Origin of the sequence: Myxococcus virescens, assembly GCF_900101905.1 — a bacterium.
GTDB classification, from domain to species: domain Bacteria; phylum Myxococcota; class Myxococcia; order Myxococcales; family Myxococcaceae; genus Myxococcus; species Myxococcus virescens.
The window spans coordinates 1-46,884 of sequence record NZ_FNAJ01000030.1; the positions used below are offsets into that span (position 1 = coordinate 1).

The following is a 46,884-nucleotide window of genomic DNA, read 5'->3' on the forward strand; positions in this document are numbered from 1 at the left end:
CAATACCTCCGGTGAAGACTCCCTCGGGACAGCGACGCTTTCGACCGATGAAGGCTCATGGTGACAAGGCCTACGCCTCCAAGAAGAACCGGCGAGGGCTGCGCAGGCGCGGAATCGCCCCACGTATTGCTCGTCCTGGAGTGGAGTCCAAGGAGCGGCTGGGCCGGCACCGCTGGGTGGCGGAGCGCACGCAGGCCTGGAAGAACCAGTTCCGCCGACTCCGCGTCCGCGACGAGCGCAGGGCCGACGTTCACTTCGGCTTCCTCGTCCTCAGTTGCTGCGTCATCCTCCTGCGCAGCCTCTACCCTCACATTTGTTAGAAGCTCTTAGTCCTGATGCACATGCTGGCTATCTGGTTTTACGGCCCACGTGACGTGCGGGAGCGCCGTGGAAGCGGGGCAACTGCGGGTTCGGCTCCGTGCTCGGCCGTTAGCGTGCCGTCGTTGAAGGCGCCATTAACACCAGCCACGACAAACTCTCAGCGGAGCACCACTCCCTCGCGTAGGCGGCGCTCATCACCTCCTACTTGCGGCACACGCATTCACCAGACGTGGCTTCAGCCAATCACCCGCACCCCAATCTCCCCGGTACCGCGTCGCTCGGGTCCTCGTTCGCGCTGGCACGCCAGGGCGACGGCCCAGAACTTATCCGCGTGCCCGCGGTTGGTTCGCTCGGCGTCGAAGGACACCTTCCCCGAGGGCAGCACGCGCCGCTTGATGGAGTGAATCTGCCCGACAAGTTCACGCTGGCGCGGCAGCGTGATGTCACGGCGCTGGAGGAGAATCTTGAAGTCAGTCGCCCAGCGCTCCTTGGCCTCGTTGGTGAAGTTCTCCTCCACCACCTGGGGGAAATCGCGGGCGAGGTTCTCCGCGAGATTCATTCCGATGCCGCTGCGGTCGACGCTGAGGCGCGCCACGGGCAGGACGGAGAGGAGGCGGCGGAGGTATCCCTCCTGCTCCGCGAAGGGGACACCTTCGAAGCTGCGCAGCATGCGGCAGGTGAAGCGGCCCTCCACCTCCTCGAAGACGGCCAGCTCCGAGCGGTCTCTCGTGCGGCCCACGTCGAAGCCCGCGACCAGGCGCCCCTGGGGCACGGGCACGTCGGAAGCGTCCTGAGCCAGTGGCAGTTCGTCGGTGGTGCACGGGAGGATGAGCTCGTAGGGGAGGAAGCTGTAGGACTCGTCGACGTAAAAGGCATTCGAACTCCTGCTGGAAGTCCTCCTGCGGCAGGGAGTCGAACTGCTCAGTGAGGACGGGGCGCCCGAAGCGCGCGACGCGCTCCTCGGTGGCCATGAGCGGGGCCTCCACCGAAGCGCGCCGCACGTCGAGCGAGAAGAAGCGGCACAGCCACCAAGGCACGTGCTGCCGGGTGTGGTGCGGGTACTTGCGCAGCTCCTGCGAGGCGATTTCCCAGAAGATGCCGCGCCGGCCCAGTGGAGTGCTGCAGCCCGTCAGTTGCCCGTGGGAGCGGAGGATGAGCGCGGTGCTGCCCGTGTAGACCTCGCGGTCGTTCACGTAATGGGCAAGCTCGTCGAGGTACGCGTCGCCGCGCTTGCCGCGAGGTGGCTTCGAGGGCACTGAGATGATGCGCGAGAGGCGCCGGCCCTTGGCGTTGGACTCGAAGGCCAGCTCCGTCTTCGCATCCGTCACGAGCTTCTTCTGGAAGGCTGTCGGCAGCTCCTCGTACACCTGCCGGGCGATGAGGACCTTCTCCACCGCGTCCGAAAGGTTGTACGAGACGAACACCGCCGTGTGGCCGTCGCGCAGGTGGCAGCGGGCGAGGGCTTCCAACGCGAAGAGGAAGGAGAATCCCACCTGCCGGCTCTTCGCCACCCAGCGGAAGCGGGAGCGGTTGTCCAGCAGTGCCTGCTGGTAGGGCTCCAGCACCACTGGCTCGCTGTCGTAGTGGCACAGGCCGCTGATGAAGCCGGACTCGGTGGCGAGCCAGTGGGTGAGGTCATCCTCGGTGCGCTTGACGATGCCGAGTGTCACGGTGTCCTCCTTCAACCGAGGCCGACGGAAATCGCCGAGGAGCGAGCTGCATCCTCCAGGACGCCGAGCACCTCGGGTCGCCAGAGGAGCTGGTAGGCGGAATGGCCGTTGCGGCTGAAGGGGACGGCCTCGGCGTACTCCCGGCCCGCGTCCGTCAGCTCCCACTCCTCCCGCTCGTTGCGCCGCTGGAGGCTGCATGCTGCCAGGCGGAGGTTCATCTTCCGGGCGGACAGCCCCAGCTTCTGGCCGAGCTGTGTGGCGTTGAGCCGCGCGGGTGGCTCGGCGGCGGACGGCAGCCCCCTGCGATGGGGCTCCATCGTCAGCCCCGTGTCTTGGTGGATGGCATCGAGCGCGCAGGCCGCTGCCAGCTCCGGCTTGAGGCCTGGAACGAAGGAGGCGAGCGTCCTGGCCACTTCCAGGTGGGCCAGCACCTGGACTTGGAGCGGTGGGGGCATCGCTGGGAGTGGCTGTGGTGACGGTGCGCCTGGCGCCGTGTAGCTGCCCGTCTTGCGGATGGAGGGCAACACCGTGTGGGTTACCCAACGGCGGAATCGCTCCACCTTTTCGGCCTTCTCGTCACTCTGGGGTCTGGACGCGAAGGTGGCTCGATACAGCCCCGGCTCGCTGATGATGGACACCTCCTGTTCTCCTCCGGGGGTACGCACGTTTGCGTACCCCTTCTCATCGTCTGCGAGCATGCGCGTCATGTCGCTGGCCATGCGGTATTCAAGGGCCGCCGCGACGTCCTTGGCGACGAACCAGGGCTCCCCGTGTACGTCGGGGACGATGCGGACGTGGTGCGACTCGAAGTCAAATGCAACAAGCTGATTCACAGTCCTTCCTTTCTTGAGGCTGGGGGATGGCCAGGGCCGCTCGCGGCCCCGGCGAAGACTCAATGGGCTGCGTGGCTAAAGACTTGTCTTGTTGGGGCGGCAGAGCGCGTATGGCCGCGTCCTCTTCACGAAGGAGCCGCCATGTCTGCCTATGCTGCTGTCGCCCGCGCACCCCGCACCCTCACGGAGAAGGAGGTGGCGCTCCTGCTGCGCGCCACGGGGTTGCACAAGGATGGATTCAGGGACCACTGCCTCTACAGCCTCGCGCTGGCTTCGGGCCTGCGCGAGCACGAGCTTGTGGCCCTCAACATCGGCGACGTCTTCGACGAGCGCGGGCGCGCACGCCGGCACGTGACGCTGACCGTCTTCAAGGGCAGCCGCCGGCACCCGGGCCCCCAGGAAGTCGTCCTCTCGGACACGGTGCTCGCGAAGCTGGAGAAGCTGCTGCGCCTGAAGCGCTCGCAGGGACACGACGTGGGGCCCCAGGCGCCGCTCTTCCTGAGCCGCAAGGGCCTGCGCCTGTCGACGCGGCAGGTGCGCCACGGCTTCGCGGTGTGGCAGGAGCGCGCGGGGCTGGAGCGGCACCTGAACTTCCACGCCGTGCGCCACACCGCGTGCACGGGGGTGTACCGGAGGACGAAGGACATCCGCCTCACCCAGAAGTTCGCGAGGCAGCGAAGCGTCGACTCCACCGTCATCTACACGCACCCCTCGGACGACGAGCTGGTGCGCGTGACGAACGATTTGCCCTGCTGACGGGGCATGCCGCTTCCGCGCTGAGCGCCCGCGAGAGCCCCTGGTTGGGCCGGGGTGCCGCGCGGAGGCGGTGAGGGGCGGCCGTGCTCGGGGCCCGTGCGGACCGCCCCATGCGCAGGCGCAGCCGGCGAAAGTGAACAGCGCGAGGCGTTCACTTACCGAGCGCAAATGAACAGGGGAGGGGTGTTCACTTTTTCGGGGGTGACCCTCTCGAAAAGGGCCCCAGATACATGCTCCGGCAGCGCCGGCCCCACGAAAAATCGCACCACCCCCCACCCTGGCGTCAGGGGTAGGCGGGGTAGGCGTGCTGGCGTCATTCGTAGGCATGGTTGCGCCCGGCCGGAGCAGGCGGTGAAGGTGACTGGGGACGAGCTGGGCCGTGAGGGTGGGCGGCAGGCGGCGCCAACCAGCGGAAAGCGGCAATCGGCCTCGGCGCTTCGGCGCCTCACGAGACCCCGTAAGCGCGCGAAACAGCGTGGGGGCGATGACGCCGAATGGCCGCCTTTACCTATTTTCGGCCATTCGGCTCGGCCCTGGTAACGGCACGCGCGCCCAGGTGCGCGCGGGGCGGTGTGCGGGGGCGCGGAGGGCTTGGCTCGGAGTCGTGGGGCTCACGAGAAGGACAAAGGCCTGCGGCCCGAAGCGCTGGGGGACACGCGCGCACGAAAGGGGCGCCACGCGGCGACAGGCGCGGCGCGCGAGGCTAACCGGGGGCGCGGCGAAGGTGGCCCACGCGGCGGCCAGCGGGGCTTCAGCGGGGAGGGGGCAAACGGGCCGTGGAAGTGAACGGCGCGCTCGCGTCCGGCCCGCTGGACGGAGTGTGCTTCCGGGCCCGAATTGTGGCCCGGAGCGATACCGCGGCGCTCGAGCACCTGGAGGCTGTCCGCCCTAACCTCGCGAAACTACGAAGCCTGTGGGGCCAGGCGTGTGCATCCGCGCGCCAGGCAGGAGCTCCACGGGGAAAGTGACCAGGCCAGGCCTGGCGCGGCGAAAGTGAACGGCGAAACTGAACGCGAAAGTGTCCGCGTTCACTTACCGGCGGGCGCTCTCAGACGGGGTCGGCGGGGGCTGCGACGTCCGTGGGAGGCGCCACGAGGGCGTCGTCCTTGGGGCTTTCCGGGGCGGCTGTGTCGAGGTTCTCGTTGCTGCTCTCCACCACTTCCGCATCCACCTCGCCGCGCTCGGCGGGCGTCGTCTCCCGCGCGGCGCGCAGTGCCTGGGCGTGCCGCGCCTGGAGGCCCTCCAGCGAGAAGCTGGCGTGCAGCTCCTGGCGGGAGTCGGCGCCGCCCATGACAAACTCCTTGAGCCTCACCATGGTGTTGAAGTCGGTGGGGTTGTCGACGCGCACGCGCCCCTCGGAGAGTGCTTCCTCGAAGCCGAGGAGGTAGCCGTCAATCATCTTTAGCGCGTCATCCTTGCTGACGGCGATGGCGTTGGCGCGCAGCTCGATGAGCTTCTGGTCCGCCTTGGTGGCGATGCGCGTCTTGGCCTCCTCGCGGCGTCGCAGGCAGTTGTGCTCCTTCGCGTAGTTGGCGACGAGGGAGGTGGCGACACCGAAGCGCTCGGCCAGCTCGCGGTACGAGGCGTAGGACGTCATGGTGGAGCCGTCGGGAAGCGTCTTCACGTCGCCGAAGACGAGGGCGCGGTCCAGCTCCTGGCGCGGAAGCGCGGGCTCCTCGGACTTGCGGGGGCGGCCCGTCTTGCGCTTCGCGGGCGGTGGCGTCGGTGGCGTCTCGGGAGGCTCCACCACCTCGGGTGGAGGCTGCCCCGCGAGGAGGCGCTTGCGGCGGCCGAGGCAGTCGTGCTGCTGGGCGTACCTGGCGACGGCGCTGTGCGCGACACCGAAGCGCTCGGCCAGCTCGCGCAGCGAGGGGAATCGCCGCTTCACACGGCCCCGCGTGGTGGGCACCTCCTCGCCTTCCACGAGGAGCCTGTCCACCTCGTCATGAGGCAGCCGAGGGCCTTCGGCCTTGGTGGGGCGCCCCAGCTTCTTGAGGGGCTTCTTCTGGGCCATGCCTTCCCTCAGCTGCCTCCGGGGGGCTGTGCTGCGGCGTCCACGTCCTGGGTGCGCAGGCGCTGCATCAGCCGCGTGCGCTGGCGCTTCAGCCGCTGGTACGTCCGCTCGGCCTCGGTGGCGTCGCCCTCGACGAGGCGGCTGACGTAGGCGCGCAGCTTCTCGCGCCGGACGACGGTGGCCATGAGGACTTCGACGTCGCTGCGAGGCAGTGTGGCCCGGGCGAGGTGTACCAGCACGGCGTCGCGCTTCACGAAGCTGCGGCGGACACTGGGCCGCCTGACGCGCTCCACTGGCGCGGTGGGGCGTGAGTCGGGCAGCCACTCGGCGAGCTGCGCCTGCGTGTACGTCTCGTGCTGTTCCGCGCGCTCCTTGCGAAGCTGGCGGAACACCTCTCGCGCCGTCTGCTGGCGCAGGCGGGCGGCAGTCCAGTCTCGCCAGCGAGAGAGTGGGAAGGCGCGCGCGACGGAGAGGAAGGTGGCGAGGACGAGCTGGTCGAGGTCTTCGCGAGGTACCGCGTTGCCGATGATGCGGCGGCGCAGACGCGTCAGCATGGGGGCGTAGGCGGAGGCGAGGGACGCCCTCCACGCCGGGCTGGAGGAGGCCTGGATTTCGGCCACCAGCGCCCGGGTGAGGGCTTCGCGCTCCGGGTACGTCTCCTCGCGCGCGTCACCCAGCGCGGCCAGCACCGATTCGAGCGTGGCATGGCGCGCGAAGGTCGGCTGCCGTGTGCGCGCAGCCGCGAAGACGGCCTGGTGCCGAGGGGCGAGCGCCTCCACACGCAGCAGGCCCAGGAGCTGGCCGAAGAAGTCACTCACCGGGGACGGGCCTCCCACCACTCGCGCACCAACTCTAGGAAGTCGTCCAGCGGCATGGTGACGAGGGGCGGCTGCCCGTCGTCCTTGCACACGGCCAGCGGCCAGCGGCCCGGCGGGCACGTCTCCACCGCCTGTCGCATGGCTTCTCGGACGTTGGCGCGCTGGTGGGCCTTAGCCTCGACCCAGAAGCACGGCACCTCGACGTCGGACACCTCCTGGCCGGTGCGGTACTGAAGGCCGCGGCGGATGAGGGCCTCGGGCATGGCCTCGCGGAAGCGGTGGACGAGGGCTCTCTCAAAATCTGCACCCTTGCGACGGGAGGACGCGCCACTCACGAGACACCTCCCGACTCCTCCATCAGCCGCTCCATGTGGCCACCCCGGGCCATGCGCACCGCGAGGCAGCGGGCCACCTCCAGCGCGCAGCGAGCGTCCGCCATGGCGCGGTGAGGCGTGGGGCGGTGGAGGCCGAAGCGCTTCGCCAGGGCGTTGAGGGAGAGGGACTCCACCTCGCCCGTGGCGAGCAGCGGCCACGCGAGACTGGCGGTGTCGAGGCGGTGGTAGTCGACTCCGGGCAGGGCCAGCTCGGTACGGCGGTAGCCCTCGGTGAGGAAGCCCCAGTCGAAGCTGGTGTTGTGGCCGGCCACGAGGGTGCCCGCCAGGAGCGGCGTCACCGTGGCGAGGGCTTCCTCCAGGGGCAGCGCGTTCCGCCACTCCGCGTCGGAGTAGCCGCACACGGCCAGGGCCTTGGGGTCGGCATCGGCCAGCCGGGTGGGCTTCACGCGGGCCTCGTACTCCGCCAGCACCTTGAGGCTGCGAGCGTCGACGCGGAGGATGGCCACCTCCAGCACCTCGTGCCGGGAGGCGTCCAGGCCTGTCGTCTCCAAGTCAATGAAGGCGAGCGTCCGCAGGTGCTGCGGGATGCTCGGGAAGAGAGGCGGAGGGAGCGCAGAGACAGGGGTGGTGTCGGAATCAGGGTGAGCGGGCAGCATCTATGCAACCTCTTTGGCCCAGAAGCGGGGCGAGTGGTGTTTGGCGGCGAGGGAGTCCAGCTCGGCCTTCAGCAGCGCGACGCGCGCGGTGCCCAGGCGCTTGCCCGTGTCCTTCAGCAGCGCGTCGAGGGCCTTCTTCTCGACGCTGGCGAGGCGCTGCAGCAGCTCCTCACGGGGGAGGCCGGTGGCCCGGGCCAGCACCGCGACGGTGGGCTCCAGCGGGTAGTCGAGGCTGGTGGTGTTGAACATGCGGTAGCGCGTGCCGGCGAGGACGAGTTCGTCCTGCTCGGCGAGGTGGGCGCGGAGGACGCCCTCCAGCTCCGCCTTGCGCGCGCCGAGAATCTTCGCGAGGTGGGCGACTTCCTGGCGCTCGCGGGCGACGGACTCCAAGTCCGACGTGTCCTCACAGACGACTCCGCGCTGGCCCGTCAGCGCCCGGGCGTAGGCGGGGCAGGTGCGGCGGTGGTCGCAGTACACGCAGTTGGGGTTGAGGCGGGCGGGGAAGGACTCCGCCTTCTCCATCTGCTGGCCCAGCGTCTCGACGTAGGCGAGGGCGGCTTCCAACTGCTCCTCGGTGCGCGTCGTCTCCTGCCGGATGCCGTGGCGGAGCATCCACATGGAGAGGCGCACCGTCTTGGCCCAAGGCCACATGCGACGCGCGGCGAGGGCGTAGAGGCTGAGCTGGAGGCTGGAGTCCAGCTCCTCGCGGGTGAAGAGCTGGTGGTTGGACTTGTAGTCCATGACGTGGACTGTCTCGTCGTCCACCCAGTCGACCCGGTCAATGAAGCCCAGGACGGTGAATGGGCCTACCGGCAACCGGAACTCCTTCTCCACGGCGAGGATGTCGCGGGCGTCCACGCGGCCCTGCTGGCGGACGAAGTCCAGGAGGATGCCGAGGCCCTGCTGGAAGAGGTCCAGGCCAGACAGGCCCGAGGCGGCCCACTCTTCACGGTAGAGCTGGAGGGTGCGCTCCTCGGAGAGACGGCCCACGTACTCGGTGTCGATGACTTCCTGGAGGAGCCGCTCAAGGACGGTGTGCAGTGCCTTGCCGAAGCTCAGGGGGACACCGGGCTCGGCGGTGTGCTTGTCGAGGTAGTGGAGCTTGTAGGACAGCGGGCAGGCCTCGAAGCGGCTCAGCCGGCTGTATGACAAATGCTGGTTTCGCAGGGCGCTCATGACGTGGGCCTCCGGGCCGGTGCGGCGGGCGTGTCGCGAGACAGTCATCACGCTCTTTTCGAGAGACACATCAAGTCGAAGGGGGCGGGCAGCATGGCCCGCTGCGTGTGTTTCACAGGCGCAGGGCACGCTCATGGCGACACCTCGTCTGCGGAGGCTTGCCGCTTCTCGAACGACATGACGCGCGAGCCAGGGAAGGCAGACAGGACGCGTACCAGCGTGGCGGCATGCTCGGGGGTGAGCTCCTTTCGGGCCTGGCCGGTGTAGTCGGGGACGAGCCACACTTCGCCGTAGGTCTCGGAGCGGAAGCACACCTCGGCGTTGAGGGCCTTGAAGCTGGCGATGTCCTCGTCGGTGAGGCCGCGCAGGGCCTCCGCGTCCAGCTCCTTCACATCGGGAGACGGAGCTGGCGGCGCGGGCTTGGAGGCGGGCGTCGGGGCGAGCTTCTTCGAGCCTGCCTCGGGCAGTGGCTGCCCGAACAAGTCCACCGCAACCGGAGCGGACTTCGCTGGAGGCATGGGGGCGGGCGGCGCGGCTACGTCACGATGAGGCCGTGCCTGCCGATTCACCTTCAGCCACTCGGTGCAGGTGCCCACGCCAGGCAAGGTGCAGCCACCGCCAGGCCGGTAGTGCAGGCAGTGCTTGCCCTCGCCGCGGACGTAGGCCTCGCACGTCACGCCGGACGGACGTTGCTGCGCGGGGGTTGGCTGGAGGAGGTGTGTAAGGGCCATGCGCGGAAGTCGGCGGCGCGTGTTTGCCGATACATCCTAAAAGCACCCCATCTCTTCGATTTGGGACAAGAAATCTTTTTGCCCGATTTCTTTTTTGATTTTCCGAGGGCGAGTGACACGCGGCCATAAGGCAGAACAAAGGCCTCCGGCGCGATTTCGGGGACATGCCGTCACCGGGTGGCAGAGAGGTGGCAGCCGGTGGCAGGCACTTTTTGAAAGACTGCCACGAAATTCCCCAGTGAAATCAACGGAGTGGCAGTGGTGGCAATGGTGGCAGTGTTTTTTTGGGTAATACACCCTAGGGGAAGTGAAACTTCGGCCCCCTATTGAATAGTGCCATTCAAATATGCGCGCGCGTCACGTAGGGGTACCTGAAAAAAGACTGCCACCACTGCCACCAAGAGATAAGTTCTTGAAAAGAAAGAAGAAAAAGGTGGCAGGTGGTACTGCCACCCCTCTGCCACCCCTGCCACCTCTGAAACTTTGAGTAAAAGTACTGCTGCGGAATGTGAAGTGCCTTGGCCGGACTGACGAATCGCGGGAGTGAGTGAGGGGGATTGAGACGATTCGCGGGAGTGGCGTGGCCTGGGGATGGCCTTAGAACGGCCGGAAACGGCCTCCAGGCACGAGAAAGGGGCAGGGGGCGCCCTTCCCCTGGGAAGAGGGCTCTCGGCGTTTCCTGGGGCTTGCTAGGCCGTCATCCACCTGTGAGGGCCGACGGAAGCGCCGCACCCCTTCGCGGTGGGTGTGATTGAGCTGTGAGAGGATTGTGTTTCACGGAGTGCGCGTCCTGAGTCATGGACGGCGCGTCTCTGCCTGCGTGGATGGCGGATGGAGCCGTTGGAACTTCTCCCTCCCGTGTAGAGGGCGCCCTGGGCGGTGTCGCCTCGGCATGAAAGTCGCAAACGGCGCTCGCATGTCCCCGACGCTGAAGCAGCCGACTTTTTCGCGTGACAGCGCCTTCGCCCGAGAATCGGGGTGTGTCGGCATGGCGTCTAATTCGCGTTTGACTGTGTATGCCAATGCTCGAAGGCTGCGTGGTGCAGGTGAGCTGCATCCCGTGGAAGGGACGTGTGAATGCCCCCGGTATGGCGACGCCGGTACTGCGTTTGTGCGCGTTGTCGGGCTTGTCGCGCTCAGGTTTCGACGTCTCGTCCGTAGTGGGCGGGCATGTATCAACGCGGTGGTATTGAGGGTTGTGGAGAAGGCGCCGTGAATTCTGGATTCAGCGAGATGTGCGGAGCAATCGCGGCCGGCCTGGTGCTGTCGGTGGGGTTGGGTGTCCAAGTCGTCGCCCGGCTTCATGCCGACGCGTGGGGGCTGCCTTGTCCTGCTCCTATTGCCCCTGCGGTCGCCCCGATAGTCTCAATATGGCTCGCTCGTTGCTGTCGCGGAGCCACTGGCCGCTGATTTGGGCCTGTGCCGCGTCTGGCCGAATCCCGACTGAGTCCCCACAGCGTCCTGGCGCTCCCACGAATACGGGAGCTGCTGGACGCTGACGTCGCTTCTCCTGTGGGACTCACCATGCTTCCCCATTCCGCTGGCCCTTGCTGAGCGCTGGGCTGGGACGATGTGCGCCTGTGCGTAGATGCTGGAACAGACTTCACGAGGACCTCGGCGTGTCCATTCGGACGGCCGAGGCGCGGCGCGCCTATCGTGTGCTGTGGCGCAACTGGGAGGCGCTCTCTGGCTTCGAGGAGCCGGAGTCCCTTGTTACATTTCTCACTGCGCGCGAGGGTGAGTCTCACGTCAAGGATGGCTTACTCGCGGGCCTCGTCATGCTGGTGCAGATGGGCGCCGCGGCTAACGCCTTCGTGGCGTTGCTGTGGCTGGGCCTCTGGCCGGGGCTGGACAGCGTGTATCGCCGATGTCTCAGGCGAATGGAGAGTGCGCCTGAAGAGGTGGTCTCCTCGATTGCGGCGTCCTTCATGGGGCTCGTGGCGCGCGTCAACTTGTCCCGCGTCCACCGGGTGGCAGCAGCACTCGTGCTGGGTACGGAGCGCGATGTCCTCAAGGGCTGGCACAAGGAGTTGCAGGCGCAACGCCAACGCGTGCGCCTTGGGACACTGGCCCAAGCAGACGCCGCAGTGCCCTCGGGGCCGTGGCACGCCCCATTCATGCCTCGGGCCCGCTCCTTCAACGCCGAGGTGGAAGAGCTGCGCGCACGGCTCCTCCCGTTGACGGGCGAGGACACCGACCTGGTGGTGTCCGTCCTTCTTCGCGAGGAGGACTACGCCGAGGCCGGAGCGAGCTTCGGGCTTGCGCCTGCGGCGGCGCGCAAGCGTGTCCAGCGGGCCCTGGCGCGCCTGCGGAAAATGAAGAAAAAAATCCCCGAAAAAGAATTCCTGTCCCAAATCGGCGGGTGGGGGTGCTTTTTAGAGTTTGTGGATTCTGAAACAGCCCAGAGGGCAGCGAGTGAGGGCGGCTGACGGGGGACGCGAATCGCATGTCCCCGCCGCGCGCCGCCTGGCTTTGAGGGAGTAACGGGGCCGCCTCGCGCCCCAATCCAATCCTGCTTCGAGACACCCTGCCCGCCTCGGCGGACAGCAACGCACCTGTATTGCCTACCACTTGGAAGGACTGAATGAAGACAGCCGCGCGAAACAACTTCGAGCACGATGAAACACACGTGCGCTTCTTCGCTCGCATCGACGGACACCGCCACCACGTGGTGAGCCGGGGCGACTCAAGGCCAGAAGCGGAGGAGCGCCGCGCGTGCCTCTGCTGCGAGTGCGCTGGGGCGCAGGCCAATGACTACGTCCGCATGCCGGGCCTCTTCCGCCGCTGGGAGTTTCAGCATGTGGTGGACGCCGAGGCGGACTTCAACATCGAGGCGGCTGGCTCCACCGAGGACGGCACCGAGTTGTTCTCGGTGTACCGGCGCGAGCGCCCCACCCATACCCATTGCCAGAAGGAGGAGTGAAGCACATGGCCAACATGTGGGAGCAGACGGCCGCGATGGCCAAGCAGCATGAGCAGCAGGGCGGCGCCTGGCTGAAGCTGGCGAATGACGGTGACACCGCCGTCGTCGTCTTCCTCGGGGAGCCGCACCCGCGCGAGGTGGTTTTCGTCGACAACAAGTTCGTCCCCTTCGACGAGACGCTGAAGGCCCAGGGGCAAAAGCCCTCGCTGCGCGTGGCCCTCAACGTCGCCGTCTACGAGACGCGCGAGGTGAAGGTGATGGAGCAGGCCGTCACCTTCTTCAACACGCTGATGGAGCTCCGGGCGAAGTACGGGCTGGAGAAGTGGGCCTTCGAGGTGAAGCGGAGGGGCGCGGCCAAGGACACGAAGACGACGTACTCCATCCTCCCGGACCGGCAGCTCACCACAGAGGAGATGGCGGCCTTCCAGTCGTTGCAGCAGCACGACTTGCCGAAGCTGTACGCGGCGGAGGCGGCTGGCGCGGCGAGTGGCGCGTCGCCCGCGAGCGCTCCCAGTGCGAAGGCGAGTGAGCCCATCGACGTGAAGCTCGCGCAGGCCATGGCCACCGCGCTGAAGGCGCTGCCGCGCGAGGCGGTGGACCGCTTCCTCCAGAAGTTCGCCGTCCAGCGCATCCGGGACATCCCGGCGTCGAAGGGCGAGCTGGCGCGCGCCTTCGTCGACTCCCTCGTCGCCGAATACTCCGCGGAGAGTGTCGCGGACGTGGACCCCTTCGGGCCGTGAGCACGCCCCGCTGAAGCTAGTTGCCGTAGCCCTGCGCGAAGGGGGCCTGTTGCGAGCCCCCGACGCGCTTCTCTGAGGAAGACAAGAATGGTGGAAGACTTCTCCGAAATGCGCGGGGACGGGGGACGTGTTGTCTCTCGCACCCAGGACTCCAGCGTGGGGGCCGCGCCGTCGGCGCCTGCGCGCAACGCGGGCACGGCCACGGGCTTGCGGCCTCTGCGGGTGCGAGTGGACTCCGGTTTGAGCCTCTCCGCGAGTGAGGTACCGCCGAAGGTGCTGGAGGGCCTGCTGAGTGCGCTCAGCCTGCCCAACCCTGCGTACTGGAAGCTGGTGCGGCTGAAGAAGCGCCCTGGAGATGAGCCCCAGTCGCTGTACTTCCTCAAGCAGTTGGGCCGGGAGATTCGGCTGCCGCGCGGAGCGATTCACGTCTTGCGCAAAGTCACGCAGGAGGCCGGACTCGCCCTTGCCTTCGAGGACGTGCGCGCGCTGCCGGTGGAGCGCCTGCCGTCGATGCCCACGGTGCCGTTGCGCGATTATCAGGCCGATGCTGTCGAGCGGCTGGTGAAGGCCACGCAGGGGACAGCAGTCCTGCCGTGCGGCGCTGGGAAGAGCGTCCTGGCGGTAGGTGCCATGGCGCGGCTCCGCACGCCGACACTCGTCCTCGTGCACACAGTGGACCTGGCCGAGCAGTGGCGTGAGCACATTCGCGCGCACCTGGGCCTGGAGGCGGGCCTCGTGGGCGCCGGGGAAGAGGCGGTGCGGGCCGTCACTGTGGCCGTCGTCCAATCCATCACCCGGTGGAAGGACGCGAAGCTCGACGCCTTCCTCAGCCGCTTCGGCTTGCTCGTCCTCGACGAGGCCCACCACATTGCCGCCAGCGCCTTTCATCGAATCGTGGACCGTTGCCCGGCGCGCTACCGACTGGGCCTGACGGCGACTCCCGAGCGGGAGGACGGGCTGACACCCCTATTGCGCTTCTTCCTGGGGGCACCTCTGGCCGTGGTGAAGCACGGGGACCTTGTCGCGCGCGGGGTGCTGGTGGTTCCGGAAGTGCGCGTTGTGGAGACGGCCTTCGAGTACCCCTACGTCGGCTCCGCGGACTACGCGCCCATGCTGGGGGCGCTGGTGGAGGACAAGGCTCGCAATGACCTCGTCCTTGGCGCCGTTGCCCGCGAAGCATGGGCAGGCCACCTGTGCCTCGTCCTCACGGGACGGGTGGACCATTGCGAACTGCTAGCCCAGCGGCTGTCGGCCACGGGTATTCCCGCCGCAGCGCTGACGAGCGCGGTGCCGCGCGAGGAGCGCAAGGCCCTCCTGGACAAGGCCCGCGCCGGGCGCGTCCGCGTCCTCGTGGCCACCAGCTTGGCGGATGAGGGGTTGGACTTGCCGCGCCTCTCGCGCGTCTTCGTGACGTACCCCGGCCGCGCCAAGGGACGCACAGTCCAGCGCCTCGGACGCCTGATGCGTCCTCATCCGGAGAAGAAGAGCGCTGTCCTCATCGACTTCCTCGACAGGAAGGTGCCGCTCTTGCGGCGCCACCACGTGAAGCGCCGCGAGCAGTACGCCACGGTACTGGGAGTGGCTAGCGCAGCCAACGCACATTGATCCGCTTCAGAGAGTGAACACCTTCGATGACGACACCTTCTGACACCACTCCAATCACTCCCAACCCCGACGCCATCCGCGCCACGCGGCAGTGGCTCGCGCACGCACCACACGGCGTCAGCGAAGTCCGTGTCATCCGCCCAGGTGGTGGTGGCATCGTCGGCCTGGGCTTCTTCGACGACGAGGAGTCCTTCGTCGCGGCCTGCGTCGAGGCCAACGCCGCCGGCAACGTGTACGTGGGCATACAGCCGCGCCCTCGGCGCCTGCTGGAGCTGGCCCCCAACGTCCTGCGCCCGTTGCGAAGTGGGGCGGGCAGCAAGGACATCGAGGTGGTGACGGCCACGGTGGTGGACCTGGACCCGGTGCGCCCCAAGGACACTGCCAGCACCGAGGACGAGCTCTCACTGACGCTCCAGGCGGCGGAAGCCGCCGCGGCCTGGTGTGAGGCGCAGGGGCTTGTCCGGCCGCGGCTGATGATGAGCGGCAACGGGGCGCAGCTCTGGTTCGCCCTGCCGCCGCAGTCTCTGGAGGGCGAGAGCCACGAGCGAGTGCAGGCGGGGCTGAAGTCCTTCGAGGCCGAGTTCCGTGCCCGCTTCGCCTCCGAGCGCGTGCGCGTGGACTCCATCCACGACGTGGCCCGCATCATCAAGGTGGCGGGCACTGTCGCCCGGAAGGGAGCTGGGACTGCGGAGCGGCCCCACCGAGCAGCTCGGGCGCTGGCCGGCTTCGAGCGCGTGGAAGACGCAGGACTCCTGGAGCGCCTGCTGAAAGCGCCGGTGCAGCCGCCGGTGGCGAACCTGGCGCGTCCGGCTCAGGTGGCGCTGCCGCTGGCGGCCTCCACCTCGGCGCCGCAGGGGATGGTGAAGGCCCGCCGGACGGAGACGGGGGAATACGACTGGGCGCAGCCGGTGGAGATGTGCGGCCCGGTGCTGCGCTTGTGGCAGGAGGGGGCGGAGGACCGGAGCGTCGCCATCTTCAACATGGTGCGCTTCTTCGCGCACAAGCAGCTCGGCCTCGATGAAATCACCGAGCTTGTCCTCGAGTACGACAGGCGCGGCCTGGGGAAGTTGAAGGGCCGGGACGGAGTCGGCTACATCCGCAAGGCCTACGAGAAGGTGATGGCCACCGCCCGCGAGGATGGCGGCGTGGCGCCGCCCTGCCACTCCCTCCAGGGCATGGGCTACTGCCGCGTCAACCGCGAGCCGGACGTGCGCTGCGAACTCTACGAAGTCGTCTTCGACATCGAGGCGGCTGTGGATCGCCTGGCCACGGTACCGGCCCAGGACGTGGAGTACCGCCTCAAGCCGATTCTGGAGGCCATCGCCCACCGTCCTCCGTCCGCGCAGGAGAAGTACCTGGGCCTGCTGGAGGTGCGCACGGGCTTGCCCGCGCAGAAGCTGCGGCTGTCCATGGCCCGCGCCGTGCGCACTTCAGCAGCGGCAGAGGGCGCAGAGGGAGCGGACTCCAAGGGAGGCGGAAAGGGCAGCAGCGGCGACGACACCATCGACGGCGAGGTGTACGAGGACGCGTACTGCTACTACACGGTGACGCAGCGGGGAGATGCGAAGGCGATTTCCTCCTTCACCTTCACCCCACGGGCCCTCGTAGAGACTGAGGAGGGGGAGGTATTCCTCGGAGACGTCCGCACGGACAAGGGCACCAGCGTGGAAGGGGCGCGGCTGCCGAGGCGTGCCTTCAACTCGCGCAAGGAGCTGCTGCACCACCTGCCCTCCATCCACACGCAGTGGACGGGGACAGACAACAACGTGCAGGGCCTGCTACGCGTGGTGGCGCGGCGTGCGGTGCCGCGACTGCCGGGCACCAGCGTCCTGGGGGACTTCAAACAGGGGGCGCACCACGTGTGGGTGGCACCCGGATGCACCATTGGGAAGGAGGGTTTCCTCTCTCCGTCGCCCGTGGCGTACCTGCCCAATGGGGCGTCACTCGAGTCGCGCGTCCGCTACGAGGCCACGGACGACGACAGCTTCCACGACGTGGCGCGCACGGTTTTCGAGTACCTGCCGCGAATCAACACGCCGCAGGTGGTGCTGCCCATGCTGGGCTGGTTTTTCGCCACGCCGCTGAAGCCACGCCTCTTGGAGAAGGTGGGCTCCTTCCCCATTCTCTTCTCGTACGGGACGCAAGGCAGCGGCAAGTCCAGCACCTGCACGGAAGTCTTCTGGCCGCTGGCCGGCGTACCGGCCTCGGACGCCTACAGCGTGACGGAGACGGAATTCGCCCTCGTGAAGCTGCTGTCCTCGACGCGCTCCGTGCCGGTGGTGCTGGACGAGTACAAGCCCCATGACATGCCGCCGCCGCGCCTCCACCTGGTGCACCGCTACATGCGGCGCCTCTACCGCGGAGAGACGGAGGAGCGGGGCCGGCCGGACTTGACGGTGTCCACATACCGCCTGCAGGCCCCGCTGTGTGTCTGCGGAGAGACGCGGCCCACGGAGGCGGCCCTCGTGGAGCGCATTCTCCCCGTCAGCCCGGAGAAGGCGACGGTGCAGCAGCCGGCATACCGGGCGGCCTTCCGTGAGGTGACGTCTGTCCGCCTGGCCCTCTTCGCCCCTCGCTACATTCAATTCTGCCTGGGGCGGGACTTCGACGCGGACTACCGCCTGGCCCGCACCGTCGCGGACGACTTCATGAAGGGGCGGCAGGTGCCTCCGCGCGTCGCCGACAACGTGACGGCCATGCTGCTGGGCATTCACCTCTTCGAGCAGTTCGCCGAGGAGTGCGGCTACCCGTTGCCCGCCGACTTGGGCGCCCGTGAGGCCGTGGACGCCGTGTTGAAGGACGTCCTTGAGGAAGAGGAGGGCGTGCGAAACGCCCTCGACGTCTTCATCCAGAAGCTGTCCGTCATGGCGATTCAGGGCGAGCTGAAGCACCGCGTGCATTACGCCTTCGTCGAGGGGCGACTGTGCGTCCACCTGGAGTCCGCCTACGACGCCTTCCGGATGTACTGCAAGCGCACCGACTACCGGGGAGAGTTGGTGGACACGAAGGCGCTGCGACGCCTCATTCACGAAAACCACCGCGCCGGAGGGTACGTCGTTTCCCCCAGCGAGCGCGTCTGCTTCGCCGGCAAGTCCCTGCGCAGGTGCGCCCTGGTGATTGACGTCGCGAAGGTGCCCTTCATCTCCGCGGACGACTTCTCGCACGTCGAGGAGGCAAGCCGTGGGTGGCGCGGCCATGGCTACAGCTACGCGGAGGAAGGGCGTCCTGAGTGAGTGGTGACAAGCAGGCGTTTGGGTGGAGACCCATTCTTGAGGTGGAGTCATGACAAGGCTGTCGCGTAGCAAGCTGTGGACGGAGTTTCTTCAACGTCTCGCGTCGGAGATGGAGCCGCTGGCCCCCCTGCTTCACCAGGGGCGGCGGCTGGTATGGCGGCAAGGGGAGTGGCTGAATTGGGTGACGCTCTCGCGCCACTCCTGGCCGGACAGGCATTTCCCCGAAGCGCCGCCGGTGACGCGGATTTCGATGAACCGATTCATTTTTGAGCCCTCCGAAGCCATGCTCCGCCGGTTCGGCTTCAACGGTGTGGGGCTCCCCTTGGGGGAGCGACGTCTGCGCCTGGAGTGGACTGTCTACGGGGAGGAGTTGCTCGCCTTCGCGAGCTGGCTGCCGCTGCTGATTCGTGGCCGGCTGAATGCGACGGAGCCGATTCCGCTGCCCCCGCACCCGAGCCACGTCTTCAATGGGGGGCTGAGGAAGACAAGCTATGCATGGACGGCCACGGCGTGGGAGGCCTATGCGCGTTGGAAGCGAACGGATGCGAGCCTCCCATGCGTGGCGATTCCCGCCGACCGGGTGAAGCCGGCAAGGGCCCTGACGAGAACACTCCGTCTGCCCCACTGAAGCGCTCCTTGGCGCGGTCCCTGCGGACCGCGTCTGGGGGGCTGTGATGCGTGGTTGGGCGAGTGAGGACGTCCTTGTGGGAATGCGGCGGGCACCACGTGTCCCCGTGACTCCGCCCTCAAGCCTTTGTCATGACGATGGATGCGCGAATGTCGAAGCAGGTTGAGGATGACGTCACGGTGGCTGAGCTGCCAATCCCCGTGCGGCAACGCCGCGAGGATGTAGTGGACGTGTTGTCCGAGGCACTCTGGGAGCTGTGGTTGCGTCGTCATGCACAGCGAAGCCAGCAGGCGCCTGCGTGGGGTGCGGAGGAGAGCGCGCATGGCTGAGCCGCGGACTCTCGACTTGTCTTCTTCTGGGGACAGAGCGTCCATGGCCTTCGCCCGAGGGCGTGCTGCCCCGGACGAAGGAGACACCACCATGGCGAAGAAGGGGATTGCACGGGCCGCGCGCAAGGAGCTGGCGGCCGTGCCAGCGCAACTGGCCGCCCTGGCCAGCATGTCGGTGCCGGATTTAGCGGCGAAGTACCTGGAGCTGTACGGCGAGCCCACGCGCAGCCGCAACCGGGACTACCTGAAGAAGCGCCTGGCCTTCCGGATTCAGGAGCTGGCCGAAGGGGGCCTCTCCACGCGCGCCGTCGCCCGCATCTCGGAGTTGGGCGACAAGCTGCCCGAGCGCTGGCGGATGCGGCAGGTGGAGGAGGCGAAGCCCGCGACGCCGCAGCCTCCAGCCGCTGTGGACGGACGCGCAGCCGCTGTGGATGGGCGAGCTGCTGCTGCGGACGGGCGCGACGCGCGCCTGCCGCCGCCGGGCACGGTGCTGACGCGCGTATTCAAGGGGACGCAGCACCGGGTGACGGTGCGCGAGGGCGGAATTGAATACGAGGGCCAGCTTCACCGCAGCCTCTCCAGTGTGGCCAAACTGATTACGGGCACGGCCTGGAATGGCTTCGCCTTCTTCGGCCTCAAGGACGGCAGCTCGAAGGCGGTGAAGTCATGAACGGCCCCGAATTCTTCCAAACGTACATGGGAAAGCGTTTCTTCGAGTCGACGATGCCGAACCTTGTCCGCGAGCTGAAGCGCCTCAACGACAACGTGGAGCGACTGGTGACCGTGGCAGAGCAGCACGCCGGGCAGAAGCAGTCGTCGAGCGGCGAGCCGGTGCCGCCGACGACAGAGGGGGGGGAGACACCATGAGGAAGAGCAAGCCAGCGCCCTCGGACGCGAAGCGCTGCGCCGTCTACACGCGCAAGTCTACGGCGGCGGGCCTGGAGATGGAGTTCAACTCGCTGGACGCCCAGCGCGAGTCCTGTGTCGCCTACGTGCAGCGCCAGCCCGGCTGGGTGTTGGTGGAGGAGAGCTACGACGATGGTGGCTTCACCGGGGCCAACATGGAGCGGCCCGCCTTCCAGCGACTGCTGCAGGACGTGGACGCGGGCCGGGTGGACGTGGTGGTGGTGTACAAGGTGGACCGCCTCTCCCGCAGCCTCCTCGACTTCGCGAAAGTCATGGAGCGCTTCAACGCGGCGGGGGCGTCCTTCGTCTCGGTGACGCAGAACTTCAGCACGGCGGACGCCATGGGGCGCCTGACGTTGAACATGCTGATGAGCTTCGCCGAGTTCGAGCGGGAGATGATTTCCGAGCGGACGAGGGACAAGGTGGCTGCTGCGCGACGCAAGGGGAAGTGGACGGGAGGCCGCGCGCCGCTGGGCTACGAGGTAAAGGACAAGCGCCTCGTGGTGAATGAGTACGAGGCAGTGGTGGTGCGGGAGGCGTTCGAGCTGTACCTCCAGCACCAGAAGGCCTCGGCGGTGGCACGCCTCCTCAACGAGACGGGGCGCAAGACGAAGCGGTACGAGGCCCAGAGTGGCGCCACGCGCGCGGCTCGGAAGTGGACGACGCAGGATGTGCTGCGCCTCTTGAGGAGTCCCCTGTACGCGGGCTTCGTGCCGTATGGCAACGAGATGCACCCGGGCGAGCATCCGCCCATTGTGGACAGGGCCACCTTCCACCGGGTGCAGGACATGCTGGAGGGCCCCGGTATTCAGTACCACGGGCGCAACCCCGACTACGTGCTGCGAGGCCTGCTGCGCTGCGGCCTGTGCGGCGAGGCGATGACGCCCGGCTCCACGCGCAAGGGCGAGCGCGAGTACCGCTACTACCGCTGCGTCACCCGGGACAAACAGGGGAAGGAGGGGTGCCGGGCCGCGCCACTTCCGGCAGCCGCCCTGGAGGACTTCGTCGTCACGCAGCTGCGGGAGGCTTCGGTAGGCGACGGCTTCGCTGCCCAGGTGCATGCCCGCCTCACGGCGCGGCTGGAGGAGAAGCACCAGGCACTGCGCGCCGAGCGCGCGCAGTTGCCGAGGGACTTGGCCAAGCGTGCTGGGGAGTCGAGGAAGTGGGTGGACTCCCTCTCGAAGCTGGACGGCCCAGCCCGGCGCCTCGTCGAGGAGAAGCTGACGGCCGCGGAAGAGGAGGTCGCCGGCATGCGGAAGCGGCTGGCGGAGGTGGAGCGCGCCCTAGACGCCATTGAGGGGGAGAAGGTGGAGGCGGAGTGGGTGGCCCAGGCCCTGGCGGACTTTGACGCGGTGTGGGATGCCCTCACTGCCACCAACCGGGGACGCCTGCTGCGGGCCCTCGTTGGCCGGGTGGTGGTGAACGACGCGACGGGGCAGGTCGACGTGCATATGGCCCACGCTGGTGGGGCCGCCCCGACTGGGCGCGAGGAGGTGGCGGCGTGAGCGCGAGCCCCGCGTCTCATCCGGCGGAGGCCGGCCTCGTCAGCGCGCACTTCCACCGCGTGCGTCGCGCGAAGGTGGTGCGCCTCCGAGGGGGATCGCCACCCCCGCCGCGAGAGGTGGCGCGACGGCCAGCACACGTCGCGCGAATGCTGGCCCTGGCGCACCATGTGGAGTCCGCCATCGGGCGAGGGTTGGTCGCGAGCGCAGCGGACGTCGCACGTCAACTGGGCTTTACCCGCGCGCGTGTGACGCACCTGCTGGACTTGCTGCTGCTGGCTCCGGACATCCAGGAGGAGGTGCTGTTTCTCGAGGCCGTCGATGGGGCGGAGCCGCTCAGTGAGAGGGGCCTCCGGGCCGTTGCGCACGCGGGGACATGGAAGGCGCAGCGCGAACGCTGGCGCGAGGTGAAGGCTTCATTTTGAGGCGGAAGTCGGAATTGTCGGACTTCTTGATGTAGCGTGAGTGCAAGAGGCTGTCAGTCGTGTTGGCGAATACGCGGGCCATGCAGTCCGCGAGGAAAGTGAGTGTCAGTGCATGCAGAACGACATGAAGAGCATCATCCAGGCGGCGGTGGCGGAAGCGGTGGAGAAGGCCATGGGCCGGCAGATGGAGTTGCTGGAGAAGGTTGCTCAGTTCCTGGGCATTGAGCCCGGCTCGGCTCGTGCGGCGTCCGCGCCGAAGCGCACCCCCGCGTCGGCGCCCGCGCCGAAGCGCCCGTCCTCAGTGCCCGTGCGGAAGTATGTGAGGCCGGAGGTTGCGCCGAAGCCCACGCGGGCCGGGCCTTCGCCCCAGAAGAGCCGCGTGCGGGCGCGCGCGCGTGCCGCAGGCCGCACGGCGACGGCCGCCGCCCCCAGCCCCAGCGCAGAGGCGTCCGCCTCCTTCAAGGAGGGGCAGGAGGTAAGCTACAAGCAAGGACGGGGCACCTTCCCCGCCAAGGTGAAGGCCGTCAACGAGGAGGCGAAGACGGTGACGGTGGAGCGTGTCGGCGACGGCAAAGAGGTGGTGCGTCCCTTCGACAAGGTGACGCCAGCCTGAGTCTGGGCCGCGAAGCGCCCTCTCCGGAGGGCGCTCCTGCGGCTCGTCGCTACGGCTCGTCGGCCATGGCGTCGAGCTGCCCCTGGGCGATGGCGCGGTAGTGGGGCACGACTTCCACGTCGAGCACGTTCCGCGTCTCCTGGCGGGCGCTGCCGAAGTCCCCCTCGTCCTTGTGCTGGTACATCCGGTGCAACGCGTCCATGAGCCGGCGAGTGCCCTCGCGGATGCGCCGAGACTCCTCTTGCAACAGGCCCAGCGCCCCCTCTTCCGTGGCGAGCGCGCTCTCGGCTTCGCTGTCGCTGATGCCCACTTCGACGGCCGTGCGCTTCAGCAGCGCCTTCTCCTTCCGCGTGAGGGCCAGTCGCTCTCCTTCGGTGAAGACACGACGTGCCAATGCGCGAATCGGCCCCCAGTCAATGGTTTTATTCATGGGTAAAATTTCCTTTACGAGCAGCCAGGGCTTGCAGGTGAAGCCCTGGCTGGGGCGCCTTGCACCCAAGAGAGACGCTCATGGGGCTGCGCCCTGTCCGCTACGAGTGCCAGAGGGCTTCACAGGAAAGTAAGGCCATGTTAATTCGAGGGTCAAGTTAACTAGACCTTGCGTGCCCCCAGAGAGTTGCCCGGGGATGGCGAGCCTCGTTGCCCGTGGAGCCAAGCCCCTTCTTTCAGGAGGATTCACAGCCATGACGAAGCGTTCGGAAGATGAAGTGACGACGGAGGAGTTACCGCCCAGCCTCCCCAGTCTGTCTGCGCGCGGTACGTCGCACGTCCACTTCGAGGTGGAGGGCGTGCGGTTCGAAGGTGTGAGGGAGTTGGAAGTGCGGCCGAATGGAGAGCGGCTCCTGGAGGTGGAGCGGCGCGTGGCGGATGGTGCGCTGTCAGGCCCCTGTCTGGTTCGCCAGCTCACCAGCCCAGTCACGTACATTCAGCGGCAGAGGATGTACGAAGAGGTGCAGTTGGCCTTCCGCCTCAACCACCCCAACATCGCTCAAATATTCCATGTGCGGGCGGATGACGAGGAAGACGCCGCCTATGCCGTCATGGAGTACGTGGGTGGGCCCTCGCTGGAGACGCTGGTGTGCGCGGCGCTGGTGAGAGGGCAGCCCCTCTCGGAGGAGTTTGGCTTGTATGTGGGCGCGGAGGTGGCGGACGCGCTGCACTACGCGCACACGCTGACGTCGGAGAAGGGGGTGCCCCTGGGCATCATCCACCGCGACGTGAATCCCCGGCACATCGCCTTGGGCCTCCATGGGGAGGTGAAGGTGCTGGACTTCGGCGCGGCGTACTCGCTGCTGGTGGGGCGTGAAGAATCTCCGGAGCTGCTGCTCCGGGGCGACGTGGCCTACGCCTCTCCGGAGTACCTGCGCAAGGAGGGGCTGACGCCGCGCTCCGACGTCTTCAGCTTGGGGGTGTTGCTGGTGGAAGTCCTCACGGGCAAACACCTCTTCGAGGTGCACGATGTCCCGGTGGTGGTGGCGAAGGAGACTCGGTTCCGCCCGGAGGTGCAGCCCTCACTGCCGCTGCAGCAGATGCAGTCCCTCATGGAGACATTCACTCCGGACGTCGTCGAGAATGCGGTGGGCCACCTCGCGCAGGACATCAAGGCGGTGCTGCACACCGCGCTGCGCCTCAACCCCGAGGAGCGCTTCGCGACGGCGGCGGACATGAGGGATTCGCTGCGTGGTGTCGCCCAGCTCCGCAAGCCTTATGGGCGCGCGGAGGCCGCCAAGGAGGCGGCCCGTGTCGTGTCCGAGGGCGGGGTGCTGAGGGACTTGGTGGAATTCGGTGAGGGAGGCCTCTACCCCGAGGGGCTGGAGAAGCACGAGTTGGATGCACTGAGGAAAGCGTAGGCCGTCGATGCTCTGCTTTCGTGTAGTCCGCAATGGCGGGCACCTCACCACCGCGGGGGTGCCGGACTTCGGCGTCCTTCACACCATCCTGTCGTGGGTGCGCCGCCCCGACGACGAGTCCAACGCCACCCCTGAGTTGACACTCCATGTGGGCGGCTCCGTGGGAAAGGAGTACCGCGAGCACCTGACGTGGTGTGACGTCCACATTCGCGCGGGCGACGTCCTCATGGTGGAGGTGCGTGAGGACTTGGAGGCAGAGGCCCCGAAGGAGCGCCACCTCGACACGGAGGCAGGTCTGGACGAGGTTTCCCGCCTTCGGTTGCAGAAGACTCGCCTGGAGAGGCTTCTTGCCGAGGTGAATGAGGAGCTCCGGGAGTGCGGCTCGGCGTAGCGGGGAGCCTCCTCCTTCGTATGGGGAGGCGTTTTGTCGTCGCTGCGGCCTGCGCGGGCCGGGGACTCGAGCTCCGGTGCAGGGCCCCGCAGCATGGGGCTCTGCCCGCCTGGCCTGCTCCCCGCTCGGAGACGCCGGAGCGCCGGCCCCAAGCAGTCTGGAGTCGGGGGGGAGGAGGGCGCCCCGCCCCAGGGAGATGCTTTAGCGGGCCAGCTCGGTGGCGACGTGGACGAGGGCGTCCAACTTCCCCTCGTCGAGCTTCCGTGCGACGAAGATGAGCCGGCGCAAGTTGGTGTCGTCCTCCGGCCGAGCCCGTGCCCCGCTGCCCGAGGATTCGGTGAGGCCCATCAAGTCCTCCGGGGAGACCATCAACTCGATGCACAGCTTCTTCATCGTCTCGACGCTGGGAATCATATGCCCGCGTTCGATTCTGCTGTAGACGACAGAGTTCAGCCCCACGCGGTCCGCGACTTGGACTTGCGTCAGACTCATCTGCTCCCGAGCGAGGCGGACGATGGCGCCCAGGTGCGCTGCAAGCTGTTGGTTCATAGGTGTAAGGGAGTATACCTGAGTTGCGAGCTGTCAAGAGAGTACGATTCCATCAACGCACGCCCGGCAGGAGTCGGATGAGGGCGAGCGCCTGGTGTGCGTCCAGCTGGCGCACGCGGCGCAGCAGGGCCTCCTTGGCGGCAGCGACGACGTCCGGTGGCAGTGAGGTTGGGTAGTCCAGTACCTCGTTGGGCGTAGTGCGGAGGGCGGCGCACAGACGGTACAGCGTCGGGAGGCTGGGGAGCACTCGGCCGCGCTCCATCCGGCTGTAGACGACGGGGGAGATGTTGATGAGGTGGGCCACCTCTGTCTGCTTCAGGCCTGCCCGAAGGCGGGCCGCGCGCAGGGTGCCGCCGACGATGCCAGGCAAAGGACGGGAGGACTCCTTTGGAGGGGCGAAGCCACGGGCGTCAGGGTGGATGTACATTCCAAGCAAGCTATACCTAAAAGTCTAATCGACTTCACCAATTGGCTTGGCGCCTCTGTGGCTGGTGTTGGGAGGTGGGGGAAGACTTCGCGCGATTTCCCCGGGCTTCTGGTACCGTGCTCCGGCGTCGGGGAGGGAGCTGCATGCGCGCGGCCGCAGTCCTGCTGTCCTACACAATCTCCAGGAGGACGTCGCCATGATGGACAACGGCCTCCCGGCCGTGCTGTCTCCCGGGGACGTGGTGAAGGGCTACACGGTGGTGAGGCACCTGGACCGAGGTGGCTTCGGCACCGTGTACCTCGCGACGAATGACGGGCAGCCCTGCGCCTTGAAACTCGTAGAGCGGCAGCGCGTGGAGGGGCGGGTGGAGAAAGAAATCTCCATCCTCTTGCTTTTGAAGCACCCCAACGTGGTGGGCATTCGCGGCTTCTCCTACTGGCAGGCCGGGGAGCGCGACTTCGCTCTCATTGCGATGGAGTACGTAGAGGGGCGGAAGCTCGGGTTGTGGGTGACGGAGGAGAACCCCTCGGCGCGGCGGGTGGCGAAGGTGACGCTCGACGTGGCGCGGGCGCTGGCGGCCTCGCACGAGGCGGGAGTGGTGCACCGAGACGTGAAGGACGCCAACGTCATGGTGCGCGACGCGGACGGCCTGGCGGTGCTGGTGGACTACGGGATTGGGGACTACAAGGGCGCCCCCGGCGTCACCCAGTCCCTGCTGCCGCCCGGGACGATGGAGTACCGGCCCCCCGAGGCCTGGGCCTTCATGAGAAAGCACCTGGGCCAGCAGTCGGGCGCCCGCTACGTGTCCGTCCCCTCGGACGACATGTGGGCCCTGGGCACTGTCCTCTACCGCCTCCTCACGGCGAGGCTGCCTTTCGACGCGGGGACGGACGCGGAGTACGTCGAGGGCGTCATGGGCAAGTCGCCTGTGCCCCCTCACCTCGTCAACCGCTTCGTCCCGGAGCAGCTGAGTCAGTTGTGCATGCGGTTGTTGGAGAAGGAGCCTGCTGCACGTCCCACCGCGAGCGCTGTCTGTGCGGCCCTGGAGGAACTGCTGCCCGGGGCAGAAGGCGAGGCGTGGGACACCCCCTTGTTCGACACGTATGGCCCGAACTCGGCCACCACGGAGAATGAGGGCAAGGTGAATGGGTTCGCTCGGTGGGCGAAGCGGCCCCTGCGCCAGATGCGCCGTGGCAAGGCGCCCGGGGCGGAGCTGCCCGGCGCCGGCCCACCCGCGGAGCCACTGCCCCAAGCCTCCCCGGTGGCTGCTGCTACGCGGCCTGTGGAGGCGCACCTGCCGGGCTTGGTGTTTGATGCGGAGATGGAGGCTGATACCGCGCAAGCGGCGCTCGTGGCCCCCGTCGTCGAAGTGAGACGGCGCTCCCTCTTCGCTCGCATCAGGAAAGGGCGGCTGCTGGGCGCTGGGCTGCTGGCCATGGCCCTTGCGTCTGGAGCGTACTTCTCACAGCGGACGGCTCCACCGAAGCCACAGGCCGACCACGGCCAAGAAGTAGCGGCATATGCCAAGAAACCTCAAGCTGCCCCGGCCGCAGCTCCCATCGGGCCGGAGGCAACACCTGCGGCCGTCGCGCCCCCTGCGACGCTTCCCGAGGTGACTGCAACCGTGACGACCCCCCAGAATGACACTGCTTCCTCCCCGCCAGCGCCTGCGAAGAAGGCCACGAGGAGCGTCCGCACTGCCCTGGCGACGACAGCCCTCTGCGGCGCGCTGGCCTGCTCCGGTCCCCAGGTGCGCCCGGCTCCGGATCCTGAACCGTGCCCGGCAGGCGCCACCAAGGGCATGAAGAAGCTGGGCATGGACATTGGGGATAAGGAGGGCGCGGGCTTCGTCCGAGGGGACCAAAAATACGTAACGGTGAGGGACGGCACGGCACAGATCATCCTGGGCTCGGACATGGCCACTCTGTCTGGGCGACTCACTATTGCCGACCGCGTCTATGTCCGACTGACTCGAGCGCGATTTCGTGGAGAGAGCTTCCCGGTGTGCCTGGAGGTGCTGGACACCTCTTACAATCGCGGACTGGAGATCGAGGGCGGCGGAGGGGATACCGGTAAGGCGCGCGTGTACTCTGGCGTTTTTGTCAAGGCGGTGAATGAGTTTGAGTGAAGTGCCGCTGTTTGTCAGACCCCCGTGAGTCGCCAGCGGTGTTGCCGCTGGCTTGGTCCAGGAGAAACGTCGCGTGCATCATTCCGTGTCGGCCGTGCTGCTTTCCCTTCTACTCACAGGAGGAGAGGCGGCTCTGGCGCAGTCGCCCTCATCCACCGTAGGGCTGAGCATTCGGCGAATCGAGCTGGTCTCGGATGATGTTCAGCCAGCGGTTGAAGTAGCAGTGAGCCCGGGGCTCTCGACGATGCTTCTCTTTGATTCGGAGGTGAGCCGAGAGGGGCTGATGCTGGAGGGACGCGAGCGCTTCACGATGGTGGACGCTGGGCTCACTACCTTGCGCCTGATTCCGTCTGAGAAAATCTCGGCGGGAGAACGGCTTAAGCTGACTGTGCGTTTCCAGGATGGCGCGGCCCCAGCGAGTGCGACGTTTGTCCTGGTCTCGCATCCCGCACGGTCGGAGGCGCATGTCGAAGTCTATCGACGCAAGAGGAGCGTCGAGAACTACCAGGAAGAAGTCCGTCAGGCGCGCATTGAAGCAGAGAGGTGCAGGGAAGAGAATGAGCGCCTGCGCGCGGAGCGAAGTGTACCCGATGGAGTGACGGGACTCATCGCGACATCAGTCCTGGAAGGCCGCGGCATTGATTTCCGCGACGTGAGCAAGGTTGCCACCCTGGGCCCGGGAGGTGCAGCGGGCAAATCCTATGTCCGTACATACCGTACAGCTCGCAGGGTGGTTGTGGAGGTCGGCCTTGTGTCACGTGGGGATGAGCAACCGTGGACAGCAGTGGGGGCGACGCTCCGGGGCAGAGCCAACGGGGAGCTGAAGGTGCTTCAAGTGTGGCAGTCTGGCCCCGCGGCCTCCGGTGCGGCGGTCCAGCGAGCGGTGGTGGAGGCTGAGGTCGCATCCGAGTCCCCTCAAGGACCCTTCGCGCTCAAGCTCTGGGACGCAGACATGCGCCGCACCATCACCCTGAACAACATCACCTTCCCTTAACCCTGTCAGCACTGCCTCCAAGCCCTTTCGTGGGTTTCCGGCATTGGGGGGCTTGTGCCGAATGTTAATCTGGGGTCCAATGAGCTATACCTATTGGTCTAGTTCATTCTGGCGTGCCCTGGAGGGCGATGTGTTCCCCACTGTGCTGGAGTGCATGCGCGCGACTGTGCGCTTCCTTGGTGGCTGCGGAGAGCGCCCGGAGGGCGACGCGCTTGATCCACCTTCCTAGCTCCGCATCGAAGTAGGCGTTGGGCTCTCGCGCTGCGCAGATGACCTCCCGCACTGCCATGTGAGGCACGTGCGGACGGTCTTCGTGCGTCGAGAAGCCGTCTGCGCTTCGTTGGGCCGCATGCCTGACGGGCGCTGAGGAGCCCTTCCTCAGTCAGCCCTATTCGCGTTTGGAGTCGTAAGCGGAGCCGGGTCTTGCCCGGTGCCGTGGCGTGACGCGTGTGCCTGCTGTTAGGACGGGGCCCGGCTTCCTGGCTCCGTGGCGTGACACGTCTGCCTATGGCTTGGCCCAGTGGGTCGGCCGGCGACTCCCTCAATGCAATGCATTCACCCCGCAGTCCGGCGCCCTGCCGGACTGAAGGGGAGGCCTCTGTCCATTGCCCCTCCTTCGGGGCCTTCACAGGAGACGTCGATGTCGATGCGCTGGGCCGTCGTGTTGTTGCTGATAGTTCCTGGAGCGGGGTGGGCAGAGGAGATTGCCTATCCCGAAGACTACGTGGCCGAGGAGGAAGTCGACCCCGATGATGCAGGTGGGGATGCGCTGATCGAGCCTTCCGAAGATGAGAGGGATGCCCTGGTCGAGGAGGGGCCGGCCTCGCCCAACTCGGGCTCTGGCTGGGCGAACCGGCTGAGCCTGGAGACCACGACATGGGCGCTTCTGCCGCGGAGAGGGGCGGGGAAGGACGAAGGCTTCCTGCAGCTCCACCCACGGCTGGAGGTCGTCAAGCCAGGCTTCCTTCAAGTCGAGCTGGGCGCTCCGGTGCGCCTGCGCATGTGGGGTGGAGAGGCGGGGGGAAGTCTGGTGCGCAAGGAGGACTGGGATGAGCTCTCCGACTGGGGCCAGGTGGTGCAGAACCTGATGGTGGGAGGCGACGCGCCGAACTTCGTGTGGGTGGGCGCCCTGGAGTCGTACACGCTGCTGTCCGGGCACCTGGTGCGCCGCTACAACAACCGGGGCAACCCCAACTACAACCCAGCCGGCGCGGTGGTGACGGGGATGCTGAGGCCCCTCTACGTCGAGGCCTTCGCCTCGGACGTGCTGGGCGCGCGGCTGATGGGGGCCGAAGTCGTGCTGGATGTGCAGCACATCCTCATGGGCCGCCAGCCGTACCCCATGAAGTATGCCCTGTCGCTGTCGGCGGTGCATGACTGGGGGAAGGCGGGAGGGACGTCGGAGCCGATGACGCTGGCCCACGTCGACGGGACGGCCATCCTCATGAGCCGCCGCAAAGGGCAGGGGGGCTTCGAGCTGCAGGCGAATGCGGGCTGGGGCGGGCGTCCCGGAGAGGGCGGCGCGTGGGGCGCGGTGGCGGGGCTGGGGGCGGAGTACATGTCCTCGACGGTGGACATGCGCGCGCGCCTGGAGGGCCGCCTTCAGCGAGGAGGCTTCCGTCAGGGGGCCTTCGGCCCGGACTACGAGCTGGCGCGCTTCCAGGTGGCGGGACCGAATGCCGTGCCGCAGGCGGACGCGCCCTTCCCGGATGGGTACTCGGCACACGGCGAGCTGATTCTGAGCTGGGACGCGGAGAGCCTGAGCGTCTTGGGCCAGCGCCACTTTCGCCTGTCGATGGGCGCCGAGGTGTTCAACTGGGGTCGGGTGGACGTGGACGGCCGGCTGGAGACGCAGCTTTTCCACCGCAACCTCTCGGTGGGCGTGGGCGGAGTGGCGGTGGGCGCGGGCCAGCCAGGAGCGCGCTACCTCGCCTCGGGTGACGCGCGGTGGCGCTTCCTGGGCGGGAAGCTGTACGCGGTGGGGCAGGGCGGCACGCTGCTCTTCCCGACGGCGGAAGGGACGCTGCGGCCAGGCGCCTTCGCCTCCGTGGGGCTGGGGGTGGACAATGCGCGCTGAGCGGCGTTTGCGCGGCGGGCTTGGCCTCGCGCTGGTGGTGGCCCTCCTGGCCTCCGGGTGCGCCGTACTGCCCGCGAGGCCGGGCCAGGCGGGCCGTGGGGCCGTCCTGGCCTTCAGTCCCCTCTCCGTGCCCTCCCAAGCGGCGAGGAGCGCGGCGACGGGTGTGTACAAGGGGGAGGCGTCGGGCTCCGCGGATTGGACGCCAGACCCGGGGCCGATGGGCTTTCGACGTGGAGTCATCGGCCGGGCCCTCCACGAGGAGGGTGCGCGCGGCTCGAGTGGCGGGGGAGGGGCCTTCGTCTGTGGCGGCAAGGCCCTGCCTCCGGGCTGGCCCCGTCTGACTCAAAGCCGCGAAGTGCTGGCGCCCTTCCTGCCGTGTACCTCGCCCGCGGAATTTGTGGCCATGCAGCGCGGGGTGGGCATGGCCGCGCTGGTGCAGTCCCTCTCTCCCTGGGACGCGGTCCGCCTGGGCGCCTTGGGGCCTCTGGACGAGCGCGCCTCGGAGGTCCTCAGTCGCAAGCGCGCAGACTTCATCGTCGCGTCCGTGGAGAGGTACGGCGTGCCGTACGCCGAGGTGTTCACCCTCTTCGTCCTCCACGCAGCCTTCGACGATGAGCTGCGCGAGGTGGTGCAGCGGCTGGCCCGCGACAAGCAGTTGGAAGACACGCTGGGCGCCATGGCCGCTGTCCGCGAGGAGTTGAAGCGGCGGGGCCTGGAGCTGGAAGGCTTCCCGGAGCGGGGAGAGAGCGCTCGCGACGTGCTGCGCGGGCTGGGGCGAGCGGGCCGGGACATTCTCTCCAGCAGCCTGGTGAGTGGCGAGGCCCGGTACACGGAACTCATGGCGAGGCGTGGGCACATGCCGACGCCCTACCAGTCCGCCATCGAAGAGGTGGAGAAGGCCCTGCTGGAGAGGCACTACTCGCCGGGAAGTGTCTCGGCGGGAGCCTTCGACTCCCTGACCTTCGGTGTTCCGGTGGGCTTCTACCACCTGGCGGTGGGGACGGGGCACGGGGCGTACTCGCTGGCGCAGGGCAAGTACGAGCAGGCCACGCGCGAGCTGGCGCCGGCCGCGCTGGCGGTGGCGGTCTACGCCGGGGGCAAGGGCGCCCGGGCTCTGTTGGAGTCGGGCGGAGGACTGAGGCGGCTCCGGATGCCGGCGCTCGACGTGGCCGGCATGAAGGCGCTGCTGGCGCGCTTGGAGGAGCAGGTCGGCATCAACGCCGCGCGCGACTTGCTTCGCTACCTGCAGGCGAGCCGCGAGGGGGCGCTGTTGGCCGCCGAGTGGGGCGAGGCGGGCCTGCTGGCGCTGTACGAGGCCCGCGGAAACCCCGCGAAGGCGCAGGCCGTGCTGATGGAGACGGCCAGCCGCGAGGCCGCCCAGACCGTGGCCACGAGGGGCTCTGCAGGGAAGCGGCCCGTCAACCTGGACCTCTTCGAGCAGAATGCCGAGGTGTCCGCTGCGGATGCGCAGGCGGCCAGCCGCGAGTCCTCCAAGGCTTCAACGACGAGAGGAGGGGCGAATCGGGAGCCAGCCCAATCTGCGGCGAGAAGGAAGCAGTTCGACAACCTGGACCTCTTCGCCCAGGACGCCAACGTGGGCGCAACGGAGTCCGCGAGGGCCAAGCTGTTCCAGGCGGAGCTGGAGGCCTCGGGTCCACGGCTCCCGAAGGACGTGAAGCTGCTGAGGGAGATGGCTCCGAAGCTGGAGGAGCCACCGCCGGGAGTCGAGCAGGGAGCGCCGCGCTGGCAAGAGTACGTCGCCTATCGCAAGAGCCGGCTGAAGGAAATTCAGGACGGTGACGCCGTCAAAGGGCCCTTGCTGTGGGAGGGCTACCAGGGGATGCGTGACCGCTATGCCCGGGGTATGGCGTTCGAAAGGAAGATGGTCGCGATCCTGGAGGAGGATGCGGCAAAGCCGCGGGCCGAACGTACATGGCTCAAGGACTTCGACGAGCCGCAGATCGAGACCCACGTCGGAGTCTCGAAGGTGGACCTTCGTTATGCGGACGTGCTTGTCATCGAAAAGAGGCCTACTTCGGGGCAGCCTCCTCGGGTGGAGACGTTCAGCTTCAAGAGTCGGAACTTGGCCGTTCTGGGCGAAGATGCGCTACCTGTGCAGGTGAGAACGGACGCTAGCACCGCCATGAAGTACTACGGTGGAACGCTCAAGATCGTGCGGGACGGTATGCGCCAGCAGGCGGAGGTAAAGCGAGTGCGCCTTGTCTATGAGGAAAAGGGACTTCTACCCGAGGATACCAAGCTGTTTACGCGCGCGGCGACCGACACGCAGAAGAGGACTAAAGTGGAGGTGCTGTCGCGATGAAGACGCTGACGCTCCATGAACTGAACAAAGCAGATTGTCTGCGCCTCTTTTATGATGGGGCATTCAATCCGAGGGATGGGGTGGAGTCCGAAGTGGCGCCATTCCTTGATGCTCTTGAGAATCATGCAGATGGTTGGGCGCCAACGCTTGTCAAGGCGAAGCGGGTGCGAAAGTATTCCCGAGACGCCGTGCTGCGCGCGATTGATGAGCGACGCGACGACTATGGATCAAGCATTGGGCTATTTCGCTCAGAGAGTCCCGGCGTGTCGCTGTCGCTTACCCTCGGGCTTGCGCAAACGGAACCTGACCTGAGTGTCAGCCTTAATGTCCAGCCGATCTCCTTCTTTGCGCAGGAAGAGGCTAGTCGCGGTTTTGTGGCAGTGGCTCGTGCCTGGGCCACTCGGTACCCTTCTCATTACGCGGCAGCGCACAGCACTGCTGACTGGGGTCTTACGGATGATCCCGCGTTCGGGCGTGACGACGCGACATGGAAGCGGGATGGGTTCGACAAAATCTACGAGCTGTTCTGGCTGAACATCTTCGGCCCCAAGCTCGTGGAAAGCGTTGGCCGCGAGCGGATGCTCTCGACACCTGCGCACCTTGTGGAGGAACTCCCCAACGGCTCCGTTCTCATGGTGCTGTGGCCCACTGCCGCCGAGTTCGCCAGCGAGGAGGCGCGCGTGGTGCAGGCCCGAGCGCACGTCCACCTGCGGCCGGACCTCGACTTCGACACGGTACTGAGCACGCTGCGGGAGCGCAGCGCCGCGCTCGTGCCCGTTGAGCCGCGTTTCCACCCGGACGTGGCACCGTTCCTCATGAGGATGCCGGACGAGTTCGGCATCAGCGAGCGACAAAGGAAGATTGCCGAGCTCAACGCCTTCCGCCCTCCTGTGCCAGAGGAGTGGCTCCCGGTCGCCCATCCCTCGGACGTGGCGAATCCGGAGCGCGTCCTCGAGTCCTACGGAGACTTGTCCGAAGGTCTCGTGGCTGTGCTTCATACGGATGTGCCCTCCATCATGGAGGAGACGCCTGAGTCTCTGACGGACCTCGACTTCCACTTCTGGAAGACGCACTTCCCCGAGCGCTACACGCGCGAGGTCCTCGACGGACACACGATACCGGCGTTAGGCGTCTACCTGGGGGACGTGCTGGTGCGGCGGTTGGGCGGGACGTGGGTGCTGCGGGCGAAGATGGAGGAGTCGCAGGTGCGCGTTGGGAAGCGCATCTGGCTGCCCTTCCTCCGCGCGCGCCGGTACATGCAGTCGCGCGCGTCGCTGTTGGAGTACTCGCTCACCCAGTTCTTCAAGGAGGCGGAGCGGTACCGGCCCTGACGGTAGGGCTTGAGGGTGCGAGTTAGAAAGCAAGAGGAGCTGGGGCGCGTGCCCGCCAGCGCGCCTAGCCGCTCCTTCTTCACCCGTCGGTACACGTCGGCCCGCCGGTTGCTGCTGGACCGATAAGGGGCGACCTTGAATTCGGGCAGGGCGAAGGGCAGGCCGCTGCGATGGCAGCAGGCCGGCCAGTCTCTTCCATTGCGCGTCGGTTAGTTCTCCCCGACCCATGCCTGCTCAACGCCTGGCGTCCTCGACCTATTTGGCGGACACGCTCTAGGCGCCGTCCCACTTGATGCCAGCGGGCAGCGTGGTCTGCATCGCTGCTCCCTCGGCCATCACGATGGCGATAATGGGCAGCCTTCCGGCGTGAACGGGACCAAGGAGGCGCTCGAAGGCATCCGGCGATCCCCGTAGGTCAACATGGAAGGTGCGCTCTCCCTCGCCAAGCCGTGCGAGGGTTTCGGAGTGGACGTGTCCCACTTCTTCCGTAACCCCATAGGAGAGCGGCGCAAGTAAGGTCCATCAGAAGACGGGTTACTAGAGATCTGCCAGCGGAATCCTTGGGAACCCTTCGGAACAGAACCAGTCGCTTTCACTGAGAGCCCTGTACATGGCGGTTTGCCATGAGTTCGGGATGAATAGTTCCTTGCTAACCGCCTGCTCCGTCAGGTGAGCTCGGACACCGTCAACTCCGCCCAGCAGGAACTGCTGCGTCAGGCTGTAACGAATGCTCCCCAGTTCTGGTCCCGCCTGCGCCGCGTAAAGCTCTGCGAGTCCGAACGTCGTGAAGTGGTGCTCCGCGCGCTTGGCCTGAAGCGCTGTCCATGCCGCGGGAGGCTGGACGAAGAACAGGAGCGACGGCGGGGCACCCTCTAAGACCTTGGCGTACAGCCAGCGCTCCGTCCCGAAGTCGTCGAAGTACGGGTGGAACGTCTGTTCCTCCGCCGTTTTCGGCCCCTGAGTTAACTTTATGCCGTTGCAGTCGGAGCAGGCCGGGATCAGGTTACTGGGCGCTACCGCGAGCGCCGGAAACAGTTTCTTGGGCAGGTGGTGGTCCAGGGTCTCCACCTCGCGATGCCTACACAAAGGGCAACGGCTACAGGCATTCCTTATCTTGTCGTAAATGGGCCTCCCCTTGGAGGTGCTTCCCACCATCCACGCAGTGTACAGCTTGGCCATTTCCTTCTGTGTCACAACTCCTGCGACATCCGCCTCCTCTTTCACCATGTGGAGTGTGCCTGCGGCAGCGGCGGCCTCATAGTCGGCGGCAGCTTTCACTATGTTGGGCTTCACCTGTTCGAAGCGCTTCTTCAGGACCTCGTCCTTCACCACCCCACTTACGCAGAGCGTGAAGACGTCACCTGCTGCGTCAACCGGCTTCTTGAGCTTACGCATGGCGGGTTGGCTCAGGTGTTCTTGCTCTGCTTGACGTTGCGGGCCGCAATCAATCCGCGCAAGATAATGCGGGCCTCGCCACCAAGCTGGCGACCGAAGTGATTCAGAACGGCATCGTAATTCGCCCCTACCGTGTCGATGGCGTCCTCCAGCAACTTGTAGAAGCCCGACTTGGTCACCTCCAGTCTGAAGACTTCGTGCGTGAGGATGCCCACGTTCTCGCCAAACGTCTCCAGGGTCGGCCTCTCAGCCGCCACTGCTGAGCCCGAACGCCGGAGTATCCAGACGCACGTCCTTGGTGCCTCCTGGAGTACAACCGGCGAATGTGTCGCGATGATGGCCACACCATTACGCTGAATGAGGAGATCGGACAAGGCACGCACGAACGCTGCGAGAAGCGGAGGGTGCAGGTGTGCCTCGGGCTCATCGAGCAGGACGAGAGTGCGCTCGTCGACCGTCTCCACCAGCCGCGTGATGGTCAGCAACACGATCTTGTGACCGGAACTCAGCCTGCGGAAGAGTCTTATTGCGCGCTTTATCCATTCGGAGGTGGCGGGCCTCTCTTCGTCATCCAGTAAGAGGCTCGCCACATCCGCCTGCCTGAAGAGGGGGTCACCCTCAAGCGTCTCAAGGGCCTTACGCCACCGGGGCGCCCTCGGGCCAGTGCGGCAGTTGGCGACGCTCCTGACGAACTCCTTCCCCAGTTCGGCTGTCGTCTTGGTTGGAAGGTTCTCCTCCCCATACTCTTCGGCAGAAGAACGCTCTTCTTCATCCTTCTCAGATGGGGAGCTCTTCTCCCCATGCTCTTCGGCGGGAGAACGCTCTTCTTCATCCTTCTCAGATGGGGAGCTCTTCTCCCCATGCTCTTCGGCGGGAGAACGCTCTTCCCCATCATTCTCAGTTGCGGAGCTCTTCTCTCCATTCTCCTTGGCAGGAGAACTCTCGCGGGTTTGCTCCTCCCGAGCCTTCTTCAGGCCAATGTACGAATAGCTGAGTACGAGCTTCTCATTGTCCACTGGGCCGAAGGGGTCGAAAGCGCTGAAGGCAACGGAAACCAAGTTTACGAACGGCGGGCTGCCTCCTTCATTGCCCCCGGGTCTGAACCGACCAACCTTCGCTGCTTTCTCGCCCTTCACAACGAGGGAGTGTGTCGTGTTCCTGAGGAACCGCGTCTTGCCGACGCCATTGCGCCCAATAAGCACATGGACGTTGGTCGGCGGCAAGGCGTTCCTTGTTACCTCGAAGGAGAGAGAGAGGGGCGATGTGTCGTCCTCTATCTCCGGCGGAAAATCATAGGCGAACTTGAAGTCCGTGGGTTCAGCCCTGCCCTGCGCGAGCAAGTGGAACCGGTTGCGCACCGAGTCCTCCTGCACGAAGCGCATCAGAGACCTCTGCGTGACCCGCTCGCCGCGCGCTTTCCCGAAGAGTTCGAGGTCAATGGCTATGTCTCGCAACTGCTTGAGGATGCGCTCACCGAAGCCACCGAGCTCGTAGAGCGTCTCGTAGTAGTTCTCTTCCTGACCCAAAGAGAAGAAGTCACCAGGAAGGGCGTCGAACTCGCCTGGAATCGCTGGCCTGCGAGTCGTCATTCCGAACTGCCCGATCTTGACCGACCCAACTGAATAGAGCGTTCCTCTTGCGTCGTAGACGGTCAATCCAAACGTCGTCTCGAACTCGAACATGTCATCCCAGTTGTTCGCGACGAGGAACGCCTGCTCATGTGCAGAAACGGGGAGGATAAAACTGGGAAGAACCTTGAAGAGCATTCCACGTGCCTCAAGCTTGCAGAGGGCACCTAGGCCCTAGGGTCGCCGGACGCAATGCCCAGCACGGCATCAGTTCATGCCGTCGAAGGAGTGGCCGTCAAGCGCCTGCCCGAAAACCTGCTCGCCCCAATGGCCCAGGGCGCCTAGAGCGTGTCCGCAAAATAGGTCGAGGACGCCCGGCGTTGAGCAGGCATGGGTCGGGGAGAACTAACCGACGCGCTCTTGCTCATCCCAGTGCTCCAGGAAGTACGTACCTGCCAGCCGGCGGCATTCGTCGAGCGCAGTTTCGTGATTCGTTTGGGGCCGCCTCCTGATGCTCCAGCACACCGACGGGTACCCAGCCCTCCTCGGTTCGTGCCCACGCGGCCAGGCCGTCCTGCTCTTGCTCCTGGGCCGGGGAGGCCGCCATTTCGGCGTCGGTCAGCATCCGCTCTCTGCTGAGGGTTAGCAGTGGCCCAGCGGAAGTCGGAGGCCTCGAACACTCTGCCATTCAGCTCGCTCTGGACCCTCTTGGGCATTGGGCATTCCCCGCGCGGCATGGAGGCTCTGCCGCTCATCGTGAGGGACAGTAGCGAGCCATCGCTGGGGCGTCGAGGAGCTGCCGGCCGCCCGGGCCTAACCCCTGAGTGGTATGGACCAGGAGGCTCGGCGGTGCCTTCGAACGCGCCGCACTCCTCCTACCCTGGGGCCACTGGAGCCTACCTGGGAGCGGTGCTGGTGCGGCGACTGGGATGTCCGTGGGTGCTGCGACAGGAGACGGAGAGGTCCCAGGTGCGCGTTGGAAAGCGCGTCTGGCTGCCCTTCCTCCGCGCGCGTCGGTACATGCAGTCGCGCGAGTCGCTGTTGGAGTACTCGCTCACCCAGTTCTTCAAGGAGGCGGAGCGGTACCGGCCCTGACTTGGAGATCCTCCTCGTTGCGCGCCAGGTGGAGTCGGCTGGGGTACATAGGGCGCGGCGGTGCTTGGACGAGGAGCCCAGCGTCTGTGAGGCAGCGTTGGTGAATCTTGAAACCGTCGGCGCAGGGACGCTGCAGGCCCGTCGCCGAGATCGCGACGTCGCCCTTGGAGAAGGACACTCCGTCGCCAAACGACTGTCGCGTCCTCTCTGTGTCGCTGTTCCTGCGCAAGCGCTAAAGAGTCATGCTGCCACTAACGAAGCGCGAGCCCGTGCGCAGGTCCGCCAAAGCCACGCTGCAGGGCGTGCTCGTGCACCACCTGTAGACCGCCGTCGGCGCAGGGCCTTGTCGCCGACCGGGCCGCGCCGTCGTGTCGCGCAAACTGGGGTTGACGTGCACCCGGGGCATGCCGTTCCTCGATCAGCTCAGGCTGGCACTCAATTTCTAGAATGCCGTGTTGGCGCTTGAAGCTGTCGCATCCGCCGAGTCGAGGCTCGAACGGATGCTCCCTATGGTGGCATACGTCTGCCAAGCAGTTGGGCGTAAGAGAAGATTGAGCGCCCTTGGGGCGAATGCGGGGCTGGAAATTGTGGCCGGGCACGGAACGGCCGTTGAGCTTCGCGGTAGGCCAGAATAGAGTAGTGCGGCGTGGCTGTAGGTGCCGCTTGTGTTGGAGCCCCGATGCCCGACGAGGGGGCATTGATGGTGCCGAGCAGAAAGAGGAGGCCGTTGTATGAGCACTGGCTGGGAGACGAGGCTCGCTATCTTGCGGCAGCACACCGAGAGCAAAGTGCTCGATCCGCTGCGCATGCATGGGTGGACCGCAAAGATCGAGCGTGAGGCCGAGCACGGCGAGTGCTTGGTGATTGTTGCGGAGCAGTCTGGCCACAGCCATCGCGTAGCGGTGATGTTCTCATCGGCGACGGCTAACGCGGTTTATAAGGCGCTCGCAACGGAAGTTGAGCATATCTTCATTGACGGCGAACTTTATAAACTGAACGAGTACGCTTACGGCATCACCATACCGGTCGACCGCGTCGACAACTTTCACTCCCTGCTCGTATCTTGGAATAAAGCCATTTCCACCGGAAAGTTTGCTCCGAACGCTGCATCTGTGTCGATCACGGCCTATCCTCCGACTCATCGTACACTCCTTTCTGAAGCCCCTATCGAGGCGATCTGGTTGCGGTTGCGCCAGTTCACAAGCGTTTCCCTGGCGCGAAAGCTCGTGCAGGCACGCGCCACCCGCGAAGGGGTCGTGTTGGATGACGAAGTGGTCCGTACCAAGGCTGAAGGGCTCGCATTCTCTTTGCGAAACGCGGGCGACTACTTCAGAATGCTCGATGGTCAGAATGTCAGCCAGCGCGTTCTCAGCCTCTACTACGGCAGCATGTCCTTTGCGTTTGCCGAGATGCTGGCGGCGCCTAACGGTCCCGCTGCACTGGCGGTTATTGAGGACGGCACGAAGCAAGGACATGGTCTCTGCACGCTGGACGGGGAGCGCGATGGCCTTGAGCACATCGTGGTCAGTCCAATTGCGACGGGGTTCTTTGCGAGTTGGATGAAGTTTCTGAATATCCCGATCGGCGAGTTCCCGCGGCAGAAGCCGAAGGTGTACACCGATCTTGACAAGCAGTCGAAATCAAGCTGGCTCACAATAGAGGGACTATTCGCGCGGATTCCTGAGGTTTCCGACCTCTTTCAGGACATTTTTGCGAGTAAGCCCTCTTGGATCACGCCGACCTACGATCACGCGGCTAATCCTTCGTCCTCGCTCCCCGAGCAGGATGAGCGGGTCTCGACGACCTATGCGATCTTCGTCGACGATTCCGCGAGACTCACGGTGGATGACATTGCTGCCTTTCCAGGGCCGATTAGTCAGATCACGGAGATCGCCTCCAAGGATCCTGGCCGGCACTTTCGTGTCGCGGTCGACACGACGGGCAAGGACCTTTGGTGGGATGCGCTGCGCATTCACCGTAGCCCGTTTGAGCGCACGGCACTGATCGTCCCAGCGTTTGGTGCCGTTGGTGACTACCGGGCCATCTGCGTCGCGCTCCTGTACTCATTATCCATCATGGTGCGTTACCGTCCCAGCGTGTGGCGACGAGTTCAGGAGGGCGATCTCGATCATCTTCGCGTGCTAATCGAGGCGTACCTCGCCGTCGTCGAGCGTGTGCTGCCTGAGCAGTTCCTAGAGTGCATCACCGCGCAGCGCGTGTTCGCACAGCAACCGGGGGCATTCTGGTGATAGAAGCAACGCAATTCGATACCTTCCGCGAGTCCGCTGCGCGGAGGCGGAGAAGGAAGGCATGGGTTTGTTCACAAAGCTTGTTGTCGAAAAATCTATGCTCCAGAAGGACCATGAGCAGCCAAGCTGCGCGCCGCAGTGAAGCGCACTGTGCGCAAGTCCGGCCACCCGAACGACAAGCAGGATGGCGCGATGAAAATTGTGTTGCAGTAGGCCGAGTTGCTCTACGACTAAGTGCCAGCACTGGGAATGAACGTCACGCGCTCTGCCTCGACCAAAGCGCCAATCAGGTTCTCGCAGCGCGGATCAGCCGGACTTGATTGAAGCGGCGTGAAGGCGCACCTGTGTCGAAACGCCCGCTCGTCCCAGCTTCGCCCAACGAACAGGAGCGCCCCGATGAAACCTGATGGGCCAAAGAGTTCCGCTTTGAAGCGCCGGAGTTGCTCTGGTGTCGCCCGCTTCAACTGGTCAGCCACCCAGCTTTCGCACAGGAGTACTCGACCGACGCCAGGGCTGCGTGTTTGAGCGGTCTTCGTTCGAAGTCGCTTGGCGAGCCTGGAGAGCGGTCGGTTCAGGTCACGAGAAATGGAGTGCTCCGCCTCGTCCGAATCCTCAGCCCAAATCACAAGGCGAGTTTCGACAGGGCTGCTGGGCCGGAGCGGGACCGCCGGATTGGCCACAACATCCAGAACGTGTGCGCGAGACATGCTGCGCTGGTTCATCCCCATGAGAGGTTCTCCGAGGTCTCTCGGGAACTCCGGGTGGACGAAGAATTCCCCGTTCGGAACCGTCGGCATGACAGAGACGGTCCAGCTGTTGGTGGCTTCCAATCCCGTCGCTCCGCTGGTCCGAGCCAGGCTCATGAGCAGGCGCTCCACTGCCCGCAGGAGTTCCTTTCGGATTCGTGCATCAAGCGGCTTCTTCAGATGAATGGCAATTGCCACGCAATGTCTCCCGTGCTGTTCGAGCAGCTTGGGAATCCTTCGACAGAGCCACATTCCCTCTTTGGAGGTACTCCAGGGGCTGGCTCGCTGCACGTAGCACTCCGCAACAAACTCCTCACCAGCGAGATTGAAGCCCACATCACCAAGGCGTCCATCCTGAACCGGTGGTTCCAGCACTACGCGCGCTGAGCCCAGCTTTTCGACCCGATACGCAAATGAGAGCTGCAGCAGCGTCGTCCGAAAGTCCTCCTTCAATCCGGCAATGACACTGGCGTACGACGGGAGCGGCGCGAGGAACTTGAGGTACGCGGACATCTCCAAAACGAGAGCCACGCCACTCGCATCGGCCCGTGCCAACGCAGTGCCGATCTCGTGTGCGCGGTTTCCCCACGCGTCGCCACTGTCCCGCACGACTGCCCGACGCGCGAGCCAGTCGGCCCCAAATGCATGTTGGACCACACTCGCGGCTTCGTTGGCCAGCGCCGGGTCGAACCTCATGGACGCGGAGAGTTGCGTCGCGCGCTTTCGCCAACGAGCGAGTATCTCGTCGAGGTTCGGTTCCGTTGGCATGAATCGCGCTCCTCTTCGATTGGTCTCTGTCTCGAAGGCGTGATGCGCGACCACGCGACCATTCAGGATGCGCACCTTGACCCATCATATAAGGTCAAGAGCCTCGTTGTTGAAGGTCTCCTTGCTTTCGTGCAGGTAACTCCAAAGTCCGGGTTCTTTCGTCTTGGGCTCACCGAGCAATGAGTGCACCTGTGCTGGGCTCACTCCCAGTGCAATGCCTACGGCAGACACGGCGGAGTCGAAATTCCTGTGCTAGAAATCGCGGTCGGTGTGATTGGCCGACTCGTGGTGCTTTCGTCGGCGAGATCGACAAGGCCAAGGTCTCTCACGAGGTGGAATCCGTGGCCAACGACAGACTCGGTGGAGACGAACGAGACGGTGCCCGTTCCCCTCAGGCAGAGATAGCGCTGTGACGCACCAGCATTGAGGCCGTTGTGACAACGGTGTCCTCACCCAGCGCTGAGCGAATGTGCTCTAGCGTGAGCGCGTCGGCATACCTGCCGTCCTGAGCGGTCAGAAGTCGAGGAAGCCCTTCCGAATCCCTCGGCGTGAGAGTGCCCCGCTTCCGTGGGCACCCTGGATATGATGGAAGGGCGTTCGCTCGTGGAGAGCGAAAATAGGAGGCGGGAGCCGCGTAGCTTCAGCCCCCGAAGTTCAAGGCAGGGGCGGTGGACCTGGGGCTGGAGGAGGGCAAGTTCGCCGTGGAGGTAGCGCGGGACCTGGACCTGACCGAGACGGCCTTCCGCAAGGGGTGGAGCAGGCCAGTACGGACAAGGACCAATGTAAGCCGGGAGCGCTCACCAGTGTGGAGTGCGCGGAGCCTTCCAGGCTGCATTCTCGGTCCGGAGTCCCTGTCGAGGGCATGCGCCGAGGGAGGAGACGAGCAGAACGACGGGGACAGAACCGTGGCGGTCGAAAAGCGCGGCCGAGACAATCTGAGAGCCGCCTCGGAGAGTCTGCGCCGCGCGACGAAATCGCGAGTACCCAGTAACTGTTAGCCGCGTTTCGCTCTCTCGATTAACAGGTGGCCCGATTCGTCATTCTGAAAGAGGGAAATGACGTAACCCTGGAAGGTACGACATCGAAAGCCCTGGATTGTCAGAATCGGCTGCCTGCGGTGGTTAACAAAACTGTTAACCACTCTCGGCCTCTCTCTCCCCAAACCGGGTGAAAGAGCGCTCCGGAGAGCCCATTCGGCGGCGGAGAAGAGGGTGCATTTCACTCTGCGAAGGTGAGAGCCAAGAGCGCCCTCTTCATCACCGCGAGCCAAAATCCCTTGTGATTCAGGGGCTTAAGCACGAAGGCCCCGCGATTTTCATCGCGAGGCCCATGTAAAACAAAAGGGCCCTACCAGTTGGTAGGGCCCTTCGTTCAGCTCCCCGAATGAAGCCCTGCGCGAACTCGTTCTCGGCTTTCTCTGAGAGGACTCAAACTCTCTGAGGGCCGAATGCCGAGTAATATCCAGCGTTTTCGAAGAGGGACTGGGCGAGCCCTTCAATCGGGGGCCGATTGAATATCCGCAAACTACACTGTGGGTACCCTCCCGTCCATGGTTTCGATCTGCCGGCGTCCACTTCACAGTGAGTGCGTGGCGCAGCGGTCCACGGGGGCTCACGGGCGACGCGCTGAGGTAGGTGAAAGTCGCATGGTTTCAATGTGAGCGGAACCTGGGACGAACGAGGCCTGCCCGTGGGGCTCCCGTGGGCCCCCCTCGCGGCCCGCCCGGCCGGCGTCCACGGCCTGCGAGGGCAGGCCTCCGTAGGAGGTGTCGAGCCAGGCCGCGCGCAGCAGCAGATTGGTACGCCCCGCTGCCGCTCTCCATTGCTCCTTCGCCGCTTACATGAACTCACCGGCCCGCGCGCACCTCAACAGGTTCGTGACGCGGCGAGCCAATTTCGGCTAGGCACACGGGGCATCAGCTCGGCCCAGAGATGACCCATGCGACTCATGTTCATGCCCTTCTTCGTCGGCCGGCCCGAGAATCCGAAGCCCTGCAGCGAGGAGATGCCGGGTCGCAGGTAGCCGAGCAGCTCGAAGCCGAGCTCCTTGAACTCGCCGACGCGCTTCTTCTTGCGGAGCCGCTTGTTCACCGCGATGGACCGTAGCAGCCGCCTACGCCGGTGCGCTCGTCGTGATGGTAGGGACCCAGATCGCGCCCTCCCACTCCTTCACGAGCCGCTCCTGCCACGTCGGGTCGGGCGCGAGGACCGGGCGACAGCCGTTCTCCGCGTGGAGGATGGCGGTGCAGAGCGCGACGAAGGCGTCGGCCACATCGTAGTCGGGCTTCTTCGTGGTGCCCGAGCTGTAGCGGCACGCGAGGGCGACGAGCCGGAGATCGACGTCGAGCTTGATGCCTGCGGCGGCACACGCGGCGATGCCGAGACGCACCGCTTCGTCGGGCCTTGATTTGTAGCTCGCGAGGCCCATCGTTCGTAGCGTCGCGCCCGGGTAGACCTCGATGATCTCGCCAGCACCACGACCGCCTGGAAACGGCAGCACGCGGTACTGGTGCGACGCCCACAGCTTCGAGAGCAGCGCGTTCCCGAGGAGCGTCATCTGGAACGTCGCCTGGAACTTGTCCTTGAGCGGCGGCTGCCCACCGGCGGCGATGTCCGTCGCGCGTTTCGTCCAGAGCCGCGCGCGCTCGGCGCGGTCTCGCCACGGGGCGAAGGGCGTGAAGTCGAGCGGGTCGGTGAGCGGGAGGCGCTGCGCGATCCACCAGTTGAACGAGCGCCAGCCAAGGAACGCGCCGTGCTCGTAGCCGATGTCCGAGGCGAACTTCGGGTCGCGCAGGAGCGCGTGGGGAACGCAGAACGGGAAGTCGAACCCGACGACGCGCGCAGGTCGGGCCACCAACTCGTCGACGAGCTCTTTCGCGCTCCAGCCCGGAGGCTCACCCGCGAGGAGCCGAGCGTTCATTCCGGTCGCGTCGATGCGGTAGGAGTGCCAGCCCGTCGAGTGCGCGACGACGGCGATGATCTTCCGCCGCTGGTCGCGCGTCCGCTGCGGCGCACCGAAGTCGACGCCGACGATCATCTCGACCTCGAGCGCGCGGCGAAGGAGACCAACGGGACCATGACGCTCCAGTTCTCGCCGCTGCCGCCGACGTGGTCCAGAGCGATTCGCTTGGCACCGTGGTGGGGAGAGCGGCGCGCCCGCCAGCACGCGCCCCCCTTTTGCCTCGTGCCTCACCGCAAAGGGACCGGCAAGGGAAAGCTCCTCATCATCCAGGCGGATGCTGCGGCGAGCGCCGCGCACCGTATAGTGGGGGAGGTCCCTGGACGGATACCTCCGCACGATGCTGCCGCGCGGCGCGAAGCGGCCACGTTCCAATGTCGAGGAGCAGATGCCGATGCTCGCCGGCCGGGTGCAGAGCCACCTACGTGTGCAGACGGAGAGCCCCTACTGACCGGACGACCAGGCGCGCGCCCCCGGCCATCGGCGTGTTGGGCGAAGCCTTCCGCGAGGCACGAACCGCGAAGGTGGAGATGCCCGCGAGCCCGCTTCTCCACATCGAGCTGGCGTGGCCATGAGCGTGGCGATGACTTCAGGCTTCCTCGCAGAGCAGGGGCGCGCGAAGCACGCGCGCCTCGCTCACCCGCCTTGACGCTCTGCTGGAAGCGGCTTTGACGCGCTCGTGGCGCAGGACTGAGGTTGGGGCAGGCACGACTCGTCGGGCTTCACGTGGGCCCAGCGCGCTGGGCGGCGGCACGCGAGCCTGCGCGGCCCCAGGGACGTCAGAGCGGGACGACCGCGAAGCGCGAGCCGGGATTGAGCCGCTCAAGCTCTACGCGGCGGGCCTCGGCGGCATCGGCTTCTTCGAACGCGTTGAGCTGCCAAGCAGTCTTGGTGGGTGCCATGCGGCTGATAGAACCGTCCTTGTTCACCGACTTCACGATGAAGCGCTTGGTGGCGATGGCTTGGTTCGCGCGCATGGTGGTGTAGGCCCGGAAGGCGGTGGTGCTCTTAATCTTCATCGTCGTCCTCGCGCTCTGCGTGGGCGTCGTTGCCCCTCGCGAAAGACATACACGCTCTTGCTTCGGGGTGAAGCAAGTCCTCTTGGGGCGGAAGGACAGCCGAATTCGAGATATTCGAAACGCTCGCGAGAATACGCGGGGCCGCGCGAGCTTTAACCGGCGAGCGCAGTTGCCCCTGGGGCAGGAAAGATGTTGCCGCAGCGCGCGCGCCTCGCTCATCCGCAGTGACGCACTGCGCGACTGGCCTTGACGCCCCCATAACGCAGCGACCGAATCTTGGGTAGGCACACCGGGCCCTGCGGCGCTCTCCTCATCCGACTTTGTATCGGCGACTACCTTCAGCCCGCAACTTCAGCTAAGCGAGCGGCTCTGGCGAGCGTTGTGCCAGCGCGCCATGCACAACCTCCTCTTCGACGAGATGACGCAACTCCAGTGCGCGCTTCGCGTAGGACTCGGCTACTACCGCGCCGGCCCCAAGCCAAGCGGTGCCCCATCTTCTCGGCTCGCCCTGGACTTCGACTCAATCATCCGAGGCCGAATTAGGCCGCGACGTTCGCCCAAGACGTCCGCGACACCTTCACTACACCAGAGAGGCTACTCGAGCGTATCGAATGGCCTCTCTGGCACTTCCGATTACTGGATCTGCTTGATCAGAAGCGATGCGGAGACAGCACGGGTTCCGCCGGCGAGAGGCGTGATCGTCAGTGCCGGTGAGTTACCGGCGGGATTGCGGACGGTCAGGAGCGAGTTCGCCGACGTTGTCGTGAGCAACACGTGGTTCATGATCTGAGACGTCCCGGTC

General features: G+C 66.1%; 40 protein-coding genes and 1 pseudogene. 24 read left to right on the forward strand and 17 right to left on the reverse strand.

Annotated features, from left to right (window positions below; translation table 11 throughout):
• A partial coding sequence (locus tag BLU09_RS36890) for a transposase (RefSeq protein WP_341865200.1) occupies positions 1-320 on the forward strand: 320 nt, incomplete at its 5' end.
• 236 nt (positions 321-556) lie between these two features.
• On the opposite strand, the gene BLU09_RS39115 is transcribed toward BLU09_RS36890, so the two are convergent.
• Positions 557-1,099 (reverse strand): phage terminase large subunit family protein, encoded by a 543-nt coding sequence (locus BLU09_RS39115; RefSeq protein ID WP_244172381.1) that lies wholly within the window; start codon positions 1,097-1,099, stop codon positions 557-559.
• A 482-nt stretch (positions 1,100-1,581) separates the two neighbouring features.
• On the opposite strand from BLU09_RS39115, the gene BLU09_RS39120 reads away from it, so the two are divergent.
• Positions 1,582-1,875 (forward strand): hypothetical protein, encoded by a 294-nt coding sequence (locus tag BLU09_RS39120; RefSeq protein WP_186818044.1) that lies wholly within the window; start codon positions 1,582-1,584, stop codon positions 1,873-1,875.
• Between the two features lie 127 nt (positions 1,876-2,002).
• Here BLU09_RS39120 and BLU09_RS36905 read toward each other — a convergent pair whose 3' ends face one another.
• Positions 2,003-2,824, reverse strand: a complete 822-nt coding sequence (locus BLU09_RS36905) for a BRO-N domain-containing protein (protein ID WP_090495837.1) — start codon at positions 2,822-2,824, stop codon at positions 2,003-2,005.
• 141 nt (positions 2,825-2,965) lie between these two features.
• On the opposite strand from BLU09_RS36905, the gene BLU09_RS36910 reads away from it, so the two are divergent.
• Positions 2,966-3,580 (forward strand): tyrosine-type recombinase/integrase, encoded by a 615-nt coding sequence (locus tag BLU09_RS36910; RefSeq protein ID WP_090495838.1) that lies wholly within the window; start codon positions 2,966-2,968, stop codon positions 3,578-3,580.
• A gap of 1,048 nt (positions 3,581-4,628) precedes the next feature.
• Here BLU09_RS36910 and BLU09_RS36915 read toward each other — a convergent pair.
• From BLU09_RS36915 to BLU09_RS36940, 6 genes are all read right to left on the reverse strand, one after another.
• Entirely contained in the window at positions 4,629-5,594 is a 966-nt protein-coding gene (locus BLU09_RS36915; RefSeq protein WP_090495839.1) for an AT hook motif domain protein, read from the reverse strand.
• Positions 5,595-5,602: 8 nt separating this feature from the next.
• Positions 5,603-6,433, reverse strand: coding sequence for a hypothetical protein (locus BLU09_RS36920; RefSeq protein WP_090495840.1), 831 nt, complete (start codon positions 6,431-6,433; stop codon positions 5,603-5,605).
• A complete protein-coding gene (locus tag BLU09_RS36925) occupies positions 6,409-6,675 on the reverse strand; it encodes a hypothetical protein (RefSeq protein WP_244172385.1) in 267 nt (88 codons plus the stop codon). The genes BLU09_RS36920 and BLU09_RS36925 overlap by 25 nt, the downstream gene beginning before the upstream one ends.
• Positions 6,676-6,743: 68 nt before the next feature.
• Positions 6,744-7,403, reverse strand: a complete 660-nt coding sequence (locus BLU09_RS36930) for a 3'-5' exonuclease (RefSeq protein ID WP_090495842.1) — start codon at positions 7,401-7,403, stop codon at positions 6,744-6,746.
• Positions 7,404-8,579 (reverse strand): RecB family exonuclease, encoded by a 1,176-nt coding sequence (locus BLU09_RS36935; RefSeq protein WP_090495843.1) that lies wholly within the window; start codon positions 8,577-8,579, stop codon positions 7,404-7,406.
• 131 nt (positions 8,580-8,710) lie between these two features.
• Positions 8,711-9,310 carry a hypothetical protein gene (locus BLU09_RS36940; RefSeq protein ID WP_090495844.1) on the reverse strand — a complete coding sequence of 200 codons (600 nt, stop codon included), beginning with the start codon at positions 9,308-9,310 and terminating at the stop codon, positions 8,711-8,713.
• A 1,619-nt stretch (positions 9,311-10,929) separates the two neighbouring features.
• Between BLU09_RS36940 and BLU09_RS36945 the strand changes: the two genes are divergently transcribed.
• From BLU09_RS36945 to BLU09_RS37000, 12 genes are all read left to right on the forward strand, one after another.
• Positions 10,930-11,739: an RNA polymerase subunit sigma-70 gene (locus tag BLU09_RS36945; RefSeq protein WP_090495845.1), complete on the forward strand. Its 810-nt coding sequence runs from the start codon at positions 10,930-10,932 to the stop codon at positions 11,737-11,739.
• Positions 11,740-11,894: 155 nt separating this feature from the next.
• Complete coding sequence (locus BLU09_RS36950; protein WP_090495846.1) at positions 11,895-12,233, forward strand: hypothetical protein; 339 nt, start codon at positions 11,895-11,897, stop codon at positions 12,231-12,233.
• 5 nt (positions 12,234-12,238) lie between these two features.
• Positions 12,239-12,973 carry a hypothetical protein gene (locus tag BLU09_RS36955; RefSeq protein ID WP_090495847.1) on the forward strand — a complete coding sequence of 245 codons (735 nt, stop codon included), beginning with the start codon at positions 12,239-12,241 and terminating at the stop codon, positions 12,971-12,973.
• An 87-nt stretch (positions 12,974-13,060) separates the two neighbouring features.
• On the forward strand, positions 13,061-14,578 hold the full coding sequence (locus tag BLU09_RS36960) for a DEAD/DEAH box helicase (RefSeq protein ID WP_090495848.1): 1,518 nt from the start codon (positions 13,061-13,063) through the stop codon (positions 14,576-14,578).
• A gap of 26 nt (positions 14,579-14,604) precedes the next feature.
• Positions 14,605-17,811, forward strand: a complete 3,207-nt coding sequence (locus tag BLU09_RS36965; protein WP_090495849.1) for a hypothetical protein — start codon at positions 14,605-14,607, stop codon at positions 17,809-17,811.
• Between the two features lie 250 nt (positions 17,812-18,061).
• Complete coding sequence (locus BLU09_RS36970) at positions 18,062-18,439, forward strand: hypothetical protein (RefSeq protein WP_244172386.1); 378 nt, start codon at positions 18,062-18,064, stop codon at positions 18,437-18,439.
• Positions 18,440-18,588: 149 nt separating this feature from the next.
• On the forward strand, positions 18,589-18,768 hold the full coding sequence (locus BLU09_RS36975) for a hypothetical protein (RefSeq protein ID WP_090495851.1): 180 nt from the start codon (positions 18,589-18,591) through the stop codon (positions 18,766-18,768).
• A gap of 91 nt (positions 18,769-18,859) precedes the next feature.
• Positions 18,860-19,438: a DUF2924 domain-containing protein gene (locus tag BLU09_RS36980; RefSeq protein WP_090495852.1), complete on the forward strand. Its 579-nt coding sequence runs from the start codon at positions 18,860-18,862 to the stop codon at positions 19,436-19,438.
• A 53-nt stretch (positions 19,439-19,491) separates the two neighbouring features.
• On the forward strand, positions 19,492-19,635 hold the full coding sequence (locus BLU09_RS36985) for a hypothetical protein (RefSeq protein WP_373284082.1): 144 nt from the start codon (positions 19,492-19,494) through the stop codon (positions 19,633-19,635).
• Entirely contained in the window at positions 19,632-21,179 is a 1,548-nt protein-coding gene (locus BLU09_RS36990) for a recombinase family protein (RefSeq protein ID WP_090495854.1), read from the forward strand. The genes BLU09_RS36985 and BLU09_RS36990 overlap by 4 nt, the downstream gene beginning before the upstream one ends.
• Positions 21,176-21,601, forward strand: a complete 426-nt coding sequence (locus BLU09_RS36995; protein WP_090495855.1) for a hypothetical protein — start codon at positions 21,176-21,178, stop codon at positions 21,599-21,601. Before BLU09_RS36990 ends, BLU09_RS36995 begins: the two co-directional genes overlap by 4 nt.
• Before the next feature lie 112 nt (positions 21,602-21,713).
• Complete coding sequence (locus BLU09_RS37000) at positions 21,714-22,214, forward strand: PspA (RefSeq protein ID WP_090495856.1); 501 nt, start codon at positions 21,714-21,716, stop codon at positions 22,212-22,214.
• A 49-nt stretch (positions 22,215-22,263) separates the two neighbouring features.
• On the opposite strand, the gene BLU09_RS37005 is transcribed toward BLU09_RS37000, so the two are convergent.
• Positions 22,264-22,644 (reverse strand): DUSAM domain-containing protein, encoded by a 381-nt coding sequence (locus tag BLU09_RS37005; RefSeq protein ID WP_090495857.1) that lies wholly within the window; start codon positions 22,642-22,644, stop codon positions 22,264-22,266.
• Positions 22,645-22,897: 253 nt separating this feature from the next.
• On the opposite strand from BLU09_RS37005, the gene BLU09_RS37010 reads away from it, so the two are divergent.
• Both BLU09_RS37010 and BLU09_RS37015 read left to right on the forward strand, forming a co-directional pair.
• Positions 22,898-24,064: a serine/threonine-protein kinase gene (locus BLU09_RS37010; RefSeq protein WP_090495858.1), complete on the forward strand. Its 1,167-nt coding sequence runs from the start codon at positions 22,898-22,900 to the stop codon at positions 24,062-24,064.
• A 7-nt stretch (positions 24,065-24,071) separates the two neighbouring features.
• Positions 24,072-24,455 carry a hypothetical protein gene (locus BLU09_RS37015; RefSeq protein ID WP_090495859.1) on the forward strand — a complete coding sequence of 128 codons (384 nt, stop codon included), beginning with the start codon at positions 24,072-24,074 and terminating at the stop codon, positions 24,453-24,455.
• A 201-nt stretch (positions 24,456-24,656) separates the two neighbouring features.
• Here BLU09_RS37015 and BLU09_RS37020 read toward each other — a convergent pair whose 3' ends face one another.
• Positions 24,657-25,004: a helix-turn-helix domain-containing protein gene (locus BLU09_RS37020; protein ID WP_090495860.1), complete on the reverse strand. Its 348-nt coding sequence runs from the start codon at positions 25,002-25,004 to the stop codon at positions 24,657-24,659.
• Between the two features lie 52 nt (positions 25,005-25,056).
• Positions 25,057-25,374, reverse strand: a complete 318-nt coding sequence (locus BLU09_RS37025; protein ID WP_244172388.1) for a helix-turn-helix transcriptional regulator — start codon at positions 25,372-25,374, stop codon at positions 25,057-25,059.
• Between the two features lie 253 nt (positions 25,375-25,627).
• On the opposite strand from BLU09_RS37025, the gene BLU09_RS37030 reads away from it, so the two are divergent.
• The 5 genes from BLU09_RS37030 (at position 25,628) to BLU09_RS37050 (ending at position 34,284) form a co-directional block, all read left to right on the forward strand.
• Complete coding sequence (locus BLU09_RS37030) at positions 25,628-27,559, forward strand: serine/threonine protein kinase (RefSeq protein ID WP_090495862.1); 1,932 nt, start codon at positions 25,628-25,630, stop codon at positions 27,557-27,559.
• A 73-nt stretch (positions 27,560-27,632) separates the two neighbouring features.
• The gene (locus BLU09_RS37035) at positions 27,633-28,553 is read left to right on the forward strand and encodes a DUF2381 family protein (protein ID WP_090495863.1); all 921 of its coding nucleotides are present in this window, start codon (positions 27,633-27,635) and stop codon (positions 28,551-28,553) included.
• A gap of 640 nt (positions 28,554-29,193) precedes the next feature.
• The gene (locus BLU09_RS37040; protein ID WP_090495864.1) at positions 29,194-30,630 is read left to right on the forward strand and encodes a hypothetical protein; all 1,437 of its coding nucleotides are present in this window, start codon (positions 29,194-29,196) and stop codon (positions 30,628-30,630) included.
• Positions 30,620-32,953, forward strand: a complete 2,334-nt coding sequence (locus BLU09_RS37045) for a hypothetical protein (protein WP_090495865.1) — start codon at positions 30,620-30,622, stop codon at positions 32,951-32,953. Before BLU09_RS37040 ends, BLU09_RS37045 begins: the two co-directional genes overlap by 11 nt.
• Entirely contained in the window at positions 32,950-34,284 is a 1,335-nt protein-coding gene (locus BLU09_RS37050; protein WP_090495866.1) for a hypothetical protein, read from the forward strand. The genes BLU09_RS37045 and BLU09_RS37050 overlap by 4 nt, the downstream gene beginning before the upstream one ends.
• A gap of 537 nt (positions 34,285-34,821) precedes the next feature.
• Here BLU09_RS37050 and BLU09_RS37060 read toward each other — a convergent pair.
• Together BLU09_RS37060 and BLU09_RS37065 are read right to left on the reverse strand one after the other, a co-directional pair.
• Positions 34,822-35,679: an HNH endonuclease gene (locus tag BLU09_RS37060; protein WP_090495868.1), complete on the reverse strand. Its 858-nt coding sequence runs from the start codon at positions 35,677-35,679 to the stop codon at positions 34,822-34,824.
• Positions 35,680-35,690: 11 nt separating this feature from the next.
• Complete coding sequence (locus BLU09_RS37065) at positions 35,691-37,445, reverse strand: ATP-binding protein (protein WP_143043268.1); 1,755 nt, start codon at positions 37,443-37,445, stop codon at positions 35,691-35,693.
• Positions 37,446-38,132: 687 nt separating this feature from the next.
• On the opposite strand from BLU09_RS37065, the pseudogene BLU09_RS37070 reads away from it, so the two are divergent.
• Together BLU09_RS37070 and BLU09_RS37075 are read left to right on the forward strand one after the other, a co-directional pair.
• Positions 38,133-38,342, forward strand: a pseudogene (locus BLU09_RS37070) (hypothetical protein); the annotation flags it as partial.
• A 731-nt stretch (positions 38,343-39,073) separates the two neighbouring features.
• Positions 39,074-40,591 carry a YaaC family protein gene (locus BLU09_RS37075; protein ID WP_090495869.1) on the forward strand — a complete coding sequence of 506 codons (1,518 nt, stop codon included), beginning with the start codon at positions 39,074-39,076 and terminating at the stop codon, positions 40,589-40,591.
• A gap of 230 nt (positions 40,592-40,821) precedes the next feature.
• Here BLU09_RS37075 and BLU09_RS37080 read toward each other — a convergent pair whose 3' ends face one another.
• The 4 genes from BLU09_RS37080 to BLU09_RS37095 all read right to left on the reverse strand — a co-directional run bounded on the left by BLU09_RS37080 (position 40,822) and on the right by BLU09_RS37095 (position 46,082).
• Complete coding sequence (locus tag BLU09_RS37080) at positions 40,822-42,180, reverse strand: hypothetical protein (protein ID WP_143043269.1); 1,359 nt, start codon at positions 42,178-42,180, stop codon at positions 40,822-40,824.
• Positions 42,181-43,970: 1,790 nt separating this feature from the next.
• Complete coding sequence (locus tag BLU09_RS37085; RefSeq protein ID WP_090495871.1) at positions 43,971-44,195, reverse strand: 50S ribosome-binding protein YggL; 225 nt, start codon at positions 44,193-44,195, stop codon at positions 43,971-43,973.
• A 22-nt stretch (positions 44,196-44,217) separates the two neighbouring features.
• Positions 44,218-45,141 (reverse strand): DUF429 domain-containing protein, encoded by a 924-nt coding sequence (locus BLU09_RS37090; protein ID WP_090495872.1) that lies wholly within the window; start codon positions 45,139-45,141, stop codon positions 44,218-44,220.
• 701 nt (positions 45,142-45,842) lie between these two features.
• Positions 45,843-46,082: a hypothetical protein gene (locus BLU09_RS37095; RefSeq protein ID WP_090495873.1), complete on the reverse strand. Its 240-nt coding sequence runs from the start codon at positions 46,080-46,082 to the stop codon at positions 45,843-45,845.
• Between the last annotated feature and the right edge of the window lie 802 nt (positions 46,083-46,884).

What these genes read in the sequence shown, in the direction of transcription:
- BLU09_RS39120 (WP_186818044.1), top strand. Translation starts at nt 1,582, where the DNA reads ATGATGCGCGAGAGGCGCCGGCCCTTGGCGTTGGACTCGAAGGCCAGC.
- BLU09_RS36910 (WP_090495838.1), top strand. Translation starts at nt 2,966, where the DNA reads ATGTCTGCCTATGCTGCTGTCGCCCGCGCACCCCGCACCCTCACGGAG.
- BLU09_RS36915 (WP_090495839.1), bottom strand. Translation starts at nt 5,594, where the DNA reads ATGGCCCAGAAGAAGCCCCTCAAGAAGCTGGGGCGCCCCACCAAGGCC.
- BLU09_RS36925 (WP_244172385.1), bottom strand. Translation starts at nt 6,675, where the DNA reads ATGCCCGAGGCCCTCATCCGCCGCGGCCTTCAGTACCGCACCGGCCAG.
- BLU09_RS36930 (WP_090495842.1), bottom strand. Translation starts at nt 7,403, where the DNA reads ATGCTGCCCGCTCACCCTGATTCCGACACCACCCCTGTCTCTGCGCTC.
- BLU09_RS36935 (WP_090495843.1), bottom strand. Translation starts at nt 8,579, where the DNA reads ATGAGCGCCCTGCGAAACCAGCATTTGTCATACAGCCGGCTGAGCCGC.
- BLU09_RS36940 (WP_090495844.1), bottom strand. Translation starts at nt 9,310, where the DNA reads ATGGCCCTTACACACCTCCTCCAGCCAACCCCCGCGCAGCAACGTCCG.
- BLU09_RS36950 (WP_090495846.1), top strand. Translation starts at nt 11,895, where the DNA reads ATGAAGACAGCCGCGCGAAACAACTTCGAGCACGATGAAACACACGTG.
- BLU09_RS36955 (WP_090495847.1), top strand. Translation starts at nt 12,239, where the DNA reads ATGGCCAACATGTGGGAGCAGACGGCCGCGATGGCCAAGCAGCATGAG.
- BLU09_RS36960 (WP_090495848.1), top strand. Translation starts at nt 13,061, where the DNA reads ATGGTGGAAGACTTCTCCGAAATGCGCGGGGACGGGGGACGTGTTGTC.
- BLU09_RS36965 (WP_090495849.1), top strand. Translation starts at nt 14,605, where the DNA reads ATGACGACACCTTCTGACACCACTCCAATCACTCCCAACCCCGACGCC.
- BLU09_RS36970 (WP_244172386.1), top strand. Translation starts at nt 18,062, where the DNA reads ATGAACCGATTCATTTTTGAGCCCTCCGAAGCCATGCTCCGCCGGTTC.
- BLU09_RS36975 (WP_090495851.1), top strand. Translation starts at nt 18,589, where the DNA reads ATGTCGAAGCAGGTTGAGGATGACGTCACGGTGGCTGAGCTGCCAATC.
- BLU09_RS36980 (WP_090495852.1), top strand. Translation starts at nt 18,860, where the DNA reads ATGGCGAAGAAGGGGATTGCACGGGCCGCGCGCAAGGAGCTGGCGGCC.
- BLU09_RS36985 (WP_373284082.1), top strand. Translation starts at nt 19,492, where the DNA reads ATGCCGAACCTTGTCCGCGAGCTGAAGCGCCTCAACGACAACGTGGAG.
- BLU09_RS36990 (WP_090495854.1), top strand. Translation starts at nt 19,632, where the DNA reads ATGAGGAAGAGCAAGCCAGCGCCCTCGGACGCGAAGCGCTGCGCCGTC.
- BLU09_RS37000 (WP_090495856.1), top strand. Translation starts at nt 21,714, where the DNA reads ATGCAGAACGACATGAAGAGCATCATCCAGGCGGCGGTGGCGGAAGCG.
- BLU09_RS37005 (WP_090495857.1), bottom strand. Translation starts at nt 22,644, where the DNA reads ATGAATAAAACCATTGACTGGGGGCCGATTCGCGCATTGGCACGTCGT.
- BLU09_RS37010 (WP_090495858.1), top strand. Translation starts at nt 22,898, where the DNA reads ATGACGAAGCGTTCGGAAGATGAAGTGACGACGGAGGAGTTACCGCCC.
- BLU09_RS37015 (WP_090495859.1), top strand. Translation starts at nt 24,072, where the DNA reads ATGCTCTGCTTTCGTGTAGTCCGCAATGGCGGGCACCTCACCACCGCG.
- BLU09_RS37020 (WP_090495860.1), bottom strand. Translation starts at nt 25,004, where the DNA reads ATGAACCAACAGCTTGCAGCGCACCTGGGCGCCATCGTCCGCCTCGCT.
- BLU09_RS37030 (WP_090495862.1), top strand. Translation starts at nt 25,628, where the DNA reads ATGATGGACAACGGCCTCCCGGCCGTGCTGTCTCCCGGGGACGTGGTG.
- BLU09_RS37040 (WP_090495864.1), top strand. Translation starts at nt 29,194, where the DNA reads ATGTCGATGCGCTGGGCCGTCGTGTTGTTGCTGATAGTTCCTGGAGCG.
- BLU09_RS37045 (WP_090495865.1), top strand. Translation starts at nt 30,620, where the DNA reads ATGCGCGCTGAGCGGCGTTTGCGCGGCGGGCTTGGCCTCGCGCTGGTG.
- BLU09_RS37050 (WP_090495866.1), top strand. Translation starts at nt 32,950, where the DNA reads ATGAAGACGCTGACGCTCCATGAACTGAACAAAGCAGATTGTCTGCGC.
- BLU09_RS37060 (WP_090495868.1), bottom strand. Translation starts at nt 35,679, where the DNA reads ATGCGTAAGCTCAAGAAGCCGGTTGACGCAGCAGGTGACGTCTTCACG.
- BLU09_RS37065 (WP_143043268.1), bottom strand. Translation starts at nt 37,445, where the DNA reads ATGCTCTTCAAGGTTCTTCCCAGTTTTATCCTCCCCGTTTCTGCACAT.
- BLU09_RS37075 (WP_090495869.1), top strand. Translation starts at nt 39,074, where the DNA reads ATGAGCACTGGCTGGGAGACGAGGCTCGCTATCTTGCGGCAGCACACC.
- BLU09_RS37090 (WP_090495872.1), bottom strand. Translation starts at nt 45,141, where the DNA reads ATGATCGTCGGCGTCGACTTCGGTGCGCCGCAGCGGACGCGCGACCAG.
- BLU09_RS37095 (WP_090495873.1), bottom strand. Translation starts at nt 46,082, where the DNA reads ATGAAGATTAAGAGCACCACCGCCTTCCGGGCCTACACCACCATGCGC.